This is a genomic window from Butyrivibrio sp. XPD2002, assembly GCF_000423945.1.
Lineage (GTDB): Bacteria > Bacillota > Clostridia > Lachnospirales > Lachnospiraceae > Butyrivibrio.
In genome coordinates this window covers 1-57,671 of the sequence record NZ_AUIY01000005.1, presented here as the reverse complement: position 1 = coordinate 57,671, position 57,671 = coordinate 1, and the positions used below count along the sequence as shown (strand labels likewise).

Annotated in this window: 48 protein-coding genes, 7 tRNA genes and 1 pseudogene (1 of these 56 running past the window's edge); 47 read left to right on the top strand and 9 right to left on the bottom strand. The window is 43.2% G+C overall.

Going from position 1 to position 57,671, the window contains the following annotated elements:
* Positions 1 to 616, top strand: partial view of a prolipoprotein diacylglyceryl transferase gene (gene lgt / locus G587_RS0104305; protein ID WP_026491239.1) — the 3' portion only. 140 nt of this gene lie to the left of the window's left edge; 616 of the gene's 756 nt are visible here — the last part of the coding sequence; its start codon lies beyond the left edge, outside the window; its stop codon occupies positions 614 to 616.
* On the opposite strand, the gene ymfI is transcribed toward lgt, so the two are convergent.
* Positions 613 to 1,356: an elongation factor P 5-aminopentanone reductase gene (gene ymfI, locus G587_RS0104300; RefSeq protein WP_026491238.1), complete on the bottom strand. Its 744-nt coding sequence runs from the start codon at positions 1,354 to 1,356 to the stop codon at positions 613 to 615. The genes lgt and ymfI overlap by 4 nt on opposite strands.
* Positions 1,357 to 1,523: 167 nt before the next feature.
* Between ymfI and trxB the strand changes: the two genes are divergently transcribed.
* Both trxB and G587_RS0104290 read left to right on the top strand, forming a co-directional pair.
* Complete coding sequence (gene trxB, locus G587_RS0104295) at positions 1,524 to 2,459, top strand: thioredoxin-disulfide reductase (protein WP_026491237.1); 936 nt, start codon at positions 1,524 to 1,526, stop codon at positions 2,457 to 2,459.
* Between the two features lie 299 nt (positions 2,460 to 2,758).
* Entirely contained in the window at positions 2,759 to 4,087 is a 1,329-nt protein-coding gene (locus tag G587_RS0104290; RefSeq protein ID WP_026491236.1) for a C40 family peptidase, read from the top strand.
* Positions 4,088 to 4,195: 108 nt separating this feature from the next.
* On the opposite strand, the gene hpf is transcribed toward G587_RS0104290, so the two are convergent.
* Positions 4,196 to 4,723 (bottom strand): ribosome hibernation-promoting factor, HPF/YfiA family, encoded by a 528-nt coding sequence (hpf, locus tag G587_RS0104285; protein ID WP_026491235.1) that lies wholly within the window; start codon positions 4,721 to 4,723, stop codon positions 4,196 to 4,198.
* Between the two features lie 518 nt (positions 4,724 to 5,241).
* Between hpf and G587_RS0104280 the strand changes: the two genes are divergently transcribed.
* From G587_RS0104280 to G587_RS0104220, 13 genes are all read left to right on the top strand, one after another.
* Complete coding sequence (locus G587_RS0104280) at positions 5,242 to 6,417, top strand: acetyl-CoA C-acetyltransferase (RefSeq protein WP_026491234.1); 1,176 nt, start codon at positions 5,242 to 5,244, stop codon at positions 6,415 to 6,417.
* 71 nt (positions 6,418 to 6,488) lie between these two features.
* Positions 6,489 to 7,283: an enoyl-CoA hydratase-related protein gene (locus G587_RS0104275; RefSeq protein WP_026491233.1), complete on the top strand. Its 795-nt coding sequence runs from the start codon at positions 6,489 to 6,491 to the stop codon at positions 7,281 to 7,283.
* 183 nt (positions 7,284 to 7,466) lie between these two features.
* Positions 7,467 to 8,342, top strand: coding sequence for a 3-hydroxyacyl-CoA dehydrogenase family protein (locus G587_RS0104270; protein WP_026491232.1), 876 nt, complete (start codon positions 7,467 to 7,469; stop codon positions 8,340 to 8,342).
* 108 nt (positions 8,343 to 8,450) lie between these two features.
* Positions 8,451 to 9,611, top strand: coding sequence for an acyl-CoA dehydrogenase (locus tag G587_RS0104265; protein ID WP_026491231.1), 1,161 nt, complete (start codon positions 8,451 to 8,453; stop codon positions 9,609 to 9,611).
* Positions 9,612 to 9,719: 108 nt separating this feature from the next.
* Positions 9,720 to 10,511: an electron transfer flavoprotein subunit beta/FixA family protein gene (locus G587_RS0104260; protein WP_022762769.1), complete on the top strand. Its 792-nt coding sequence runs from the start codon at positions 9,720 to 9,722 to the stop codon at positions 10,509 to 10,511.
* A 43-nt stretch (positions 10,512 to 10,554) separates the two neighbouring features.
* Positions 10,555 to 11,601, top strand: a complete 1,047-nt coding sequence (locus tag G587_RS0104255) for an electron transfer flavoprotein subunit alpha/FixB family protein (protein ID WP_026491230.1) — start codon at positions 10,555 to 10,557, stop codon at positions 11,599 to 11,601.
* Positions 11,602 to 11,748: 147 nt separating this feature from the next.
* Entirely contained in the window at positions 11,749 to 16,080 is a 4,332-nt protein-coding gene (locus G587_RS24130; RefSeq protein WP_051200697.1) for a hybrid sensor histidine kinase/response regulator, read from the top strand.
* A 29-nt stretch (positions 16,081 to 16,109) separates the two neighbouring features.
* Positions 16,110 to 16,877: a response regulator gene (locus G587_RS0104245; protein WP_026491229.1), complete on the top strand. Its 768-nt coding sequence runs from the start codon at positions 16,110 to 16,112 to the stop codon at positions 16,875 to 16,877.
* 16 nt (positions 16,878 to 16,893) lie between these two features.
* The gene (gene mtnA, locus G587_RS0104240; RefSeq protein WP_026491228.1) at positions 16,894 to 17,997 is read left to right on the top strand and encodes an S-methyl-5-thioribose-1-phosphate isomerase; all 1,104 of its coding nucleotides are present in this window, start codon (positions 16,894 to 16,896) and stop codon (positions 17,995 to 17,997) included.
* Positions 17,998 to 18,097: 100 nt separating this feature from the next.
* Positions 18,098 to 20,620, top strand: coding sequence for a DUF342 domain-containing protein (locus tag G587_RS0104235; RefSeq protein WP_026491227.1), 2,523 nt, complete (start codon positions 18,098 to 18,100; stop codon positions 20,618 to 20,620).
* Positions 20,621 to 20,622: 2 nt separating this feature from the next.
* The gene (locus tag G587_RS0104230; RefSeq protein ID WP_026491226.1) at positions 20,623 to 21,765 is read left to right on the top strand and encodes an HD domain-containing phosphohydrolase; all 1,143 of its coding nucleotides are present in this window, start codon (positions 20,623 to 20,625) and stop codon (positions 21,763 to 21,765) included.
* A gap of 133 nt (positions 21,766 to 21,898) precedes the next feature.
* Positions 21,899 to 25,063: a response regulator gene (locus tag G587_RS24125; RefSeq protein ID WP_051200695.1), complete on the top strand. Its 3,165-nt coding sequence runs from the start codon at positions 21,899 to 21,901 to the stop codon at positions 25,061 to 25,063.
* Positions 25,053 to 25,814 (top strand): response regulator, encoded by a 762-nt coding sequence (locus tag G587_RS0104220; RefSeq protein WP_026491225.1) that lies wholly within the window; start codon positions 25,053 to 25,055, stop codon positions 25,812 to 25,814. The genes G587_RS24125 and G587_RS0104220 overlap by 11 nt, the downstream gene beginning before the upstream one ends.
* 125 nt (positions 25,815 to 25,939) lie before the next feature.
* Here the strand turns inward: G587_RS0104220 and G587_RS0104215 are convergent.
* A tRNA-Arg gene (locus G587_RS0104215) sits at positions 25,940 to 26,013 on the bottom strand.
* Between the two features lie 304 nt (positions 26,014 to 26,317).
* On the opposite strand from G587_RS0104215, the gene G587_RS0104205 reads away from it, so the two are divergent.
* From G587_RS0104205 to G587_RS0104165, 9 genes are all read left to right on the top strand, one after another.
* Positions 26,318 to 27,472 (top strand): THUMP domain-containing class I SAM-dependent RNA methyltransferase, encoded by a 1,155-nt coding sequence (locus G587_RS0104205; RefSeq protein WP_026491224.1) that lies wholly within the window; start codon positions 26,318 to 26,320, stop codon positions 27,470 to 27,472.
* Positions 27,469 to 28,476, top strand: a complete 1,008-nt coding sequence (locus G587_RS0104200; RefSeq protein WP_026491223.1) for an N-acetylmuramoyl-L-alanine amidase — start codon at positions 27,469 to 27,471, stop codon at positions 28,474 to 28,476. The genes G587_RS0104205 and G587_RS0104200 overlap by 4 nt, the downstream gene beginning before the upstream one ends.
* A gap of 21 nt (positions 28,477 to 28,497) precedes the next feature.
* Positions 28,498 to 29,100, top strand: a complete 603-nt coding sequence (rdgB, locus tag G587_RS0104195; RefSeq protein ID WP_026491222.1) for an RdgB/HAM1 family non-canonical purine NTP pyrophosphatase — start codon at positions 28,498 to 28,500, stop codon at positions 29,098 to 29,100.
* 62 nt (positions 29,101 to 29,162) lie between these two features.
* A complete protein-coding gene (locus G587_RS0104190) occupies positions 29,163 to 29,654 on the top strand; it encodes a metallophosphoesterase family protein (protein WP_026491221.1) in 492 nt (163 codons plus the stop codon).
* Between the two features lie 180 nt (positions 29,655 to 29,834).
* A complete protein-coding gene (locus G587_RS0104185; protein WP_026491220.1) occupies positions 29,835 to 30,140 on the top strand; it encodes a hypothetical protein in 306 nt (101 codons plus the stop codon).
* Positions 30,141 to 30,487: 347 nt separating this feature from the next.
* On the top strand, positions 30,488 to 33,724 hold the full coding sequence (locus G587_RS24120) for a hypothetical protein (RefSeq protein ID WP_051200693.1): 3,237 nt from the start codon (positions 30,488 to 30,490) through the stop codon (positions 33,722 to 33,724).
* 225 nt (positions 33,725 to 33,949) lie between these two features.
* On the top strand, positions 33,950 to 34,324 hold the full coding sequence (locus tag G587_RS0104175; RefSeq protein WP_026491219.1) for a GntR family transcriptional regulator: 375 nt from the start codon (positions 33,950 to 33,952) through the stop codon (positions 34,322 to 34,324).
* A complete protein-coding gene (locus tag G587_RS0104170) occupies positions 34,324 to 35,169 on the top strand; it encodes an ABC transporter ATP-binding protein (protein ID WP_026491218.1) in 846 nt (281 codons plus the stop codon). Before G587_RS0104175 ends, G587_RS0104170 begins: the two co-directional genes overlap by 1 nt.
* Before the next feature lies 1 nt (position 35,170).
* Positions 35,171 to 35,824 carry an ABC-2 transporter permease gene (locus G587_RS0104165; RefSeq protein ID WP_026491217.1) on the top strand — a complete coding sequence of 218 codons (654 nt, stop codon included), beginning with the start codon at positions 35,171 to 35,173 and terminating at the stop codon, positions 35,822 to 35,824.
* Between the two features lie 33 nt (positions 35,825 to 35,857).
* Here G587_RS0104165 and G587_RS0104160 read toward each other — a convergent pair whose 3' ends face one another.
* Entirely contained in the window at positions 35,858 to 37,213 is a 1,356-nt protein-coding gene (locus G587_RS0104160; RefSeq protein WP_026491216.1) for an MATE family efflux transporter, read from the bottom strand.
* A 276-nt stretch (positions 37,214 to 37,489) separates the two neighbouring features.
* Here G587_RS0104160 and G587_RS0104155 point away from each other — a divergent pair.
* The 6 genes from G587_RS0104155 to G587_RS0104130 all read left to right on the top strand — a co-directional run bounded on the left by G587_RS0104155 (position 37,490) and on the right by G587_RS0104130 (position 39,729).
* Positions 37,490 to 37,563, top strand: a tRNA-Arg gene (locus tag G587_RS0104155).
* Positions 37,564 to 37,596: 33 nt separating this feature from the next.
* Positions 37,597 to 37,670, top strand: a tRNA-His gene (locus G587_RS0104150).
* Between the two features lie 84 nt (positions 37,671 to 37,754).
* Positions 37,755 to 37,826: transfer RNA gene (locus G587_RS0104145), tRNA-Gln, on the top strand.
* A 38-nt stretch (positions 37,827 to 37,864) separates the two neighbouring features.
* Positions 37,865 to 37,937: transfer RNA gene (locus tag G587_RS0104140), tRNA-Lys, on the top strand.
* 61 nt (positions 37,938 to 37,998) lie between these two features.
* Positions 37,999 to 39,042, top strand: a complete 1,044-nt coding sequence (locus tag G587_RS0104135; RefSeq protein WP_026491215.1) for a PDDEXK nuclease domain-containing protein — start codon at positions 37,999 to 38,001, stop codon at positions 39,040 to 39,042.
* Positions 39,043 to 39,291: 249 nt separating this feature from the next.
* Positions 39,292 to 39,729 (top strand): hypothetical protein, encoded by a 438-nt coding sequence (locus G587_RS0104130; RefSeq protein ID WP_155829419.1) that lies wholly within the window; start codon positions 39,292 to 39,294, stop codon positions 39,727 to 39,729.
* A 265-nt stretch (positions 39,730 to 39,994) separates the two neighbouring features.
* Here G587_RS0104130 and G587_RS0104125 read toward each other — a convergent pair whose 3' ends face one another.
* Positions 39,995 to 40,288, bottom strand: a complete 294-nt coding sequence (locus tag G587_RS0104125; protein ID WP_026491213.1) for a hypothetical protein — start codon at positions 40,286 to 40,288, stop codon at positions 39,995 to 39,997.
* A 90-nt stretch (positions 40,289 to 40,378) separates the two neighbouring features.
* Positions 40,379 to 40,849 carry a DUF2752 domain-containing protein gene (locus G587_RS24115; protein ID WP_051200691.1) on the bottom strand — a complete coding sequence of 157 codons (471 nt, stop codon included), beginning with the start codon at positions 40,847 to 40,849 and terminating at the stop codon, positions 40,379 to 40,381.
* 148 nt (positions 40,850 to 40,997) lie between these two features.
* On the opposite strand from G587_RS24115, the gene G587_RS0104115 reads away from it, so the two are divergent.
* The 11 genes from G587_RS0104115 (at position 40,998) to G587_RS0104060 (ending at position 51,049) form a co-directional block, all read left to right on the top strand.
* Positions 40,998 to 42,281 (top strand): alpha-amylase family glycosyl hydrolase, encoded by a 1,284-nt coding sequence (locus tag G587_RS0104115; protein WP_026491212.1) that lies wholly within the window; start codon positions 40,998 to 41,000, stop codon positions 42,279 to 42,281.
* A 125-nt stretch (positions 42,282 to 42,406) separates the two neighbouring features.
* A tRNA-Pro gene (locus G587_RS0104110) sits at positions 42,407 to 42,480 on the top strand.
* A gap of 22 nt (positions 42,481 to 42,502) precedes the next feature.
* Positions 42,503 to 42,573, top strand: a tRNA-Gly gene (locus G587_RS0104105).
* A gap of 278 nt (positions 42,574 to 42,851) precedes the next feature.
* Positions 42,852 to 44,129, top strand: coding sequence for a sensor histidine kinase (locus tag G587_RS24110; RefSeq protein WP_207637460.1), 1,278 nt, complete (start codon positions 42,852 to 42,854; stop codon positions 44,127 to 44,129).
* Between the two features lie 19 nt (positions 44,130 to 44,148).
* Positions 44,149 to 44,961, top strand: a complete 813-nt coding sequence (locus tag G587_RS0104095) for a LytR/AlgR family response regulator transcription factor (protein WP_026491211.1) — start codon at positions 44,149 to 44,151, stop codon at positions 44,959 to 44,961.
* A gap of 355 nt (positions 44,962 to 45,316) precedes the next feature.
* Entirely contained in the window at positions 45,317 to 46,294 is a 978-nt protein-coding gene (locus G587_RS21295) for a transporter substrate-binding domain-containing protein (RefSeq protein ID WP_051200686.1), read from the top strand.
* A gap of 118 nt (positions 46,295 to 46,412) precedes the next feature.
* A complete protein-coding gene (locus G587_RS0104080; RefSeq protein ID WP_026491210.1) occupies positions 46,413 to 47,201 on the top strand; it encodes an amino acid ABC transporter permease in 789 nt (262 codons plus the stop codon).
* Positions 47,185 to 47,961, top strand: coding sequence for an amino acid ABC transporter ATP-binding protein (locus G587_RS0104075; RefSeq protein ID WP_026491209.1), 777 nt, complete (start codon positions 47,185 to 47,187; stop codon positions 47,959 to 47,961). The genes G587_RS0104080 and G587_RS0104075 overlap by 17 nt, the downstream gene beginning before the upstream one ends.
* 101 nt (positions 47,962 to 48,062) lie before the next feature.
* Entirely contained in the window at positions 48,063 to 49,547 is a 1,485-nt protein-coding gene (locus tag G587_RS0104070) for a M20 family metallopeptidase (RefSeq protein WP_026491208.1), read from the top strand.
* Between the two features lie 26 nt (positions 49,548 to 49,573).
* A complete protein-coding gene (locus G587_RS24105; RefSeq protein ID WP_051200684.1) occupies positions 49,574 to 50,167 on the top strand; it encodes a hypothetical protein in 594 nt (197 codons plus the stop codon).
* 15 nt (positions 50,168 to 50,182) lie between these two features.
* The gene (locus G587_RS0104060) at positions 50,183 to 51,049 is read left to right on the top strand and encodes a tetratricopeptide repeat protein (protein WP_026491207.1); all 867 of its coding nucleotides are present in this window, start codon (positions 50,183 to 50,185) and stop codon (positions 51,047 to 51,049) included.
* A gap of 48 nt (positions 51,050 to 51,097) precedes the next feature.
* Here G587_RS0104060 and G587_RS0104055 read toward each other — a convergent pair whose 3' ends face one another.
* A complete protein-coding gene (locus tag G587_RS0104055; RefSeq protein WP_026491206.1) occupies positions 51,098 to 52,819 on the bottom strand; it encodes a sensor domain-containing diguanylate cyclase in 1,722 nt (573 codons plus the stop codon).
* A gap of 838 nt (positions 52,820 to 53,657) precedes the next feature.
* On the opposite strand from G587_RS0104055, the gene G587_RS0104050 reads away from it, so the two are divergent.
* From G587_RS0104050 to G587_RS0104040, 3 genes are read left to right on the top strand one after another with little or no spacing between them, the layout of a single operon-like run.
* Positions 53,658 to 54,065 carry an iron chaperone gene (locus tag G587_RS0104050; protein ID WP_022762558.1) on the top strand — a complete coding sequence of 136 codons (408 nt, stop codon included), beginning with the start codon at positions 53,658 to 53,660 and terminating at the stop codon, positions 54,063 to 54,065.
* A gap of 15 nt (positions 54,066 to 54,080) precedes the next feature.
* The gene (locus G587_RS21285; protein ID WP_196808940.1) at positions 54,081 to 54,356 is read left to right on the top strand and encodes a hypothetical protein; all 276 of its coding nucleotides are present in this window, start codon (positions 54,081 to 54,083) and stop codon (positions 54,354 to 54,356) included.
* 43 nt (positions 54,357 to 54,399) lie between these two features.
* On the top strand, positions 54,400 to 54,774 hold the full coding sequence (locus tag G587_RS0104040) for a VOC family protein (RefSeq protein WP_026491205.1): 375 nt from the start codon (positions 54,400 to 54,402) through the stop codon (positions 54,772 to 54,774).
* A 41-nt stretch (positions 54,775 to 54,815) separates the two neighbouring features.
* Here the strand turns inward: G587_RS0104040 and G587_RS0104035 are convergent, their stop codons facing one another.
* Together G587_RS0104035 and G587_RS0104030 are read right to left on the bottom strand one after the other, a co-directional pair.
* Complete coding sequence (locus G587_RS0104035; protein ID WP_026491204.1) at positions 54,816 to 56,525, bottom strand: IS66 family transposase; 1,710 nt, start codon at positions 56,523 to 56,525, stop codon at positions 54,816 to 54,818.
* Between the two features lie 15 nt (positions 56,526 to 56,540).
* The gene (locus tag G587_RS0104030; RefSeq protein WP_026491203.1) at positions 56,541 to 56,846 is read right to left on the bottom strand and encodes a hypothetical protein; all 306 of its coding nucleotides are present in this window, start codon (positions 56,844 to 56,846) and stop codon (positions 56,541 to 56,543) included.
* 265 nt (positions 56,847 to 57,111) lie between these two features.
* On the opposite strand from G587_RS0104030, the gene G587_RS0104025 reads away from it, so the two are divergent.
* Entirely contained in the window at positions 57,112 to 57,291 is a 180-nt protein-coding gene (locus G587_RS0104025; protein WP_026491202.1) for a hypothetical protein, read from the top strand.
* A gap of 226 nt (positions 57,292 to 57,517) precedes the next feature.
* Positions 57,518 to 57,671 (top strand): annotated as a pseudogene (locus tag G587_RS25325) (IS1380 family transposase); the annotation flags it as partial.

Below are 57,671 nucleotides of genomic sequence, written 5' to 3'. Positions count from 1 at the left end.
TTTTTATTGTGCTATTATCGGAGGCCTGCTGGGATGCAGGCTTCTGTTTTATATTGTTGAATTTAAAGATATCCTGAAGGACCCTTCGATATTGTGGGATTTTGCAAACGGATATGTTGTGTATGGAGGAATAATCGGTGGAATAGTTTCTGCTTATTTCTACGTGACAAAAAGAAGACATGAAGAGTTTTTGAAGTACTTTGATGTAGTTATGCCTGCGGTTGCAATTGCACAGGGCTTTGGAAGAATAGGGTGCTTCTGTGCGGGATGCTGCTACGGAGCAGAGACCACAAGTCCCTTTCATGTAGTCTTTACTCATTCCGATTTTGCACCGAACGGGGTTCCGCTTATTCCTACGCAGCTGATGTCATCAGCTGGAGACTTCCTTATTGGAGCGTTCCTTATCTGGTATTCCAATAAGACGGAGGTAAAGGGCAGAACAGCAGCCATGTACCTGGTGCTTTACGGCATCGGCAGATTCTGCATCGAGTTCTTCCGTGCGGATTACAGAGGAAGCATCGGAGTTTTATCAACATCACAAATCATCTCTATTGTGATGGTAGCAATCGGACTTATCCTTGCAAAAATCGCTCCGAAGCTTGAGATGAGATTTTAAATCCAACCACCATCGATGGTGATTATCTGTCCTGTGAGGTAGGAGGGTGAGCGGGCGATGCTAAGAGCAAGTTCCGCCACTTCCTCGGGACGGCCCAGTCTGTCGGCAGGGATTTCCGATGCGAGCTCAGAAAGCTCATCCTCTGAGAGATGAGAGCTGTTCATTTCCGTATCGATGACTCCGCAGGCTATGGCGTTTACCTGAACACCGCTTGGTGCCACTTCCTTTGCAAGGGCTTTTGTGAAGGCATTTACACCGCCTTTTGAAGTTGAATATGCAACTTCACAGGAGGCACCTACCTGGCCCCATACAGAGGATATATTGATGATTTTTCCATGACCGTTTCTTATCATATAAGGAACGGCTTTTTTACAGATATAGAAAACAGAATCAAGGTTAGTACCGATCATCTGGTGCCATTCATCGGAGCTCATATCGGTCAAAAGTCCATACCAGGCTATTCCCACGTTATTTATAACAACCTCGGGAGCGCCTATGGGAGATTTATCTATTATGTCAAAAAGTGAGCTTACGTCCGCTTCATCAGATACGTCACAGGCTACGGCGATGGCTGTGATGCCATATTTGGCAGACAGCTCTGCGGTATAGGCTGTAAGTGAGTCTACATGGCTTTTGCAGCACAGATAAAGATTGTAATTATTTTTTGCAAACTCAGCTGCAATAGCTTTTCCAATGCCTCTTGAGGCGCCTGTGATCAAAGCAGTACATTTATCTGACATTATTATTCTCCTTAGGGAATGATATTATTTATAAGTATTTTTAATTCCAGTATCATCTTAACATAAAAAGCTATTTACAAATTTATATTTTGGGGTTATTATGTGTTCAATAAATGAATTGCACACAATCTAATTTATATATAAAAGTATCGCAAGGAGGTTTTACAATGAGAGATTTAGTTATTATCGGTTCCGGACCTGCCGGACTTTCTGCAGCTGTTTACGCTAAGAGAGCAGGACTTGATACACTCGTGATCGAGAAGGATCCTGTCAGCGGTGGCCAGATTCTTATTACTTATGAAGTAGATAACTATCTTGGACTTCCCGGAATTAACGGTTTTGATATGGGAATGAAGTTCCGTGAGCATGCTGATAAGCTCGGTGCTGAATTCGCAGAAGGATGTGTTTCTTCTATATTAAAGGTTAAAGAAGGAAACGAAAAAGAATCTTCTATATATAAAGTAGTAACAGACCAGGGTGAGTACGAAACGAAGACAGTTCTTCTTGCAACCGGCGCGACACACAACAAGCTTGGAGTAAAGGGTGAAGAGGAATTCACAGGACGCGGTGTTTCATATTGTGCTACCTGCGACGGTGCATTTTTCAGAAATAAGGTTGCAGTTGTTAACGGCGGCGGAGATGTGGCTGTTGAGGATGCGATTTTCCTGGCAAGAGGCTGCAGCAAGGTTTACCTTGTTCACAGAAGAGATGAGCTTCGTGCTGCCAAGATCCTTCAGGAGGAGCTTTTATCACTTCCTAATGTAGAAGTTATATGGGACAGCGTAATAGAAGAGGTTAAGGGCGATAACAAGGTTACTGCCGTATCTGTTAAAAATGTTAAGACGGGTGAAACTAAGGACGTGGAAACAGATGCCCTTTTCGTGGCAATAGGAATCCATCCTCTTACAGAGAGCTTCGAAGGACTTGCTGATATGGACGATAACGGCTATATAATCGCTGATGAGAGCGGTGCAACATCAACCCCCGGAATATTTGTTGCAGGTGACTCAAGAAAGAAGAGACTAAGACAAATTGTTACAGCTGTTGCAGATGGAGCTAATGCAGTGACCTCCGTGCAGGATTATCTGGTTGGTAAAAAATAAAATAACTATAAAATAAGTATAAAAAATCTTGCACAAAAATCACTCTGCAAATTTTGTTAACTATTGCTTGTATTGAAAATTGTTCAGAACACAATATATTGAAAACAGCCAGGAGCCGCATGAACACTGGCTGTTTTCTTGTTTTAAATTGCTTTAATAGATTCGCCAATTTCAAAAATGGCTTTATTGAGCCACGCAATTTCGGACAAATTGGATATGTGAGGTTGACAAAATGATAATGACAATGTATATTTTTAAAAGATGTAACAAATTCGTAACATATATTTTGGAGGTTTGTTTTGCGAAAGACTAGAATGCAGTTAATAGCAATGGGGGTTGCTGCTGCGGTAACAGTTGGAGGAACAGGTATTGGTGCTAATGCTTCAGCATCTAAGGTAACAACGGTTTTGCCTTCCGCAGGTATCAGCTACGCGCTGACAGGAGATTCAGTATCTCTTTCTAACCTTGCAGGTGATAATACAGATGATAAGCTTGCAGAGAATGATATTCAGGATTCTGCAGTGACTATTACAGAGACTACACCTCTTGCATCAACATTGCAGGAGAACATCCTTAACGATATTCAGAAAGCTACCGGAGCTACAATCCCGGCTGAAGAGCCCGGAACCGGTGAGGACACTGAGGAATCAGAAGAGGAGCTTACAGACGAGCAGAAGGAAGAAGAGCGTTTCAAGTCTCTCGTTATTGCTAACGTTAATGATTATGTAAACGTACGTGATAACCCGAGTGAAGATGACGGCGAGATCATCGGTAAGCTTTATGATGATTCAGTAGGTACTTTCATTGAGGAGACCGACGGATGGTACAAGATTAAGTCTGGTCGAGTTGAGGGTTACGTTAAGGCTGAGTATTGTGTAACAGGTGAGGATGCAGTTGAACTTGCCAAGGAAGTTGGTAAGAGAATTGCTACTGTTACAACAACAACACTTAAAGTAAGAAGTGGCCCCAGCACAGATGATGAAGTGCTTGGACTTGTTCCGATAGAGGACGAACTCGTAGTAACCGAGGAGATGGATGGCTGGGTTAAGGTCAGCATCGAAGAAGGTGAAGGTTACGTATCAATGGATTACGTAGAGCTTTCAACAGAGTTCGTAGAAGCTGAGTCTAAGGAAGAAGAGGAAGCTCGTCTTAAGAAAGAGGAAGAGGCTCGTCAGGCAGCTCTTGCTCAGGCTAAGAAGAACACTAAGAGCTCTTCTGACAAGGGTGACGGAAGCTCATCCAAGAGCTACAACTCAGCTGCAAGTTATACTACACAGTCAAGCTCAATTGGTTCTGCAGTTGCATCTTATGCACAGCAGTTCGTTGGTAACCCGTATGTATACGGCGGAACCAGTCTTACAAACGGAGCAGACTGCTCAGGTTTCGTTATGAGTGTATATGCTAACTTCGGTGTAAGCCTTCCTCACTCAAGTGGTGCGGACAGAAGCGTCGGAGCAGCAGTTGATGGACTTGCTAATGCACAGCCCGGTGATATCGTATGTTACTCAGGTCACGTAGGTATCTACATCGGCGGAGGAAACATTGTACATGCTTCTTCAGCTAAGACCGGTATCAAGATTTCTAACGCAAGCTACAGACAGGTTCTTTCAGTTCGAAGGATCTTCTAATCTAAGAAAAATAACGCCAGATGGATGATGAATCCATTTGGCGTTTTTATTTTGCTTTGAGGCAATAAAATACCCCGGGAAATTCCCGGGGTGTATTTGCATTATTCTTTAGTCGGGCTCGATCAGACCGTAGGTGTTACCCTTACGTTTATAAACTACGTTAGGCTGATCAGTCTCAGCATTGATGAATACGAAGAAGTTATGTCCAAGAAGCTCCATCTGGATTGCAGCGTCCTCTACATACATGGGCTTAAGATCGAATTTCTTAACTCTCTCAATCCTGATCTCTTCATCATCAAACTCTTCGTTGTCAATGTACTCTTTCTTGAAGTTGCTGATCTCAGTCTGATGTTTGTTAACAAGCTTACTCTTATATTTTTTCAGCTGGCGTTCAATGATCTCCTCCACCAGATCTATTGAAACATACATATCATTGCTGACCTGTTCGGATCTGATTATCTTTCCCTTAACAGGAATAGTAACCTCGATCTTATGACGATCCTTGTCAGCGGTTAAAGTTACGTTGACATTGGTCTCCGGAGTGAAGTACTTCTCTAACTTTCCGATCTTTTCCTCCACAGCGGCTCTCAGTCCGGGTGTTACATCGATGTTCTTACCAATAATAGTGAATTTCATGCAATCATCCCCTTTGCAGTTTTATTGTATAGCCAAAGAACAAGCACTTGGAAAATCAAGGACTTTGCTTATTCTTAATTGTTTAAATTATAACATTTATTTACGTGTATAATCAATTTATTCAACCTTAGTTTAGAAATCTTTAATCTTTGTGAAAGTCGTACAAAAAATATGTTTGCCTTTTGGTGGTGGAAAAATCTATTTTGTTGTGGATAAAAGTGGATAATGTGGATAACTTCGTGTATAAGTCGTAAATTAGGCATTCCCATTTTTGAAAATGTGGATAACTCTTAAAATATTTCTAAAATTTATTTGAATTTTTTATATTGACTTTTTAATTTATGTGCAAATATGACAGCTTCACAAAAAAATCACAAAAAATAGATATATTGACTGTGCTTTTCCTTGCATAGAAAATCGCACACATGCTATAATATATTCGTTGTGACAAAAAAATAACAAGCAACAAAAAATAATATAAAATTGCGGACAGTTGTCCCGAAACGGAGGTAGCATCTATGGCACAAAAGGTAGTATTGGCAGGCGCTTGCAGAACAGCAATCGGTAAGATGGGTGGAGCCCTTTCAAACACACCGGCAGCAGAACTTGGTTCAATCGTAATCAAGGAAGCACTTAACAGAGCAGGCGTTAAGCCTGAGCAGGTAGACGAGGTTCTTATGGGTTGCGTTATCCAGGCAGGTCTTGGTCAGAACGTAGCACGTCAGGCTTCAATCAAGGCAGGTCTTCCTGTTGAGGTACCCGCAGTTACTATCAATGTTGTTTGCGGTTCAGGTCTTAACTGCGTGAACATGGCTGCAGAGAAGATTATTTCAGGCAGCGCAGATATCGTAGTTGCAGGTGGTATGGAGAACATGTCTATGGCTCCTTTCGCACTTGATAAGGCTCGTTTCGGTTATCGTATGAATAATGGTGTATTAAAGGATTGTATGGTAAACGATGCTCTTTGGGATGCATTCAACGATTACCACATGATCAAGACTGCTGATAACGTAGCAGAGCAGTGGAAGCTTACAAGAGAAGAGCTTGATGAGTTTGCACTTAACAGCCAGCAGAAGTGCGAAGCTGCACAGAAGGCAGGCAAGTTCAAGGACGAGATCGTTCCTGTTCCTGTAAAGGTTAAGAAGGAAACAGTTATGTTCGATACAGACGAAGGCCCTCGTGCAGGTTCTACAATGGAAGGTCTTGCAAAGCTTCGTCCTATCAACGCTGATGGCGTAACAACAGCTGGTAACGCTTCAGGTATCAACGACGGTGCAGCAGCTATCGTTGTTATGAGCGAAGAGAAGGCTAAGGAACTTGGTATCACACCTATGGCTACATGGGTATGTGGTGCTCTTGGCGGTGTTGATCCTTCTATCATGGGTGTTGGCCCTGTTGCTGCAACAAAGAAGGTTCTTGATCGCACAGGTCTTAAGATCGAAGATATCGATATCTACGAAGCAAACGAAGCTTTCGCAGCTCAGTCTGTAGCAGTAGGTAAGGATCTTGGATTCGATCTTTCAAAACTTAATGTTAACGGTGGTGCTATTGCACTTGGTCACCCTGTAGGAGCTTCAGGATGCCGTATTCTTGTTACTCTTCTTCACGAGATGCAGAGATCTGACAAGAAGCGTGGTCTTGCTACTCTTTGCATCGGTGGTGGCATGGGTTGTGCAACTATCGTTGAGCGCTAAAACTAAATGCAAAAGGGAAACGGACTTGTCCGTTTCCTTTTTTAAGCAAGATATTAAAGGAGGCAAAGAAAATGGGATTTGTAAATGTTGAAGTTAAGGATAAGATTGCAGTCCTTACAATCAACCGTCCTGAGGCACTCAATGCTCTTAACAGCCAGGTTCTTGATGACCTTAACGCTGCTCTTGACAGCATTGATGTGAACACAGTAAGAGCTCTTGTTCTTACAGGTGCAGGCGAGAAGTCATTTGTAGCAGGTGCTGATATCGGAGAGATGAGCACACTTACAAAGGCAGAAGGTGAAGCATTTGGTAAGAAGGGAAATGATGTATTCAGAAAGCTGGAGACATTCCCGATTCCTACAATCGCAGCAGTTAACGGCTTTGCTCTTGGTGGCGGCTGCGAGATTTCAATGAGCTGTGATATTCGTATCTGCTCAGACAACGCTATGTTTGGTCAGCCCGAGGTTGGTCTTGGAATTACTCCCGGATTCGGCGGCACACAGAGACTTGCTCGTCTCATCGGTGCAGGCATGGCTAAGCAGCTTATCTATACAGCTCGCAATATCAAGGCTGACGAGGCTTACAGAATCGGTCTTGTAAATGCAGTATATACACAGGAAGAACTCCTTCCTGCAGCTGAGAAGATGGCGGGCACAATTGCAGCACAGGCTCCTATCGCAGTTCGTGCTTGCAAGAAGGCTATCAACGACGGACTTCAGCTTGATATCGATAAGGCTATCGAGCTTGAGGAGAAACTTTTCGGTGATTGCTTCGAGACAGAGGATCAGCGTGAAGGTATGGCTAATTTCCTTCGCAAGAAAGACGATCCGAAGAAGGTTAAGGTTGTTGATTTTAAAAATGCGTGATCAAGGGGTTCAAAGTCGAAAAGTGCTTTGCTTGCAAAATGCACTTTGAGACCTTGAAGACCGGCATTTTTATGAGGAAGAAGCACGATAGTGCGGATTCCGAATGAAAATAGCATGATGAAAGCGAAGCGTAGTCATGCGGTGATCATTGATTATGTAAATTATTCATTAGGAGGAATTAAAATGAAGGTAGCAGTTATTGGCGCAGGTACAATGGGCGCAGGCATCGCTCAGACATTTGCACAGGCAGACACAGTAGATAAGGTTTATCTTTGTGACATTAAGACAGAGTTCGCTGAGGGCGGCTTTGCTAAGATCAAGAAGAGCATCGACAAGATGGTATCAAAGGGAAAGATCGATCAGGCTAAGGCTGATGCTATCATCGGCAAGATCCAGACAGGTCTTAACGACATCTGCACAGATGCTGATCTCGTAGTAGAGGCAGCTCTTGAGGTTATGGATATTAAGAAGAACCTCTTCAAGGAGCTTGAGGAGAACATCGTAAAGAATCCTGATTGCATTTTCGCATCTAACACATCATCTCTTTCAATCACAGAGATCGGTGCAGGACTTCCTAAGCCGGTTATCGGTATGCACTTCTTCAATCCCGCTCCTGTTATGAAGCTGGTTGAGGTTATCCAGGGTGCAAACACACCTGAGGCTGACGTTGAGAAGATCAAGAAGATCTCTGAGGATCTTGGAAAGACTCCCGTACAGGTTAACGAGGCAGCTGGTTTCGTAGTAAACCGTATCCTTGTTCCTATGATCAATGAAGGTATCTTCGTATATTCAGAAGGTGTTTCAGATATCCAGGGCGTAGACACAGCTATGAAGCTTGGCTGCAACCATCCTATGGGACCCCTTGAACTCGGTGACTACATCGGACTTGATATCGTTCTTGCAATCATGGACGTTCTCTACAAGGAGACAGGTGATTCCAAGTATCGTGCTTGCCCTCTTCTTCGTAAGATGGTTCGTGGTAAGAAGCTTGGTGTTAAGACTGGTATCGGTTTCTACGATTACAGCGATGGTGGCAAGGTGCCTACAGATAGAAAATAAAAGTAATCACTTGGCGCCGTCCTTTGGCGCCTAGTGTACTACTTTGTTCGATCGAGCGAAGCGAGAGTCGAACTTCCTTAAACAATTATTTCACAGGAGGATTTTTTCATGGATTTTCAGTTAGATCAGCAACATGAAATGGCGAGATCTCTTTTCAAAGAGTTCGCAGAAAAAGAAGTAAAGCCGCACGCAATTGATGTGGATGAGACAGAGAAGTTCCCTACAGAGACTGTTAAGTTAATGCAGAAGTACGGTTTCATGGGTATTCCGATTCCGAAGGAATATGGCGGACAGGGATGTGATCCCCTTACATACGTTATGTGCGTAGAGGAGCTTGCAAAGGTTTGTGGTACAACAGCAGTTATCGTATCTGCTCACACATCACTTTGCTGCGATCCTATCTTGACATACGGTACAGAAGAGCAGAAGCAGAAGTACCTTGTTCCCCTTGCAAAGGGTGAGAAGCTCGGTGCTTTCGGTCTTACAGAGCCCATGGCTGGTACAGACGCTCAGGGCGTTCAGACAAAGGCTGTTCTTTCAGAGGATGGTAAAGAGTGGATCCTTGATGGTTCCAAGTGCTTCATCACAAACGGTAAGGAAGCTGATGTTTACATCATCTTTGCTTACACAGATGTAGTAGAAGATAAGAAGGGCAGAAAGCAGAAGAAGTTCTCAGCATTCATTGTTGAGAAGGATACACCTGGCTTCACCTTCGGTACAAAGGAAAACAAGATGGGTATCCGTGGATCATCCACATACGAGCTCATTTTCCAGGATTGCCATATTCCTGCAGAGAACCTTCTTGGTGTAAGAGGTAAGGGCTTCGCAATCGCTATGCACACACTTGATGGTGGACGTATCGGTATCGCTGCTCAGGCTCTTGGTATCGCTGAGGGTGCTCTTGATCGTACAGTTGAGTACGTTAAGGAGAGAAAGCAGTTCGGTAGAGCAATCGGTGCTTTCCAGAATACACAGTTCCAGCTTGCTAACATGGCTACACAGTGTGAGGCAGCCAGACTTCTTGTATATCAGGCAGCTGATGCAAAGAAGACTAAGGATTACTACGGAATCGAAGCTGCTAAGGCTAAGCTTTTCGCTGCAGAGGTAGCTATGGATGTAACTACAAAGGCTGTACAGCTTCACGGTGGTTACGGCTACATCAGAGAGTACGAAGTAGAGCGTATGATGCGTGATGCTAAGATCACAGAGATCTACGAGGGTACATCTGAAGTTCAGAGAATGGTTATTTCCGGTGCTTTATTGAAGTAAATCACTTGATGAGGTTTTATCGAATCTAGTGAGTTACTTCGTTCGGTCGAGTGCAAAGCACGAGAGCCGAACTTCCTTGTGAATAACAGAATAAAAAGGAGAATAAAAATGAAAGTTGTAGTTTGCATAAAGCAGGTGCCCGATACAAAGGGCGGGGTTAAGTTTAAACCCGATGGAACACTCGACAGAGGAGCAATGCTTGCAATCATGAACCCTGATGACAAGGCAGGTCTTGAGGCAGCTCTTCGTCTTAAAGATGAATACGGCGCAGAAGTTACTGTTGTAACCATGGGTCTTCCCAAGGCTGAGGCAGTTCTTCGTGAGGCTATGGCAATGGGTGCTGACAAGGCAGTTCTTGTTACAGACCGTGTACTTGGTGGTGCTGACACATGGGCAACATCTTCAACAATCGCAGGCGCACTCAGAAACCTTGAGTATGATCTCGTAATCACAGGCCGTCAGGCTATCGATGGTGATACAGCTCAGGTTGGTCCTCAGATTTCTGAGCACCTTGGTCTTCCTGTAATCTCTTACGCTGAAGAGATCAAGGTTGACGAGAAGGCTAAGACTGTTGTTGTTAAGCGTCAGTTCGAGGATCGTTATCACATGGTAGAGGCTAAGATGCCTTGCCTTATCACAGCTCTTGCAGAGCTCGGCGAGCCCAGATACATGACACCCGGCGGAATCTTCGATGCATTCGAGAAGGAAGTAACCGTTTGGGGCAGAGCAGACCTTAAGGATGTTGAGGATTCTAACCTTGGTCTTAAGGGATCACCTACTCAGATCGCTAAGGCTTCTGATAAGGTTAAGAAGGGCGCTGGTGAGAAGATCGTTGCTGATTCAGCTGACGAAGCAGTAGATTATCTCTTTGGTAAGCTTGAAGAGAAGCATGTCATCTAATGAACCTGCGTAAGCAGCAATATAGTATAAAGGAGAACAAAACATGTCTTTAGAAGAATATAAGGGTGTATTTATATTTGCTCAGCAGGTAGACAATGAGCTCTCAGGTATCGCATTGGAGCTTCTGGGCAAAGCAAAAGATCTTGCAAAAGATCTTGATGAGAAGAAAGTAACAGCAGTCCTTCTTGGTGACAAGGTAGGCAATCTTGTAGATACTCTTGCAGAGTATGGCGCAGATCGTGTAATCGTTGTTGACGATCCTGAACTTAAGGATTATCGTACAGAGCCTTACACACATGCACTTGCATCTGTTATCGATGAGTTCAAGCCGGAGATCCTTCTTGTTGGTGCTACAGCAATCGGCCGTGACCTTGGTCCTCGCGTATCTTCACGTGTTCACACAGGTCTTACAGCTGACTGTACACAGCTTGATATCGGTGATTTCCCGCTTAACGCAGTTGAGGGTCAGGAGCAGAAGCATAAGCAGCTCCTTATGACACGTCCTGCATTCGGTGGTAACACAATCGCTACTATCGCTTGCCCTGACTTCCGTCCTCAGATGGCAACAGTTCGTCCTGGCGTTATGCAGAAGATCGCTCCTGTAAAGGGCGCTAAGGCTGAGGTTGTTGAGTTCAACCCTGGCTTCAAGGAGAACGCTTGCTATACAAAGATCCTTGAGATCGTTAAGGCAGTTTCAGAGGTTGAGGATATCCAGGAAGCTAAGATCCTTGTATCTGGTGGCCGTGGTGTTGGAAGCCCTGAGAACTTCAAGATCCTTGAGGACCTTGCTAAGGTTCTTCACGGAACAGTATCCTGCTCACGTGCAGTTGTAGATTCAGGCTGGAAGCCGAAGGATCTTCAGGTAGGTCAGACTGGTAAGACAGTTCGTCCTAAGGTTTACTTCGCAATCGGTATCAGCGGAGCTATCCAGCACGTTGCTGGTATGGAAGAGTCAGATCTCATCATCGCTATCAACAAGGATGAGAACGCTCCTATCTTCGACGTAGCTGATTACGGTGTAGTAGGCGACCTTAACAAGATCGTTCCTGCACTTACAAAGAAGCTTGAGGCAGCTCTTGCTGAGAAGTAATCAACTAATATAAAAGCTTATAAGGCACAGTTCAGAGATTTTCTTTGGACTGTGTCTTTTTTATTTAAATGTTTATATAATATAGAGTCTTTTAATAATTGATATTCCATATATGTAATAGAATAAATATATGGAGGTAATTCCGCTATGTTAACGAAAGCCTCTGAAGTTAAGAGACGTTATAAGTCGCAGGAAAAGCTGCAGGCGAAGGTTAAACGCCTGATGGTCTTGTTTCTTGCGGCTTTTTTTGCGTTAACTGTGCCGTTTTACGGGCTTCATACTAAGGCTGCAATAAAAGGTTTAGAGCCTGAATACAGGATATTTGACAGGGCCATAAGAGATGATATAGAGGCAGGAAGCTATGAAAAGAAAGATGACGAGACAGTAGACTATCTCGCAGAATATGAGGCAGTTCGCTATGATGCCACCGATGGCCTGGTTTCCAATGAAATAAATGACGTAGCCCAGACTCCTGATGGATATATATGGATAGGTACATATTCCGGACTTTATAGATATAACGGAATCCTGTTTGAACCCGGAAATATAGATTCCAGAATTTGTAATGTAATGACACTTTATGTGGACTCAAAGGGGAGACTCTGGATAGGTACTAACGACACAGGTTTATTCTGCTATGACTCAACAACAAAAGAAGTTAAATATTTTGACTACGAGACTGAAGTAGGGTCTGGTTCCATAAGGGCAATTGGCGAGGACGAAAAGGGAAATATTTACATTGGAACTGTATCCTATATGACTATCATCGATGAGGATTTTACCACAAAAATACTCGAAGAATACGATAGCGTGGTGTCGGTTATATCGCTTACATGTGTTGGTGGGACTACCATGGCAGGATGCACAAATGGTGGAAGTCTGTTCTTTTTAGAGGATGGTAAGCTGACTCTGGAACAGAAGGATTATGATACAGGAATATATTATACACAGGTGGCTGGTGCTGGCGCGGATACTATAGTGGCCGGAACAACAGATAATATACTTGTAAAATGCTTATATAAGGATGGCAGGTTTAAGATACTGCGTAAAGTGGAGACCCCGGGTATTGTTTTTTTCAATAAGCTTATTCAGGAACCTAATGGAAACGGGTGGTTTTTCTGTGCTGAAAATGGGCTTGGATATGTTGATTCAAGGGGTAAATTGACCAAGCTTATGAGAAATGGCTTTGACAGCTCTCTTACCAGCTGCATCATAGATAATCAGGGAAATATCTGGTTTGTATCCAATAGTCAGGGAATTATAGAGTTTTCAAAGAATCCCTTCTTAAATGTATTTGTGAAGGCGGGACTTGATAGTGCAGTTGTAAACTGTATTCTTATTGATCACGGGGAAATGTATATAGGAATGGATTCAGGTCTGGCCATTCTTGATGCAAATACCTATGAGCAGCGTAATTATGATTATATCAGTTACTTTGATGGCATAAGAATCAGACATCTGATGATGGATTCCAAAAATAATATATGGCTTTGTACCTATGGTAAGGATGGTCTTTTGAAGGTAGGACCGGATGGACATGCGATCTCCTTTACTGAGGCTACAGGTGCTCTTGGTGGCAGATTCAGATTTTGTATGGAACTGTCTAATGGTCAGGTTCTTGCCGCAAGTAATAAGGGACTAAATTTTATAGAAGGCGACAAAGTAGTTGCTACTATTGGTAAAGCAGAGGGATTGAATGCACCGCAGCTCCTTACAATGGTTGAGGACGCTGATGGTACTGTGATTGTAGGCTCTGATGGAGACGGAATATATCTTGTTAAAGACGGGAAAATTATAGGACACATAGGTTCTAAAGAGGGGCTTCACACTCAGGTTATACTCCGCATCGTTCCTTATAAAGATGGCTATATCTATGTGACCAGTAATTCTATGTACTATGACGACAGAAAGACCATAAAACAGCTGGATCGATTCCCGTATACCAATTGCTATGATGTGCATATTACAGATGACAATATTGCATGGATCAGTTCAAGTGCAGGCTTATATCTGGTCAATGCAGACGATCTGATAGAGAATGAGCAATATAATGTAGCGCTTCTTGATTATTCAAGCGGATTTAATACTTCGCTTACTTCTAATTCATGGAATGCTCTCTACAATCAGGATGAGCTGCTATTGTGCTGTACAGATGGCGTGAGGCAGGTATCACTAAAAAACTATAATTCTTTTGATGATAATTATTTAATCGACGTAAATAAAATAATGGCTGATGATGCAGCTGTTCCGATAAATGAAAAAGGGGTTTATGAAATTCCTGCCGGCACAATGCGTGTGCAGATCAGAATTTCGATACTGAATTATTGTTTAAGTAATCCTCTTATAAAGTACTACCTGGAAGGTGCAAATGATGATGGTATGACAGTGGAGCAGGAGGGGGTTACGCCACTGAACTACACGAACCTGCCCTACGGTGATTACACACTTCATATTCAGGTTTTGGATAAGAACACCCATGCTGTTCTGCGGGATCAGCAATATCGTATATATAAAAATCCACGTTTCTTCGAGCGCAATTTGGTGAGGATGGGACTATCTATCATTGTTGCACTGCTGGTGGCTCAGTTTGTATGGTGGGTTTTGAGGTCCACAGTTATCAGTAAACAGTATGAGCTTATCAGGGAAGCCAAAGAGGAGGCAGATAGGGCTAACAGTGCCAAGTCAAGATTTGTTGCCAACATGTCGCACGAGATCAGAACGCCTATAAATACCATCATAGGTATGGGTGAGATGATCCTGAGAGAGGACAGATCCCTTCCTATCCGCGAGTATTCCAAGGCTGTAGTTGGATATACAACTACCATAAAAAGGGCCTCCGAGACTCTTCTTGCCATTGTAAATGACATTCTTGATATGTCAAAAATTGAATCCGGAAAGATGAATCTTGTGGAGAGAGATTATGATCTGGATGACTTGTTAAAAACCATAGTAGCAATGATCAGGGTAAGAAGTAACGAAAAGGATCTTCTTTTTGAGACGTCGATAGATCCCGAGATCCCACGTTATTTATATGGTGATGACGGAAAGATAAAACAGGTACTTATGAACCTTCTTACTAACGCTGTAAAGTACACCCAGGAAGGCTCATTCAGGCTGATAATGAAGCTTGTTAAAAAGGATAACGATACCTGCGTCATAGACTACAGCGTAATTGATACCGGTATGGGAATAAAGCCTGAGGATATGGAAAAGCTGTTTGCGCCGTTTGAACGTCTTGATGAGAAGAAAAACAGCGGAATTCAGGGAACCGGACTTGGACTTAATATTTCAAGACAGTTTGTAGAGCTTATGGGAAATGAGCTTAAATGCGAGAGTACCTATGGAGAAGGCTCTGAGTTCTATTTCTCACTGGTGCAGAAGATCAGTAAGGATGAACCCATAGGAGTATTTACAGAAGCAGAAACGGGAGATAGTGACAGCGCAGTTTATCTGCCGGCATTTGTAGCTCCTGAGGCGAAGATACTTGTGGTCGATGATAATGAGATGAACCTACAGGTTCTTAAGGGACTTCTTAAGCCCACAAAGCTATGTATCGATACTGCGACCAGCGGAAAAGAGTGTCTTAAGAGGCTTGCAGAAGAGCAATATGAGCTGGTGCTTTTGGATCACATGATGCCCGAGATGGACGGCTTAGAAACCTTTAAGAGGATCAGGGAAGAGGGATATGAGCTTCCTGTATTTGCACTGACTGCGAATGCTGCTCACAACGGAGAAGCCTTTTATACAGATTTAGGCTTTAACGGATATCTGGAAAAGCCGGTGAATATGAAGGCTCTTGAGGATACACTCAAGAATAATATTCCTCCGGAACTGTTAAAGGCTCCTGATCCAAATGATTACGTTCCTGAAGAGGCTGCGGATGATGGTAATGGTGCAGAAGAGATGGAATGGCTTTTCTCCGTGGACGATCTGGATGTGCGAACCGGACTTCAGAACTGTGGTGGCAAGAAGGAATTCATGGATGCACTAAATACCTTCTATTTCACAATAGATACAAAGGCAGAGGAGATTGAGAAGGCATTTAATGAGGGTGATTATGAGCTTTATACGATAAAGGTTCATGCCCTAAAAAGCTCTGCAAGAGTAATCGGAGCATCGAGATTATCTGATATTTCTGCTAAAATGGAAGAAGCAGGAAAAAGCGGAAATCTTGATGAAATCAAAAATGATACGCCAACACTTTTAACTCTTTACAGAGGATTTTCGGAAAAGCTCTCACAACTATCAGCTAAGGCTGAAACAGACGACAGACCATCCTGTGATGAGGATACCATCAGGGAAGCCTACGATGCTCTAAAGGAATTTGCGGCCATGATGGATTATGATTCTTTTGAGATGGTTTTGAATGATATGTCGGCCTATAACTGCGGTAAGGAGCAAAATGAAAAATTCGAAATGCTGCAGAGAATGCTGAAGGAACTTAATTGGGATGGTATAAAGGAACAACTGTCAACATAAATTTCTTATGAGAATATGGGGAATGAAAAATGGCTTTTTTTGATGACGAATTGATGCTTATTGGGATGAAGGAAACCTTTGTTATCCGTGCGCTCGAAAAGAAGCTGGAGGAAGCAAGGATTGGATATTTCTTTGTGCATCCGGATATTGATGAGGTCAATAGGGAGCTGGACAGGGTTTCTATCATGGTCTACTACCTTGATCAGTCCGAGCGCCTGGAGAGTGCATTTTTGCATTATCTGAATGAGCATCTTACGGAGCATGACCGTTACATTATCCTGATCGGTGAAAAGAACGATACCGATGTGGCCAGAAATCAGCTGCCCTTTGGCAGGATTCTGGATGTCTTTGAAAGACCTCTTGATGTAGAGAAATTCATAGGCACGGTTAAGGAGCAGATGATAAATCTCCAGGATCCGCCTAAAATGAGCGTGCTTGTGGTGGATGATGATGCGACCTATGTGGGTCTTGTCAGGGACTGGCTTAAGGAAAAGTACAAGGTTTCCATTGCCATATCAGGACTTCAGGCTATAAGCCTTCTTGCGACCACCCATGTGGACCTCATACTTCTTGACTATGAAATGCCCATTACAAGTGGACCGCAGGTTCTTGAGATGCTTAGAGCTGATCCCACAACGAAGCATATTCCGGTCATTTTCCTTACAGGAAAAAGTGATAAGGAAAGCGTAATGAAGGTCGTAAGCTTGAAACCTGAGGGGTATCTGTTAAAATCAATAAGTCGCGAAAAACTTATAGCAGATATCCAGAAATTTTTCGCAGAAAGAAAAAATGTTTAGGAGGAGCTTTTAGTTAATGAAAAGCATATTGGATTACGAGACCGTCGCACTTATTGACGACGATGATGCGATGGAGATTATAGATCAGACGAAGCTGCCGGGGACTACCGAGATGATAAGGCTTCGTACGGGGGAGGAGATATGGAATGCGATTTACCTTCTGCAGGTTCGCGGAGCACCGGCTATTGGCGTGGCAGCAGGCTTTGGACTTTACATACTGATGAAGCATTCACAGGCTCCTACCTATGATGAGTTCATGAAGGAGCTTAAGGAAAAGAGCGATTATCTCAATTCCTCAAGACCCACAGCAGTCAATCTGTCATGGGCATTAAAGCGCATGGAAGCACACGTTGTGAAGGTTGCAGAGGAGCTGGGAGATTATGACCGCGATGCTCTTATTACAGCAATGCGCGAGGAATCAGAGCGTATAAAGGCAGAGGATATCGATGTCTGCAGAAGAATTGGTGAAAACGGACTTACTCTTATAAAGGACGGCTACGGACTTTTGACACACTGCAATGCCGGACAGCTTGCGACCTGCAAGTACGGAACAGCGACAGCCCCCATGTATCTTGCTCATGAAAAGGGCTACAAGATAAAGGTGTTCTGCGATGAGACAAGACCGCTCCTTCAGGGTGCAAGACTTACTGCATACGAGCTTCATTCAGCCGGAATTGATACTACAGTCCTGTGCGATAATATGTCCGCTTCTCTTATGAAAAGCGGCGCTATAGACGCAATCTTTGTGGGCTGTGACAGAGTTGCTGCTAACGGAGATGCTGCCAATAAGATCGGAACCAGCGTTGTGGCTACTGTTGCCAAGCGCTACAACATTCCTTTTTATGTATGTGCACCGACTTCCACAATAGATTTCAACACCAAGACCGGAGACGATATTAAGATCGAGCAGAGAAAGTCCGAGGAGGTTACCGAGATGTGGTATAAGGAGCGAATGGCTCCTGAGGGGGTGAAGGTTTATAATCCTGCCTTTGATGTGACGGATAACGAACTTATCACCGGAATCGTAACAGAATATGGTGTGCTCAGAGCTCCATACGATGTTAGCATCGGTAAGCTTTTTGATACAATGCAATCGCGCTTAAACAAAACGGATAATTAGTATAAAATCTTCATAAATTCGTTCAATTTCAATTGAGGGTTATTTTTTCAGATGTTAGAATAAATTTGAGATACAATTTTTTCTATGAGGGATGCTGGGGATGGCTGTTATCGCGAACGATGAGGATAAAAGTTTATATCAGCCGGATTTAATTGCAAACGAGCTTCTGTTGATTAGAAAGCAGGGCGGAGATGCTGATAAGTATAAGGAGCAGCATTTCAACATCTATCAGCTTGCGGAAATCAGAAAGGGGCTCTCCACTGGCGTGTCCGTGGATTTGTATGCAAAACCCGATGTCCCCTGGAATGAGATGGAAGAAATCAGGCTTGAGCTCCAGAGCGGAATAGATATGTCCGCTTATCGCGAAGCCGGTTTCGATATAATGCAGCTGGCAGAGATAAGAGAAGGGCTCGCTGAGAATCTTGATGTATCTGAGTATGCGAGACCTGAATACTTTTCAGATCAGATGAGGCAGATCAGGCTGGGGCTAAAATCCGGAGTGCCGGTTATTTTCTACCAGGATCCTAAATACAACTGGCTGCAGATGCAGGAGATCAGGATCGGTCTGGAGCACGGAACAGATATCTCACAGTATGCCAGCGTAGATATGCCCTACATGAAGATGAGAGTTGTCAGGGAAAGTCTTGAGGATGGGCTGGAACTTGACGATAAGCTTATTAGAAGAAAAGATGCGTCTACCCTTGAACAGATTCATATAGCCTTCAAGGAAAAGATAGACATAAAGGAATACATAGATAAAAACTTTGATGCTGAACAGCTCGAGCAGATTCGAATAGCAAAGCAGGCGGGAATAGAGGATATAAACCGTTATTTCCTTTTTGGCATGCGTGGAGAATGCATGAACGAGGTGCGAAAGGGCTTGGAGCAGAACCTGGATGTCTCGGTTTATGCGGATGAGGCTTACAGCTGGAAGCAGATGCGTGAGCTGAGGCTCGGTCTTGAGCATCAGATAGATGTTACGCCCTATGCCAAGTCGCTTTACCGCGCGGATCAGATGCGCGAGATCAGAAAAGGCATCGAGAATAACGTCGATATAAACCTATATAAAAGTATGGTGCATCCGGCTCAGGAGATGCGCATAATGCGTAAATGGCTTGAGGATGGAAAAACTCTTCCCAGTAACCTCAGTAAGCTGTTTTCAGGACAGCTGGAGGAAGAGCTTCAGAAGCCTGCCGATGAAGAAGTTAAGGCGCTTCAGTTCCTGCAGACGGAAGAGGGACGACTTATAGATATCACTGAAGATCGTATGCAGTGCTATTTCACGCTTCCTCTTGGAGTCAAGGGCACGACCTATACACTTGAAAAGGTCATAAAGCTTTTATATAACGCGAGAGTAAGAAGAGGCGTCAGCAGAAAAGCCATCGAGGAGATGATAGAGAGTAAGAAGTACGGCAAGAAAACCCTCGTGGCGCAGGGTAAGCTCCCTGTTAACGGAGAAGATGCTTATTACGAATTTTTAATAAAACTAAGTGAAGAGATCCTTCCGGATATGGGAAGCGGTGAAAGTGCCGATTTTTCAAAGGTTAAGGTGTTCGATGAGGTTAAGCTCGGTGATAAGCTGGCTGTTTATCATCCCGCTACGGCCGGAGAGGATGGATTCGATGTTACCGGTAAGCTCCTTAAGGCAAAGGCCGGTAAGGGAAAGCCGATTCTGAAGGGACAGGGCTTCATGCTTCTTAGTGATAAGAAGACCTATGTGTCCTCGCTGGCAGGTGTGGGGCGCATCCAGAAGGGTGAGATCAGGATCGACAAGGCAAAGATATATGATTCTCTTATAAACGTTAAGGAAAAGATCGTCTGTGATGGAACCATCTGGGTCAAGGGCGATGTTGACAATGTTTATATAGAAGCAAAGGGCGATGTTGTTGTGGATGGCAGCGTATCCTGTGCGGATATTCACGCAGGCGGCCGGGTGGTTGTCAGAAAGAGCGTCGTCGGTAACGTAAACGACAGATCCTCAATTTCAGCCGGTGGTCTGGTGGCAGCAGCGCACCTTGATACCACCAATGTGAAATGTAAGGGCGACCTTATTTCAAACGATTGCATGAACTGCAATGTTTCGGCTGATGGAAAGGTTCTGATGCTGGGCGAAAAGGGACTGATAAGCGGAGGAGTTGTTACTTCACTTCGCGGCGTGGAGACAGCTGTTCTTGGAAGTAAGAGTGTAAAGGATACCGTTGTAAGAACCGGTATCACCGAGGAGCTTGACTACGAGTACCAGAGTCTTCTTCGTAACGTCAGCAGAATATATCAGGAATTAAAGGTATACGAGCAGCAACGCGGAAAACTGGCCCAGTTTAACGATAATACCAATAAGCAGGCGCTTCAGTTAAAGATTAAAGTCAATGCAGAGTCAGCTATAAAAGAAGCAGAGCTCGAAAAACTGAACATCAGGAAAAAGACCATTGAGGCCGAGATGGAATCGGTTAAGGATGCCAAGGTAATTGTTTCAAGGCTGGTGTTCATAGGAACGAGCGTAAAGATCGGAAACAGGATGCTAAGAGTTCATGAGACTCTGGAGAGTCCAAGAGGAATCACTTTTGCAACAAAAGGCATTGAATTGGCAATGTTTGATGGCGAGAAAATAGTCGCAAGGAGTTAAAGGTGGCTGACAAGAGTATTCTAATAGTAGATGATACCGAAATAAATAGAGGCATTCTAAGCGAGATTTTCAAGAGTGACTATGCCATTCTGGAAGCTGAGAACGGCCGCAAGGCTCTGGCGCTAATTGCCCAGAAAAAGGATGAGATTGCGGCCATTCTCCTTGATATTGTTATGCCTGAAATGGACGGTTTCAGACTCCTTGAAGAGCTTTTCAAGCACAGGATCCCGGACAAGATTCCGGTTCTTATGATCACTGCAGACAGTTCAGCCGAGACAGAGAGAAAGTGTTATGAAAACGGCGCAAGTGATGTAATTCACAAGCCATTTGATTCAGTTATAGTAAAGCATCGTGTAAAGAGAGCCATCGAGCTCAATATGAGCAGACAGGATCTCGAGCAGAAGGTAAGTGATCAGACCAAGGTTCTTAAAAAGCAGTTCCTGGTTCTTAAAAAGCAGGAAGAGCGATTGAGAGAGATGAACAGCAGAATCATCGATACCATCTGCACGATCGTTGAGTTCCGTAATCTTGAATCAGGCTATCATCTGAAGAGAATCAAGGGCTTTGTTCAGATTCTTGCCAATGTAGCCATGAGAAACTACCCGGAATTCGGGCTTACACCTCACAAGATTGAGGTAATCACCAATGCCAGCGCAATGCATGATATCGGAAAAATTACTGTACCTGACGCTATCCTGTTAAAGCCGGGACGTCTTACACCCGATGAATTCGACATCATGAAATCCCACACCACAAGAGGATGTGAGATCGTTAAGATGCTTGCAGACCTTCAGGATAAGGAATATCTGGAAGTCAGCTACGACATTTGCAGACATCATCATGAAAAGTACGATGGCAAAGGCTATCCTGACGGCCTTAAGGGAGAGGAGATATCAATAGCAGCACAGCTTACCTCCCTTGCAGACGTATACGATGCCCTTGTCAGCGACCGTGTATATAAATCGGCATTTGCACCTAGCAAGGCCTACGAAATGATCAAAAACGGTGAAAGTGGAATCTTCTCAACAAAGATGCTGGCTTGCTTCGATATTGCAAGACCTGAGATGGAAGCCATGGTAGCAAGAACCAAGGCAGAAGAGGAAGCTACCGAAAGTAACGGCGGAATTGGCCAATTAAGCCAGTGACGCTAGTTTGTCGTTGTCATTTGATATTGTAAGGGATAAGGTGGGATGACCTTATCCCATTTTTTCTAAAATGTTTTGATAATACCGGATCAGATAATAGTACGACATTGGCAATAAGAAAACGGGTGCTCATATGAAGCAAAAAAAAGTGATCATAAGGAATATTGATGAACTTAGAGGTCAGCTTCCCGCTTTGGAAGAGGAGTTTTCTTCATGTGACTATGTAAGCGGATTGATCGAGATATATGTAGGAAACATACCTAAGGATGAACTTTCTGAGATACTGGGACTCCTTAAGAAATCATTCCCCAAACTGGAAATAGTGGGAATGGCATCAATAGTATCTCTTCTTGCTTTGTATAATGATCCCAAGGGAGCTGTGATTTCCTTCACACTTATGCAGCATGGTGGAGTGAAGGTTTTCAGCAGGTTTTTCGAATCTTCTAAAAGTGATTTTGAACTTTTGAATGAAGCCATCGATTATGCACGTTACATAAGAGAAGAAATACGAACTATAGATAATACAAAAGGAATCGAGATGTTTGTAGCAGGACGCAGTGCGCCCTCTTCGGCATTTTTGAAGGAGTTCTCGATCGGATTAGAGGATATACCTATTTATGGCGCTGCCGCTAGTTCAAACATGCTTGATATGCGTAATGTTGAAAAGGATTTTCTATCCAAGCACGATACCTTTGCGATTGCAGGGGAAAGCTTTGGGAGAGGCCTGGCTTTTGCTGTATTTTGCGGCAAGGATCTGCATGTATACGTTGAATATCTGTTTGGATGGGAACCTGTCGGACGCTATATGGATATAACGACTGAAAATGAAACCGTTAACGGATCCATATGTGTGACATCCCTTGATGGTGATAGCCCTGTGCATATCTATGAAAAATATCTGGGCGTTAAGCCTGATAGAGCATTTATTGCAAATATAGGTGAATTCCCGCTGATAATAGAAAGAGACGGACTTCTGATAGGACGTACGCCTTCTTCCTATAATAAAAAAGGAGAGGTCTATATCGAAGGGGATATTCTTGAAGGAGAAAAGGTAAGATTTTCCTTTGGAGACGCAAAAGAGATATTGGCTAAAACAAAGAATGCGGCTGCAAGAATGAAAACCTTTGGAGCACAGTATATAAATCTGATTATCTGTGGCAACCGTCTTAATTTCCTCAAGGATGATTATCATTTTGAAGTCGATTGTTACACTGAGGCGCTAAATGCCACACCTATGTACTGCCTTGGACTCGGAGAGATCTACAGATATGGAGGAAGAGGCGGTCTGCTTAACAGTGCGCTTATTGCGGTCGGAATGAGAGAGGGAATAAGCATTGAAAGGTCATATTCCGTGGCAATTAAGAAACTGGAGCCTAAGTATAAGAATGACATTATTCCGCTGGCCAGCAGACTTTCCCATTTTTTGCGGGCACTTACTGATGAACTGAATGAAACAGTAAAAAAAGCTGAATCTGCCAATGATGCAAAGTCAGCGTTTTTATCCAATATGTCCCATGAGATCAGGACTCCTATAAATGCGGTTTTGGGCATGGATGAAATGATACTGAGAGAGTGTGAAGACCCGCGGATTTTAGAGTATGCGCAGAATATTAAGTCAGCAGGGAGCACGCTCCTTGGACTGATAAACGATATCCTGGATTTTTCCAAGATAGAATCGGGGAAAATGGATATTATTTCAGTAGATTATGATTTTTCATCACTGATAAATGATCTGGTTCATATGGTAAAACCCAAGGCGCAGGAAAAAGGACTGGATCTTATTGTGGATGTGGATAATCAGATTCCAAGTGTTCTCTGCGGTGATGAGATCAGAATAAAGCAGGTTGCTACGAATCTTTTGTCAAATGCAGTTAAATACACGGAGAATGGTTACGTCGATCTGAATATTAAGCATGAAATGATAGGTGATGGCAAGGCGGTTCTTACTTTTACCATAAAGGATAGTGGGATTGGAATAAAGGAGGAAGATCTTGGCAATCTGACTGAAGCTTTTCGCAGAGTTGATGAAGAGAGAAACAGGACAATAGAAGGAACAGGACTGGGGCTGAATATTACGAAAAAGCTTCTTGAGCTTATGGGAAGCGAGCTCAAGGTGAAAAGCGAATACGGAATGGGCTCTGAATTTTCATTTGATATCGTTCAGGGAGTGAAAAAAAGCGAACCTATCGGTGATTACATGGAGACCTACAAAAAGGCTCTGATAGAGCAGATAAAATATCATGAGAGATTTGTAGCTCCTGATGCGAGAGTTTTGGTAGTTGACGATACGCCGATAAATCTCGATGTGTTTGAAGGACTTCTTAAAACAACAAAGGTCATGATTGACCGCGCAGAGAGTGGATTCGAGTGCCTTGAACTGACCAGAGAAAACAGGTATGACATAATCTTCCTTGATCATAGAATGCCGGATATGGACGGTGTAGAGACGCTGCAGAGGCTAAAGGCTGATGAGGATAATAAGAATAGAGAGGTTCCTGTAATCTGCCTTACTGCAAATGCAGTTTCCGGAGCAAGGGAGACTTACATTCAGATCGGCTTTGATGAGTACCTTACAAAGCCCATAATGGCGGAAGAGCTTGAGAGCATGATGACTAAGTTCCTGCCATCTGAAAAGGTGAAGATAGAGCGCACGGAAGTAGGTGCGGATGATCATGCGGAGATTGATTTTGATGCTCTTCCTTCATGGATTAAAAATGCTCCCCTTCCTGTGCTTGAGAAAGGTATTAAAAACTGCGGTTCACAGGAAGCATATGTGACTGCGGCAACGACTTACAGAAACGGACTTGAAGACAATTATAATGCAATAAAGGAAGCATTCGAAAAGGGTGACATTAAAAACTTTACAATTAAAGTTCATTCTCTTAAGAGTTCATCAAGGATTATTGGAATTAACAATCTGGCTGAGCTTGCAGAGAAGCTGGAAAAAGCCGGAGATGAAAACGACATTGACTTTATAAATAAAGAAACGCCAAGACTCCTTGCGGTATTCAAGACCATGTGGGAAAGAATCGTGTCTGTACCTGAAAGTGAGGAAGAAGAGGATGACAATCTTCCTTTGATGGATGAGAAGGGTATTTCAGATGCGAAAAATACGCTTAGGGAGCTGGTACAAAGCTTTGACTATGACAGCATAAATTATGTAATGGAAACCATAAATGGGTACAAGGTTCCTGCGGAACATCGAGAGTTCTTTAAACTCATGAAAAAGGCAATTTCCGATGCTGATTGGGACAGGATGAGGAATCTGCTTGAGGAAGGAGGAAACGATGGACAATAAAATTCTTCTATTAAGTAGAGATTCGACATTTATGGTAGATGCAATCTGTAAGAATCTTACCGAAGCAGGACTTCAGATAATAAAGACTTCACCAAAAGTCAATGAGCTTGGCAAGTACAGAAATGAACCGAATGTTTTTCTGTTTTATCTGGGACCATATGTTGACGAAATTACCGATGCTCTTATCTATTTGAGGGATATATGCCTTGAAAATGAAAAGATACTGTGCATGATAGGAGATGCTTCCGAGTATGACATTGTCACGAAAAGCATTCCTGCAGATATGATCGCCGAGAAATTTGAGAGGCCGCTTGATATAAAAACAGTGGCTCAGCGTATGAGGGAGCTTTGCCTTTTAAATGATGAGCTTTCAAGAAGGAAGAGCATTCTTCTGGTGGATGATGATCCTACTTTTTTAAAGCTTGTAAAAACCTGGCTTGATGAGGAATACAAGGTAACAATTGTTAATTCCGGAATGCAGGCAATCACATATCTTGCAAGCAATAATCCCGACCTTATTCTGCTCGATTATGAGATGCCGATTACATCAGGGCCGCTGGTTCTGGAGATGATGCGGACCGAAGCAACGACTCAGAGCACTCCGGTAATGTTCCTTACAGGCAAGGGGGATAAGGAGAGTGTGATGAAGGTCGTAGGGCTTAAGCCCAACGGTTATCTTTTAAAAACGATGCCTAAAGAAGAATTATTGCAGGCTGTGCGGGATTTTTTCGTAGCCAATAAAAAAATATGATGGCGGGAGAGAAGATTAGAAGAAGATGACTGTAGCGAAGCGAAGAACGAACCCGTTCGAGTCCGACCGGACTCGAACAAAAAAGAGAGACAAGACTAAAAGTCTTATCTCTCTTTTTAAATCGACGTGTGTGAAAGGATTCGAACCCTCGACCTTCTGGTCCGTAGCCAGACGCTCTATCCAGCTGAGCTACACACACATACGCACTACAAAAGTTGTGCAACGAAAATAATTATAACATTGAATGAATATAAGTCAAGCGAAAAATATAAAAATTTTATAAAAACTTTTTCGGCCCTCATTTTACCCCATTAATGGGAGGAGACCGGCATGGGTGGGGACGCCATACCGGTCATTAAGAAAAGGAGATTGTCCTTTTTGTTCTGCAATATATATATCGACAAAATTGCTTTGGACTTTATAGTCTAAAAAAATTTTTTTATTTTTTTGTATGTGGTAAAATAAAACGGATTGTATTGACACAAATTAATAGAAGGAAAACCATGCAGAGATTTGATTTGATAGCTCCCTGCCATTTCGGGCTGGAGTCAGTATTGAAAAAAGAAATAATAAAACTGGGATACGAGATTCGCGAGGTTGCTGACGGAAGGGTTACCTTTATAGGAGATCCCGATGCGGTGGTGCGCGCGAATATCGGACTCAGAACTGCAGAGAGAGTTCTTATTAAGGTAGGTTCTTTTAAGGCCATCACCTTTGAGGAGCTCTATCAGGGAACCAAGGCGCTTCCCTGGGAGCAGTTCATTCCCAAGGACGGTAAATTCTGGGTTAAGAAAGCCAGCAGTGTAAAGAGTAAGCTTTTTAGCCCCTCAGATATCCAGTCCATAATGAAAAAGGCCATGGTTGACAGATTAAGTGACATATATGGTATCCGTAGATTTGAGGAGACGGGAGAAATTTTCCCTGTCCGAGTTTTCCTGATGAAGGACGAAGTCACAGTAGCCCTTGATACCACAGGTGAATCGCTGCACAAGAGAGGCTACAGGAAGCTGGAGGCGAAGGCACCCATAGCAGAGAACCTGGCGGCAGCACTTTTGATGCTGACACCCTGGAGACCTGACAGGATACTTGTGGATCCCTTCTGCGGAAGTGGAACCTTCCCAATCGAAGCGGCCATGATCGCAGCTAACATCGCACCCGGAATGCACAGACATTTTACAGCTGAAAAATGGTCACATATCATCACTCCCATGAACTGGAAGGATGTCAGGGAGGAGTGCGCCGAGGAGATCAATCACGGCATAGATGTTGATATTCAGGGCTATGACATCGACCCTGAGGTAATTGATATTGCGAGAATAAATGCCGAGAAGGCCGGCGTTGAGAAGTTGATCCATTTTCAGGCGAGACCGGTGGCAGAGCTTAGTCACAGGAAGAAATACGGCTTCATCGTGACGAACCCTCCCTACGGCGAGAGAATCGGAGAGATGAAGGAGCTTCCGGAGCTCTATAAGACTCTGGGCGCGAGATACAAGGCACTGGATTCATGGTCCATGTATCTCATCACGGCTTATGAAAAGGCAGAACGTGATATAGGTAAGAAGGCGGACAAGAACCGTAAGATTTATAACGGTATGATCAAGACCTATTTTTATCAATACATGGGTCCCAAGCCGCCTAGAAGGAATTTTGAGCAATGATTGAAAAAAGACTTAGATTCACAGCGATATTGACGGGGATTTTTGTCCTGATATCGCTGGGCGTCATGTTTTTCAGGACTGTCACTAAAAGCGTAATCATCGCTGCGGCAGAAAATGCCAGCTTTTATAAGGAAGTGGATGGCAAGGAGTATCTGCTTGAGGTGAGCGCGCCCACCGGTGACAAGGGACAGGGCACACTTGTCATTCCGCTTGAGGGCGGTGTTAATTCTGACAGGATCACCCTTGAAGAAAAGCATGGACAACATCAGTTTGTATTATATATAGATGGAAAAAGTGCAGATTTTTACAGCAAAAATGCGGTAATAACAGATCTCGAATGTGTTCAGCAGGGCACCTTTACACCACTTAATGAGAAGGGGCTTGTACGACTTACTTTTCAGCTGGATGGACTTTATGAAAATGAGACATCTATGGGTGACAGAGAGATTGTGGTCAGCTTTAAGGAGCCTTCTGACGACTATGAAAATGTGGTAGTGATCGATCCTGTTGATGAGATCGGTCTTGAGATGATACCGTATATTCGTAATTATCTAAATGATAAAGCGGATATTAAGATCTACTACACCACACTTGATGAGAGAAGGTTAAATGCAGAGGAGCTTAAGACTCTGCTTGCAGATTCTCATGCAGATTACTTTATTCAGCTGGGAATAGATGAGACGGTTGAGAGTGAATCGGGAATCAGAACTTATTACAATGATAAGTTTTTCATAAGAGGTTTCGGTAATATTCAGCTGGCTGATAAGCTTGAGATGGGAGTTGTGTCTGCTACCGAGTATAAGGCTCTCGGGCTGGCGGCAGCTACCGACAATGAGGAATTGCAGGCATCTGTTGTTCCTTCAGCATTTGTTACAATCGGGAATCTTAACAACAGAGTTGATCATGATAAGCTGGAGAAAAGCAGTTATATAGAAAAGTGCGCGCAAGGTGTGGCTGATGGAATCATAGCCGCTTTTAATGAGACTAATCCTGAACAACAATAAAAAACTATACGGAGAGAATTCATGAAGATTATTTTTGCCACAGGTAACAACAACAAGATGAGAGAGATCAGGGAGATCATGGGTGATCTTACTTCCGAAATAAATTCAATGAAGGATGAGGGGATCGACCTCGATATCGTTGAGGACGGAAGCACCTTTGAAGAGAATTCGATGATCAAGGCAAGAGCTGTCGCTGAGGTTTGTAAGGAAAAGGGCATGACTGATTACTGCGTTATGGCAGATGATTCAGGTCTTGAGATTGATTTTCTTGATAAGGCACCCGGCATATATTCAGCTCGTTTCCTTGGACACGATACACCCTACTCTGAGAAGAACAAGCAGATCCTTGAGAAGCTTGAAGGGGTACCGGATGAAAAGCGCACAGCAAGATTCGTTTGTGCTATCAGTGCTGTACTTGCTGACGGCAGAGAATATGTTGTGAAGGCTACAATGGAAGGTATTATCGGTCACGAGATAGCAGGTGAGAATGGTTTTGGCTATGATCCGATTTTCTTCCTGCCTGAATATGGAAAGACCTCAGCTGAGATTTCACCTGAAGAGAAGAACGCCATCAGCCACAGAGGCAAGGCACTCAGACTTATGGCAAAGAAGCTTAAGGGCTGATTGGAATATCTGCCATAAGTGTTTATGGCAGGCAAAAATATAGAAGTAGACAGGAACTTTATATGCATAAAATTTTGGTTGTTAGTGATACTCATAGAAAGGATGAGAATTTTTATAGGGTTGTTGAAAAGGAAAGCCCGGTAAATCTTATTATCCACTGCGGAGATACAGAAGGAAGTGAAACACAGATGCAGCAGCTTGCAGGCGCACCCATGCGCATTGTAAGAGGCAATAATGATTTCTTCTGCAATCTTCCTGACGAGCAGGTTTTTGAAGTCTGGCCTCACACATTTTTCGTGACACATGGTCACAGATATCTTGTGAACATGGGCAGTGATGAAGTCCAGCGTGAAGCCTTTGCCAGAGGCGCAGATGTAGTCATTTATGGGCACACCCACAGACCTATCGCCGCAGAGATTGATGGCATGTACGTGTTTAATCCCGGCAGTCTCTCTTATCCCAGACAGGAAGGTAGAAAGCCTTCATATATTGTCATCACGATCGATGATGAGGGAGAATTATCATTTGAGCTTAAATATCTGGATTTGTTTTAAGTGATGTGAGGGTATTGCTATTATTGGTAGCTTGGTACTACTGACACTGGATTATTATGAATGTAACTGGATAAATGGTTGCTGTTTTGTGGTAGTGGTTTTAAGGCACTCTTCGATTGAAGGGTGCCTTTTTTATGCACATTTCACTTTGACCCGTGGTTCTAGGGGGATTGCTGAATTATGCGGTCGATTTGGTGGATTTTTGCCGGCTTTTTGCGGCTGGAATTTTGCCGGCTTTTTGCGGCTGGAATTTTGCTGCTTTTTGCAGCTGGCTTTTTTGGTGGATTTTTGCTGGCTTTTTGCGACTGGCTTTTTAGAGGATTTTGCTGCTTTTTGCGGCTGGCTTTTTTGGTGGATTTTGCTGTTTTTGCAGCTGGAATTTTGCTGATTTTTGCAGTTGGGATTTTGCGGTTTTTTTGGCTGCTTTTTTGGATGTTCCAGGGTGGTTTTCAACCAGGTGGTCTAATATGTGCTGGATTGACGTAAGGGATTACGAAATACAACTCATTTTTTTGATGGGTGTTCAACCGGAAGTGATCTAGTCAGGGCAATCGGCGTAATTTTTTCTGCACATTTTTACTTGCTAGAACCTTTCGGAAATTTTTCCAGAGGAAAAAGTAAGTCTAAAGGTTAGGAGATGAATGAATAGACTTAACACAAACGAAATTACGATAATTTTTAAAGCTGAGTGGTGAACCAGTTATAGGAAAAATGTGATAATCGATTGATAACAAAGAATTTAGTATTTTTATAAGAAGTTAATTTCTCATTTGAGTAAGTTTAAAAGATAATATATATGTAGGGTTATTGGTTCTTCTCAAAGGAGATTGATTATGGGAAATACAAATGAACAGGAACAGGCTCCCGTGCCTGAAAAGAAACCCAGAGCTACAAGAAAAAAGGCTACACCAGCATCAGCTGAGCAGGCTCCTGAGGCTGTGGCTACAGCAGCTGATGTAGATAAGAATTTAGAGAAAATTGCGTTTGCCGAGGAAGTTGCAGCTTTCGAGGCTAAGGAAGCTGCGGCAGCAGCGGAGGCAGCCGCCATGGCAGCGGCAGCAGAAGCAGCACCGGCAGCTGAGGCAGCACCAGTAGTTGAGGCTGCACCTGTAGCAGAGGAAGCGCCTGTGGCAGAGGCAGCTCCGGCAGTAGAGGAAGCTTCTGTGGCAGAGGCGGCTCCATCAGTAGAGGAAGCACCTGCGGCAGAACCAGCACCTGTAGCTGAGGAAGTACCGGCAGTAGCAGAAGAACCAGCACCTGCGGTTGAGGAAATTCCTGTAGTAGAAGAAGCAGCGACAGTAGCTGAGGAAGTTCCTGTGGCAGAAGCGGCTCTGGCAGTAGAGGAAGCACCTGTGTCAGAAGCAACAGTGGCTGAAGAGATACCAGTAGTAGAAGAAGCTGCTCCAGTAGTCGAGGAAGTTCCTGTGGCAGAAGCAGCGCCTGTAGTTGAGGAAGTGCCTGTAGTGGAAGAAGCAGCACCAGTAGTTGAGGCTGCACCTGTAGCAGAGGAAGCGCCTGTGGCAGAGGCAGCTCCGGCAGTAGAGGAAGCTCCTGTGGCAGAGGCGGCTCCATCAGTAGAGGAAGCACCTGCGGCAGAACCAGCACCTGTAGCTGAGGAAGTGCCGGCAGTAGCAGAAGCAGCGCCTGCAGCTGAGGAAGCTCCTGTAGTGGAAGAAGCAGCGACAGTAGCTGAGGAAGCTCCGGTAGTAGAAGAAGCAGCGCCTGCAGTTGAGGAAATAACTGCAGTAGAAGAAGCAGCGACAATAGCTGAGGAAGCTCCGGTAGTAGAAGAAGCAGCGCCTGCAGCAGAGGAAGTACCTGTGGTTGAGGAAACTCCTGCGGCAGAAGCAGCGCCTGTGGCTGAGGAAATACCTGTAGTGGAAGAAGCCGCACCAGTAGCTGAAGAGATACCAGTAGTAGAAGAGGCAGCACCTGCAGCAGAGGAAGTACCTGTAGTGGAAGAAGCAGCGACAGTAGCTGAGGAAGCTCCGGTAGTAGAAGAAGCAGCGCCTGCAGTTGAGGAAATACCTGTGGAAGAGGCAGCACCGGTAGCAGAGGAAGTGCCTACAGTAGAAGAAGCAGCAACTGTAGCAGAGGAAGTATCTGTGGTTGAGGAAACTCCTGCGGCAGAAGCAGCGCCTGTAGTTGAGGAAATACCAGTAGTGGAAGAAGCAGCACCAGTAGCTGAAGAGATACCTGTAGTAGAAGAGGCAGCACCTGCAGCAGAGGAAGCTCCTGCGGTAGAAGAAGCCGCACTAGTAGCTGAGGAAATACCTGTGGTAGAGGCAGCACCAGTAGCAGAGGAAAGCCCCATAGTAGAAGAGGCAGCACTTGTGGCTGAGGAAATACCAGTAGTGGAAGAAGCAGCACCAGTAGCTGAAGAGATACCTGTAGTAGAAGAGGCAGCACCTGCAGCAGAGGAAGCTCCTGCGGTAGAAGAAGCCGCACTAGTAGCTGAGGAAATACCTGTGGTAGAGGCAGCACCAGTAGCAGAGGAAAGCCCCATAGTAGAAGAGGCAGCACTTGTGGCTGAGGAAATACCAGTAGTGGAAGAAGCAGCACCAGTAGCTGAGGAAATACCTGTGATAGAGGCAGCACCGGTAGTTGAAGAAATACCAGTAGTAGAAGAGACAGTGCCAGTAGCAGAGGAAATACCTGTAATGGAAGAGGCAGCAGCTATAGCAGAGGAAATGCCAGTAGTGGAAGAGGCAGCAGCAGTTGCTGAAGAAATGCCAGTAGTGGAAGAGGCAGCACCTGTGGTTGAAGAAATACCAGTAGTAGAAGAAGTAGCTACAGTAGCTGAGGAAATACCAGTAGTGGAAGAAGCCGCACCAGTAGCTGAAGAGATACCAGTAGTAGAAGAGGCAGTTCCTGCAGTTGAGGAAACTTCTGCGGCAGAAGCAGCGCCTGTGGCTGAGGAAATACCAGTAGTGGAAGAGGCAGCGCCTGCCGCTGAAGAAATGCCAGTAGTGGAAGAGGCAGCAGCTGTAGTAGAGGAAATGCCCATAATGGAAGAGGCAGCACCTGCGGCAGAAGCAGCACCTGTAGCAGAGGAAGTACCTGTGGTTGAGGAAGCACCTGCGGCAGAAGCAGCCCCTGCAGTTGAAGAAATACCAGTAGTAGAAGAGGCAGCACCTGCAGTAGAAGAAATACCAGCAATGGAAGAAGCTCCCGCACTTGAGGAAGCACCTATCCCGGAAGAGCCCGCACCTGAGATTTCCTTGGAGGAAGAGCGCGCGATTCTTGATGCTCCTATCGAAGTGGAAGCACCTTCTGAGGAAGAGTTTACAGATGATATTCAGATCGAAGAACCTGAGCTTGACCTGGATCTTCCTGATGTGGAGATACCCGAATCGGATATGCTGCTTAGTGAAGAAGATATGGTCGGTGAGGAAGTAGCGGATATCGTCACCGAAGAAATATCAATTCCTGATATGGAAGCAGAAATAGCAGCAGAAGAGATGGCTCCCGAAGCGGAAGTTGAAATAGCTGCGGAAGAAATGGCACCTGAAGCGGAAGCTGAAATATCTGCAGAAGAAATGGCACCTGTAGCAGATATCGATATAGCCATAGAAGAAGCAGCACCTGAAATACCCGAATCATCCGAAGCAGAGATGTCATTTGGCGAGACTGCTAAACTCGAGATGACCAGTGATGAAGCAGCTGAAGATACAGGTGAGAATATGCCTGAGCTTGATCTTGACATCTCCATCGAGCAGGATGCATTTTCAGAGAGCAAAACCGGTGACACCATCGATCAGGCTACAGAAGCTATGCTTGGCACAATCGAGGATATGACAAGCTTCCTTGAGAGTGAGGACTTCGAGTACACCAGAATAACCACTGACGGAAACGCAGAGTACATCCTGATTAAGACAGAGGACGAAGAGGTTCTTTATATAGAGTATGTGAATGACGAGTTCATGTCGCTCATTTCTCATTATGAAAAGGATGGAAAACACGGCTATAAGGATGTCATGGACTACTATATCAAGAGCTCCATAAGTCAGGGCATAGATTACAAGATCAGCCGATATAAGGGCAGCAGAGCAGTTTGCAAATACAACTAATAAGAGTAAGGGCAATCCTTGAGACATCTCAGAACTGCAGCAGAAAACCAAATAAAAATAGTTTAATGAACCGACCTTCCAACCAGTCAGATCACGGGCTGGCTGCTGGAGGGTCGGTGTTTTTATGCCATGAAGCAGAAAAACTAAAAAAATTTTTAAGTAAACAGTATATAACAGTTGACAACAGTTATATACTGTTATATGCTGTTTATGGAGGATAAAGATATGCATATCATTTTGAACAATACCTCAATGGTGCCTATATACGAACAGCTTATGAATCAGGTGAAAAACAATATCATAAGCGGAGAGCTCGCGGAGAATGAGGCACTTCCATCTGTAAGAGCACTTTCAGCTGAGCTGCGAATAAGTGCGCTGACTGTCAAAAAGGCCTATGACAAGCTGGAAGAAGAGGGCTTTGTAATCACTGTTCACGGGAAGGGGACGTACGTTGCCGCAACCGATAAACAGCTTGCCATGGAAGCCAGGAGAAAGACAGTGGAGGATGACTTCGCTGGCGCGGTTGAAAACGCGAGAGCAGTTGGGCTCACCAATGAGGATATACTTGAGATCGTACAGATCATTTTGGAGGAAAACTGATGGTTAAGGTAGATAATCTTGTAAAAAACTACGGTGACTTCCGGCTTGATGTTTCTTTGGAAATTCCGGATGGGACTGTTACAGGAATCGTTGGGAAAAACGGTGCAGGAAAAAGCACCACGATAAAATCAATACTTGGGCTTGTAAAGCCTGATGGTGGACACGTTACCATAAATGGTAAGGAAGCGTCAGAACTCACCGGAAGTGAGAAGACTTCAATCGGAGTTGCACTTTCGGACTCGGGATTTAGTGCATATCTCAGCGTCAAGGATGTGATAGGCATTCTGAAAAAGATGTATCCCACATTTGATGAGGACTTTTTCAGGAAAAGCTGCTCTTCACAGGGGCTTCCGCTGGATAAGAAAATTAAGGATTTTTCAACAGGTATGAAAGCAAAGCTCCGCGTACTGGTTGCAATCAGTCACAAGGCTGACCTGCTTATAATGGACGAGCCCACTGCCGGACTTGACGTGGAGGCGAGAAACGACATCCTTGATATGCTGAGACAGTATCTTATTGATAATGAAAAGTGTTCAATTTTACTGACGTCACATATATCCTCCGATCTGGAAGGCTTGTGTGACGACATTTATCTGATACATAACGGCAAGATCGTTCTTCACGAGGATACTGACAAGATATTGAGCAATTATGCAATTCTCAAGGTGAGTGAGGATGACTACGAAAAGCTCGATAAATCCTATATTCTCAGCACAAGGAAGGATTATTTTGGGGATGTGTGCTTTACAAATGAAAAGCAGTTTTATACAGATAATTATCCGGACATTGTTATTGAGAACAGTAACATTGACGACTTGATTTTGATGATGACTGGAGGTGAATAAGATGCGTGGTCTCATTGAAAAGGATATACGACTTACACTGATCAGAAAGCAGACACTTTTCATCTTCCTTGCCATGGCCCTTGTTATGGGGATTTCCATGGATGGAACATTTGTTATAACCTATCTGACGATGCTTGCTATGATAGCTGCGATAGGAACAATCAGCTATGACGAATTCGACAATGGCTTTGCTTTTTTGATGACACTGCCCTTTGGTAGGAAAACCTATGTGAAGGAAAAATACCTGTTCAGCCTGATAATGACTGTGGCTGCGTGGTGCTTTGGTGCGGTGGTGAATATTGCAATAACTATTTCACGACACGGCGGAGCAGGTCTTGCCGACGATCTGATTATGGCGACAGCTGCTATTCCTTCAATTTACATGGTGGTAGGGATAATTATCCCGCTCCAGCTTAAGTACGGTTCTGAAAAAAGCAGACTAGTTCTGTTTGGTATATTTGGAATTTGTGCTGTTTTAATTTACGGGGTGAAAACGCTTCCGATTGATGTGGTTAAGCCTTTAGTAGGGCTGTTTAATACATTACAAGGGCTTCCGGGGTATTCAATTTTGCTTGCTTTGGTAATCGCATGCATTATAGTAACCTTCGTGTCATATATGATCAGTGCACGAATCATGGAAAAGAAAGAATTTTAATAATGTAAAGAAAAAGGGCTTAGCGTTGATTCGCTAAGCCTTTCTTGTAAGGTCCTTGACCCACTTATATTTTTGGAAGTGATACATGACCCACGGAATTTTTCCTACCTCATCGAGACATGTACAGGCATATACCGCAACGATCGGCCAATGAAAAACGAAGGCACCTAAAAGTGCTGTGGGGATCGCCAGGCACCACATGCACACGGCAAGACTGTAAACGTCAAACAGAGTATCGCCGCCGGCGGAAAAGATGCCGTTTATAATAACGGTGTTAACACATCTTCCTATCATATAGAAGGCCATAACGACCATCATTCCTGTGAGGAGGCTTTTGGCTGAAGGAGTAAGCTTCATAAAATTCACAACAGGGAAGGTTACGAGCAGAACCAGGGCGGTGCTCAAAAATCCTATAACATACGAGATTTTTGCAAGCCTTATACCGTATTCCTTTCCCTTATCCAGTTTTCCTGCACCAAGCTCATTACCTACCATGATTCCGCCTGCGCTGCTTATACCGTTACACATGCAGCAGAACAGGTCTCTGACCACGGCAGCTACAGAATTGGCAGCGGCAGCATCTGCTCCGAGATGCCCCATTATTGCGGTGTAAGAGGTAAAGCCCACACCCCAGAAAAGACCGCCTCCAAGGAGCGGAAGAGCGATTTTTATAAAGTCCTTTTCAAGACTGGCAAAGAAAGTGAATATGTAGAGGTAGTTTGGATGTAAAAAGCCCTTCTGGTGGGCAGAAGTGACAGCCCAGGCAAGCTCTATAATTCGTGAGATAAGAGTCGCAAGAGCAGCTCCATTTGCGCCCATGGCAGGAATTCCAAACAGTCCGAAAATGAATACTGAATTCAGGATGATATTTATCACAACAGCGCAGGTGCTGATGAGAGCGCTTCGATTGACGTGGTTTGTTACTCTCATTATTACTAGGTAGCACTCACAGATTCCTGTCAGGAAATATGACCATCCTGCGATCCTCAGATATGATGCGCCAATCCTTATGAGCTCCGGATCGTGAGCGAAAATGTTCATAAGAAGCTCAGGAATCAGGAGACATCCGGCAGCAGTAAGTATGGAAACAATGCCCACAACTCTGACCATCATGCCAAAGACCTTATTGATCGTATCCGTATCCTTTCTGCCGTAATACTGCGCACCGAGGATGGCGCCTGCGGCTGTGGCGGCGGTCAGTACCATGTTCTGGACGAACTGAATCTGCGTTGCCAGCGATACGGCGGCCATCTGATTTTGCTCGATCCTTCCAAGCATGACTGCATCGGCAGCAGCTACTGCAGCCAGCATAAGGCTTTGGAATGCTATTGGTAATGTGAGACGAATTAACTTATTATAGAAAGCTTTATCCTTAAAAATGTTCCCCATACTTTTCTCCATGTGATTTTTTGACATTAAGTAATTATCTCAGACATTAATCCTGTATACAATATTCATGTGGAGTTTATTATTTTTTAGATGAATTTTGTGTTCAGGCAGTCGAATCTTTAGTATAATAGTGAAGAAAAATAAAGTGTAAATCCGCGTGTTATGTGGCTTTGTGAGTTTTTGTGATAAAAAAAGTAAAAAATAATATTTTTTTTATTGACATTATCATAACTCTACTTTATACTTTATAAATGTCGCCGCGAGATTGCGATAAATGTGTCCGTAGCTCAGCTGGATAGAGCAACGGCCTTCTAAGCCGTGGGTCGGGGGTTCGAATCCCTTCGGGCACATTTTCAGATTTAAATAATAGATCTGAGTGTATGGTGGGTATGGCGCAGTTGGTTAGCGCGCCAGATTGTGGTTCTGGAGACCGTGGGTTCGAGTCCCACTATCCACCCTTTTTTATTTTAGGGCGATAACTTCTAGATTATGTTTTTAATCTGAGTTATTATTTTAGTAAAGCACATCTTGCTGTGTATGATGGGCTATCGCCAAGCGGTAAGGCACAGCACTTTGACTGCTGCACTCGTGGGTTCGAATCCCGCTAGCCCAGTTTTTTGATATATCACTGCTGAGGCAGTTCATATATATGAGATACTAGCTCAGTTGGTAGAGCACTTGACTTTTAATCAAGTTGTCGTGGGTTCGATTCCCACGTGTCTCATTAGCTTAATAGGTCTGAGATGTAGATAGTATCTGCATCTCAGATTTTTTTATTGTCAAAAATGTTGATTACCAAACGCTTGTTATGGATTGAGAATATTAGCGTAAGATATAAGAATAGTCAGATTAAAGCTGCCGTTTCGGTAAATAAAGAACTGATAGCTTTTTATTGGAGCCTCGGAAAGGACATTGTTTCCCTTGAAGCTGAAAAGAAATATGGAAGTGGTTTTTATGAGACTTTAAGTAAGGATTTAAAGAAAAAGCTTCCCGGAATTAAAGGCTTTGCGAGTTCTAATCTTCGGTATATGGTTAAGTTTTATAATTTATATTCAACAACAAATTTTCCACAAGTTGTGGGAAAAGCGAAAGACAACAATTTCCCACAACTTGTGGGAGAATTATCTTTGGATGAATTGTTTGGCGTTCCGTGGGGGCATCATCGAGTAATTATAGATCGATGCAAGGGTGATAGCGAAAAAGCAAGTTTCTTTGTAAGAAAAACAATCCAAAACAACTGGTCCAGAGCAGTTCTAGAAAACTTTTTGGATACTGATTTATTTGCAAGACAGGGAAAAGTAATATCGAATTTTGAGTATGCTTTACCTGCACCACAGAGTGATCTTGCTCAAGAAATGACAAAAGATCCATATAATTTTGATTTTCTTGCAATCCGGGAAGATTATGATGAAAAGCAATTAAAAGATGCATTGGTAGAAAATGTTATTAAATTTCTTCTGGAATTGGGTAAAGGGTTTGCTTTCGTGGGAAGGGAGTATCCGTTACCAATAGATGGAACGGAGGAATATATCGATCTTTTGTTTTACCACTTATGGCTACACTGTTATGTTGTCGTTGAAGTAAAGGTAAAAGCATTTAAATCCAGCGATATAGGCCAAACAGCGACTTATGTTGCAATAGCTGATGATTTAATAAGGAGAGAAGGAGATAACAAGACAATCGGATTAATTATATGTAAGAGTAAGAATAATATTCTTGCGAAATATTCTGTAAGTACTTCAAATGAGCCAATAGGAATATCCGAATATGAGTTGTCAAATCTGCTTCCTTCGCCAGAAGAGATAGAGCAAAAACTTAGTATGGATTGATTACCAAATTGATTACCTTAAGACACAACCGATGTGCGGGAACCTCCTTCCTTACTGTATTTCTTAAAAAAAGATTAACTGGGTTCGATTCCCACGTGTCTCATTGTAAGCGCTTAACACGATGTTGAGCGCTTTTTTCGTGCTTTTGCCCATTGAAAATGATATATTTAAAGTGTCAGGTAAATATGACCAAGTCGGTGAGAATATATATAATATATTTGGGGATAACGAATGGAGGGAGTAATAGAAATGAAAAAACAATTATTTACATTTATCATGGCGACTGCAATATTTTTCGGACCTTTTGCTGTAAAAAGCATGGATGCACATGCTATTAACTATAAAAATCTTGCTCAAGGTACTGAAGCTATTGCAGATCCGGACTTTGATGCGGCATATTATGCGCATAGATACCCTGATCTTTTGGCGGCAGGACTGCGTACTGCGGAACAGTTATATCAGCACTGGATCACATATGGTAAGGCAGAGGGAAGGGTAGGCAGTCAGACTTATGTAGTTCCTAAAGCTTTAATTCCGACTCCCAAGGTTTTTGCGCCGGACTTTGATGCGGCATATTATGCACATAGATATCCTGATCTTCTGGCAGCAGGGATACGTACTCCGGAACAGCTATATCAGCACTGGATTACATATGGTAAGGCAGAAGGAAGGACGGGCAAGCCATAAGATGATAAGCGCTTAACTACAAAGGTTGAGCGCTTTTTAATATCATAGGAAATTGCTTTCCTATGATATTAAAACGCTCCGCGTGGATGCGCACTCGCGCGAATGGAATATGTTGCATTCTGCAACCGCGTCTACGTTCCACTTCGGTCGTTGCAAAGCAGATGTCCCCCGGACATCTTGCAACGGCGCGAGAATTTCGCATGCGAAATTCTTTCTTGTTTCATAAAAACACCCGGTATTCAGTGAATACCGGGTGAAATATTTTTTACATTGTTGTCTGCTGTACAGTGCTGAGAATAGCAGCGCCCATAACAACATACATGATTGTTGTCAGCACAGCGATGATAAGGATCCAGATCAGCTGAGCCTTAGCCCAATTGGACTTTGATTTTGGTGTGCCGCTGCTGAATGCCCAAACAAACAGCATTACTAATCCAATACAGGGAATGCATGTGATTAAGAAAGTGATAAGCCAATCCCCAATGCTAATTGGCTGCTCGCCTGCCGGTCCGCTGTATGTAGGCTGCTCGGTCGGCGTATAGTTGTTGTTCTCGTCCATTTACTTTTTCCTCCTCATAAAGAAAAACTAAATAATTGTTTGCTGGTTACTTTTTTATTATAGGGTACTTTCTATATGCTTGTAAACTAATTAACGGAAAAGCGATGTCATAAGTCTGTCATACTCCGGATGAATAAAGGAAAAAAGATTTTGATGAGTGTAATTCATCGGTGCGCTGCCCGGGAAGACATGTGTGAGTCTCCAGACATAGATTACTATTGTTACGATGCAGACTGCCAGTAGCGGATATTCAAGTGATTTAAGGGTGCTGTTTTTGATGTATCGCTTCCAAAACGCTACGACTGCGATTGCAATCCACAGCGGATATGACGGATTATACTGCATTGCTCTTATGGGATGAAAAGTGATAAAGCTAAGAAACGCCCTTGTAAGACCGCAACCGGGACATGGAAAACCGCAAAGGAGAACCACCGGACAAAAGTGATGAAATATCAGCGCTATCCCTGCCCACGCCATAAAAATCACAAGTAAAAGAGTGGCGTTTTTCTTAAGGTCAAAGACTATTCTGTTTAATATTTCCCTGAAATTGATTCTTATCAATTGTATGCTCCCGTTTATATGAAAAATCTGTATTTTTAAATGAATAATAATGCTACAATTTGTTTGTCAGGCACATGCTTTAACTAATGAATATTATAGCAAAAGTGATGACATTTGGTGACGATGGTGCAAAATGGAGGATGAGACTATGGCAGACAATACACCCAAGAGCTTGAGAAATCAGATGATGTACCAGATTTTTGTGCGCAATTACAGTAGCGAGGGGACCTTTGCGAAGGTCGAAGAGGATCTGGACAGGATCAAAGCCCTCGGCACAGACATTGTGTATCTGATGCCTATTCATCCCGTTGGAGCAAAGAACCGCAAGGGAAGCCTTGGTTCGCCCTATGCAATTAGCGATTACCGCGCGGTGAACTCTGAGTTTGGTACTCTGGAGGACTTCAGGAGCCTTGTGAATTCTATCCATGAAAAGGGCATGAAATGCATCATCGATGTGGTTTACAACCATACTTCACCGGACTCTGTTTTGGCAAAAGAGCATCCTGAGTGGTTTTACCATAAGGAGGATGGTTCCTTTGGAAACCGTGTTGGTGACTGGAGCGACATAATCGACCTTGATTATTCTAATGAAGATTTGTGGAATTATCAGATAGAGACTCTTAAATACTGGGCAGAAATAGTGGACGGTTTCCGCTGTGATGTGGCGCCCATGGTGCCTGTGGCTTTCTGGGAGAGAGCACGAAAAGAGGTTTTTGAGGTTTGTCCTGATTGCATCTGGCTTGCAGAATCAATTGAGTATGAGTTCCTTACACATTTAAGAGGACGCGGAATAACTGCGCACAGTGACGGCGAGATTTTCGGGGCTTTTGATATCAGCTACGATTATGATATATATCCTTACTTATCAGGGTATTTATGCGGGAAAAATCCCATCTCGAAATATGTTGAGGGCCTGAATCGGCAGGAGGTAATTTATCCGGATAACTATGTGAAAATGCATTTTCTTGAAAATCATGATCAGACCAGGGCGCATTTCCTTATTCCTGATGAAAAGGAGCTTAGAAATTTCACTGCATTTTTATTCTTCCAGAAGGGAGTATCCTTTATTTATGCAGGGCAGGAGTTTGGAGCTTCACATCTGCCGAGCCTTTTTGATAAGGATACGATATCTTTGAAGCCTGAAAATGGAATAGATATGTCTGTATTTATAAGTGATCTTTCTAAGATAAAGAAGAATGAGATATTTGCAGAGGGCATTTTTGAGTGTGCTTCGTGTGAAAATGATACGGTTGTTGCAACTTTTTCTAAGGAAGAAAAGAAGGCAGTTGGAGTTTTTGCATTGCAGGGAGCAACATCTAATGTAAGAGTACCTCTCGACGATGGTATGTATAAGAACATTGTAGATGGCAGAGAAATAGAGGTTTTCCGCGGTGGAGTACAGTGCTATGGTGAACCAATTATTATCATTTAAACGTGAAAAAAATAACTATAAAAAATTTTGCAATTTTTTTTAAAAATAGTGTTGACATCCTGACTCGCGGTGATATAATTGTACTTGCGTTGCGGGTCAGGTAATGAAACACAAACGCTTCCAAACGGGGTGTGGCTTAGCTTGGTAGAGCGCCTGGTTTGGGACCAGGAGGCCGCAGGTTCGAATCCTGTCACCCCGATCGACAGCTTAATATAATACATGCGGGTGTAGTTCAATGGTAGAACACCAGCCTTCCAAGCTGGATACGTGGGTTCGATTCCCATCACCCGCTTAACAAAAAGACCTAGGTTTTTAACCTAGGTCTTTTTGTTAAGCAGGCGAGATCACGAACCCAGGGTTCGTATCTCGCCTCCGCGTCTACACTCCGTTCCGGTCGTTGCTGAGCAGAGGTCCCCCGGACCTCTAGCAACGGTCGGCTCGCAAACTTGCGGTCCCCCGGACCGCGCTCGCCCCATCACCCGCTTAACTCCCAATAACCCTAAAATACTGAGATAGTTGTATAATATAAACAGATTTTTTTAGAAGGCAGGTCAAATCATGGATCACAGTATGGATTATGTAAATATAGGAATATCCGCATTCATGTTAGCTATAATGGATATTAAGCTTTTCGGGGATATTCACATGCGAAAGGCGACCAACAGAGAGCGTATGCAGTTTACGAAGATGTTGCTCGCTGATTCGGTCATGCTTGCAGCGGTTTTGGCGGCTAAGATTTTTGTGTGCGTGATTAAGGACGAGACACTTCTGACGCTCCTTCTTAGAGTTGCATATTCCATGTATTTCGTAGGATTTTACATTCTCCTGGGTTTTTATTCATTGTATGTCACGTATTATATTTCCAGAATGAGCGGTAAAAGTCTGGAGATCCGAGGCTTTGTAATGCCCCTTATTGTGATTTATTCAGTCTTTTGGGTAATATCTCTGTTTAAGGGAGTTGTAGTTAACTATGACGGACAGACCTTTGAAAAGGGTGCGCTTTACTTTATAGGACAGGTGGGTGGTTATTCAATCATGCTTTTGTCGGTGGTGTACATGATCGTGTATCGGCAGTACCTGAAAACTGATAGCGTCATGATTCTTTTGTCCATCGTATTCTTCCCGCTTATCGGTGTGTTTATCAGATCCTTCGTTCCGGAGCTTGAGGTCTTGCCCTACAGCTTCTGTTTGTCACTGATTTTCATGGACAATACGTTCCAATACGAGCAGGAGAGGCTTATTTTGGAGCAGGAGGATAAGATTTCGAGAGACAGGATCAAGATTCTGTTTAGTCAGATCAAGCCGCACTTTCTGTACAACGTTTTGAACTCGATATACGTTCTTTGTGAAAAGGACCCCGAACAGGCTCAGGAAGCCATTGGACGCTTTTCAGATTATCTTAGGGGTAATCTTGGCAGTATTGAGCTTGCTGACTGCATACCGCTCCGCAAGGAGATGGAGCACGTGTCCAATTACCTCAGTCTTGAAAAAATGAGGTTCAGGGATAAGCTTACTATTGAGTATGATATAAAGGATGATTTTTTTGCACTTCCCGCGCTTTCCGTGCAGCTTCTTGCTGAGAATGCCGTAAAGCATGGTATTCATAAGAAGGAAAATGGCGGAACGATTCATATTGAAAGCTTTTCCGAAGAAGATTATTATTATGTTGTTGTCGAGGACGACGGTGTAGGCTTTGACCTCAGTGATATTGAGCAGGGAGGCGGCCTTCACATCGGTCTTGATAATCTGAAGGAGAGGCTTCTTACCATGTGCAACGGGCTTCTCATTATTGAAAGTACCAAGGGCGTCGGAACAAAGGCGACCATTAAGATTCCTAAAAACGAATAATGAAAAGGTATGGATTTCAATGAATATTATTGCTGTAGATGATGAAGAACTGGCGCTTGAGGGATGCATAAGTGCCATAAAAAAGGCGCAGCCTTCAGCCAGAGTAGAGGGCTTTACCAGTGGTGAAAAGGCATTGGAGAAAGCGGACCAGATTAAACCGCAGGTTGCATTTCTTGATGTCGAGATGAGAACCGAGAACGGAATAAATATCGCCAAGAAGCTTCAGGAAAAAAATCCCAGAATAAATATTATCTTTGTAACCGGATATTCTGATTATATGAAGGAAGCCTTCGGACTTTATGCAAGTGGATATATTATGAAACCTGTTACGGCAGCCAAGGTGAAATCCGAGTTTGAGCACTTGAGATTCCCAGAGGAGAGCGTGGCTCCGGTTCAGTCCCACAAGCTTCGCGTGCATACTTTTGGCGAATTCGAGGTATTCACTGAAAACGGAGTGCCGCTGGATTTTGTATACACTAAGACCAGAGAGCTTTTGGCAGTGCTTATAGATGCTAACGGCGCCATGAGGACCTTTAACCAGATCATGGAAAAAATCTGGCAGGATGAGGATGACGCCGGAAGTCACAGATCTTATATGAGAAATCTTTTTGCCGATATGGCAAGAATATTTGCTGAGTTGGGCTGTTCTGAAGCACTCATCAGAAGACGTGGAGAAGCCGGTATTAACAAGGAATATTTTGACTGCGATTACTTTGATTTCCTGGACGGGAAAAGGGATGATACAGGCTTTACCGGTGAATATATGAACCAGTACAGCTGGGCAGAGCCAACTTTAGGAAAACTTTTTCAACTTTCTGACGGAATGTGGTGAAAATAGTTTACGAAAACGTTTGAGATTGGCTTAAATACTGGATTTAAACCTTGTGACACTTTTGTGACACTAAATATGAGACAATAAAGTCCCAAATGATTTCCTCTATTATATAGTTCCCTCTATAATAATTAAGGATGAGAGAGGCGCTTGCATTCTGCAGGCGCCTTTTTCATTTCCCACGTTCCAATGTGCTCAGACAGCCGCGAGAAAAATAAATAATATTTTTTCTTGATTTTTTTTATTATATGGGGTTGATAAAATACATCAAGTGTATTATTATGTATAAAACCGAAACGAAAATGTATATTTATGCATGATGTTTTGCATATATGAATATTTAAGGAGGCATATTATGAAGAAGAAACTTATCGCAGCTATTTTAACCGGAGTTATGACATTTAGTATGACAGCTTGTGGCGGTTCATCAGCAAGCACTGCAACAGAAGCTGAGAGCACTGAGGCTACAGCAGCAGAGAGCACAGAGGATAGCGCTGATGCTACAGAGGCAGAGAGCACAGAAGAGAGTGCTGACGCAGCAGAGGCAGAGAGCACAGAGGAGAGCACTGATGCAGCAGCTTCAGCTGAGATTTCAACTGTAACACCTGGTAAGCTTACAGTTGCTACTTCTCCTGACTTTGCTCCCTACGAGTTCTATTCAGTAGGAGAGGACGGAACACCTTCTCTTGCAGGCTTTGATATCGCACTTGCTCAGTACATCGCTGATGAGCTTGGACTTGAGCTTGAGGTTGTGCCTGTTGATTTCGATGGCGTTCTTATGGAGCTTCAGACAAAGGCAGTTGACCTTGGTGTTGCAGGTCTTTCACCAGATCCGAAGCGTGAGTCAATCATGGACTTCTCGGATATCTACTATGAAGGCGGTCAGTCCTTCGTATGCGTACAGGATAACAAGGATAAGTTCCAGAGCCTTGAGGATCTGAACAACCCTGATATCGAGGTTGGTGCTCAGACAGGTGCTATTCAGGTTGACCTTGCTCAGACCAACAGCCCTGATGCTGAGATCATTCAGCTCACAAAGGTTACAGACATCATCGCTGAGCTTCTTGCTGGTAAGCTTGATGGTGCTTACATCGAGACAGCAGTTGCTGAGAGCTATGCTAAGAACTATCCTGAGCTTTGCGTAGTACTTGAGGTTCCTTACGATGGAGCTGAGGGTTCTGCTATCGGTATCAGCAAGGGTAACGATGCTCTTAAGGATGCTGTTAACGCAGCTATTACCAAGGCTAAGGAAGAAGGAAAAATGGACGAGTTTGTTGCTACTGCTAACGAGCAGGCAAGCGGAGAGATCATCGAGGGTCTTCTTGAGAACTGATGATTTTCATCTGACTTAATATCAGAACAAATTCTGGACTCGGGAATGTAGTTATTTCCGAGTCCATTTCATGCTATAATGTAAAAAAATTACCAAAATTTTGGAGATAAGGAATAATATGGACAGCTTTATTCAAATTGAAAATTTTTCTAAGATCTCGCCTTATGCCAGTCTGTTCTGGCAGGGTATGGTTGTTACGGTAATGCTTTCACTTTTTACTGTTGCAATCGGTTTTATTCTTGCACTTCTTCTTTCAACAATGAGGATGTCAAGATTTTATCCGCTAGCTTTTCTTGGACTTGATAAGGAAGGCCATCAGCGCGAGAAGGGCATAGGCGTTGCATTAGGAAAATTCAATCCGCTGGATTTTATTGCGACTGCGTATGTAGAGATACTGAGATCAACACCTGTAATCGTTCAGGTGGCAATCATCTACTACGGCGTATTTGGTGCGCTCATTGAGCTTCCCAGCTTTACATTTATGGGCTTCATCAAATTCGAGAGATTTTTCCCTGGCGTGGTTGCTCTTGGAATGAACTCAGGCGCTTATCTTTGTGAGATTATGCGTTCCGGTATCCAGTCAATCGATGGCGGACAGACTGAGGCTGCCAGATCTCTTGGTATGAACCAGTTCCAGAATCTGAGATATATTATTCTGCCCCAGGCTATTAAAAACATTCTCCCTGCAATAGCAAACGAGTTTGTTGTTATCATCAAGGAATCTGCTATCACTTACACAATCGGTGTGCAGGATATCATGTCAGCAGTAAATGCCGTAAGAGGTGCAACCTTCATCATTATCGAGCCGCTCCTTGTAGCGACAGCCATTTACTTCTGCCTGTGCTTCCCTACAAGTAAGGTGATCGCATATTTTGAAAGGAGGATGAGCCGTGGAGACAAGAGATAAGCTTATCCAGGTTACAGACCTTGAAAAACACTATAATTTTGGGAAAATAAAGGCACTTGACGGTGTGTCCATAGATATAGACAAGGGCGACGTAATGGTTGTTATCGGTCCTTCAGGAAGTGGAAAATCAACCTTCCTTCGTTCCTTAAATCTCCTTGAGGAGCCCACAGGCGGAGCAATCCTCTTTGATGATGTGGATATCACCAAGAAAAAGTACAAGGATGAAAACGGCAAGTGGGTTAAGGTGGACATCGATCTTCACAGACAGAAGATGGGAATGGTATTTCAGCACTTTAATCTTTTCCCTCATAAGACAATTATGCAGAACATGATTCTTGCGCCTATGAAGGTTAAGAAGGTTTCCGAGGAAGAGGCAAAGAAAAAGGCCTTAGAGCTACTTGACAGAGTAGGACTTAAGGACAGGGCTGATGCATATCCTATTCAGCTCTCCGGTGGTCAGAAGCAGCGTATCGCCATCGTTCGTGCGCTTATGATGGAGCCTGAGGTAATGCTCTTTGATGAGCCCACATCTGCGCTTGATCCTGAGATGGTTGGCGAAGTTCTTGACGTTATGAAGCAGCTTGCAAAGGAAGGAATGACAATGGTTGTTGTTACTCACGAGATGGGCTTTGCAAGAGAGGTTGGTAACCGCGTGCTTTTCATGGCAGATGGAAAACTCTTGGAGCACGGAACTCCTGAGGAGATCTTCGAACATCCCAAGCACCCCAGACTTCAGGAATTTTTGAGCAAGGTGCTGTAAACAATAAACGGTAAAAATACACGCTTTATAAGCTGACGGATGCTTGAATCATCTGTCAGCTTTTACTATACTTAATTGTTGCAAAAAGTGAGGTGCCTAAAATGAATGACGCCAAATTACAGGCAATTGAAAAAATTGAAACAAAGACTCAGCTTATAAATGACGTTGCTGATAAGATATGGGAGTATGCAGAGCTCTCTTTGCAGGAGTATAAGTCCTGTGACCTGTACTGTGAGGTCCTTGAAAAAGAAGGCTTTACAGTAGAGAAGGGAATCTGCAATATTGCAACGGCTTTTTCTGCGAGCTATGGACAGGGTAAGCCTGTGATAGGCATACTTGCTGAATATGATGCACTCTCAGGCCTTTCACAGGAGGGAGGAGCGCTTACAGAGAAGCCTCTCATCCAGGGTGGAAGCGGCCATGGCTGCGGACACAATCTTCTGGGGGCAGGAGCTCTTGCAGCAGCTATCGGAATTAAGCATTACCTTGAGAATAATAACTGTCAGGGGACAGTCATTCTCTATGGATGCCCCGGTGAAGAGGGCTGTGCATCAAAAGCGTTCATGGCCCGTGATGGTGAGTGGCAAAAGCTTGATGCTGCACTTACATGGCATCCAGAGGACTGCAACGAGGTTGTTACAGGATCATCTAATTCATGTATCCAGGTCAGCTACACCTTCAATGGAACAGCATCCCATGCAGCCGGTGCTCCTGAGATGGGAAGGAGCGCTCTTGATGCGGTAGAGCTTATGAATATAGGCGTGCAGTTTTTACGAGAGCACATGAGCAACAAGGCCCGCGTGCACTATGCCATAACCGATGCAGGTGGCGTGAGTCCCAACGTGGTTCAGCCCAAGGCACAGGTTCTCTACATGGTTCGTTCCAATCATGTTGCGGAGACGGTAGAGCTTCAGAAGCGCGTTGATAAGATTGCGGAAGGTGCTGCGCTTATGACAGAGACTACTTTTGACAGGAAGTTCATTGATGGGCTGTCTGATACGGTGACCAACAGAGCTCTGGAAAAAGTGCTGTATAAAAACTTCGAAGAGCTGGGAGTTCCGATCTATTCTAAGGAGGAGCTTGAATACGCAGGGAAGCTGGCGATGACCTACGAGGGGCATGACAATGCACCCGGAACAGGATCTATGATGGATGCGGATTATGCAGACATGGCTATAAAGATGCAGGCTGAATATAAAAACAGCTGTACAAAAAATGGGATATCAGATTCTGATGCTGATTACGGAATGAATGGTTTTTTGCTTCCTCATTACATGGGGGAAGCCTTTAAGCCTTCATCAACTGACGTGGGGGACGTCAGCTGGAATTGCCCGACGGCACAGATTCATGTAGCGGCCTGGCCTAATGGATGCCCCGGACACAGCTGGCAGAATGTGGCATCTGCGAGAACTGATATCGGTCACAAGTCTGCTGTCCATGCAGGAAAAGTGATGTGTGCTGCAGCGATAGATTTATATGAAAATCCGGAAATTTTAAAGGAGGCAAAGGCAGAGTTTGAGAAGCGAACAGCTTCCGGCTATGTGTGCCCTATTCCGGAGGGTGCTGTTGCAGAAGCACTTTTATAAATAAATAAAAAATACGGAGGGAACGTATGAGAAAAGCGGAAAGATTTTTCCTTGTGGTTTGCATTTTAACGCTCATAGTTTTGGGGTATAAGTCATTTTTTGAAAAACCTAAGTTTGATCTTGGCAGTCATAACTATACTTTCAGAGCGGCAACCGAAGAGGAGGCAGAAACATTTGATTTTATGGGTGCACAGATCTGTCATGTGTACGACACCATGGACTATGAGCATGATCTTGCTATGGCCTATGGGCAGGTGAGGACTCTTTTCGGAGAGCCTGCATACACTACTAAGGACCTGGAAAATCTCTATGCGTATAACATCATCGCAACTGATAAGAATGGTAAGGAGATTTACATCTACATATACAGTGGCCCTACAGGTCCTGCAATAGGTGGTGATACAAACGATGCGGAGGCAGCAGCTGCAGCGAAGGAGCTTGTAAAGGTGATTCAGAATGCAGAGCCCACCGACTTTTCATGTGAGGCTTTCTATTTAGATGGACCGACCAAGCTGACAATTGCAGTGAAAAACGGCATACCGATGGTAACTGAAGTTCCCATAGGCGAAGATGAGTTTGAGGATGTTTTTAGCGAACTCTACGGCGATTACGAATTCTAATGGAGGGAACTGACAATGTTATTTAATAGAAAAAGCAATGCAGAGCTTACAGCAAAGCAGGTCGCAGATCGATTCATGATCCAGGGCGGCATTTATATTTTTGTAGTTATCATGTCTTCAATCGTTTTGATTTTGAATTCTGTTTTGACGCTGCTTACCGGCATAAATCATGCACGTAACAGAGTGATGATACTTGTAATGTTTTTGTATCTGATCCTTATGCTTATACATAGAAGGACTTTATATAGCAGATTTGTGAGTGTCATGCTGGTTTACTGTGACCTTCCCAAGTTCATGGAAGCCTTCATGCGTGTGGCACATAACAAACTGTTTGAGGAGGATATAAGATATATCCGTTCATTCTATTCAGTGGCATACATGTACAGTGCAGATTTTAAGAGCGCTGAAAGTGTGCTTAAGGCTGAGATTGACCAGTCAAAGAAAAAGTGGATTAAGATTAATGCCAAAGCAAATCTTGCGGCACTTTATCTGATGAATGGACAAAAGGATGAGTTCTATAAGCTCTATAACGAGGTTATGATGGAGTATAATTTCGGAAAAGCTCCTAAGTATATGGAGAGAATGCGTACTGGACTTGAGGCAAGATGGAAAATTGCTGAAGGTGATTACGACGGAGCTGCAGAGATGATCAAAAAGTCTATCCAGCAGTCAGAGAGGGCAAGAAGCACCTTCAACTGCGTAATAAACTACATTCAGCTTGGTAATATTGAGCTTGCAAGGGGTAATGAGATGGAAGCTGCTGTGGCTTATGGCTATGCTATTCAGCATGCACCGCAGATGGCGTATGTACAGAAATATATTCCGAAGTACGAGGAATTAAAGAGTAAGTTCGCGCAGAATGCTCAGGCTGCCAACGCGTAAAACAAATCACTATTTATTCTTTAAATAAAATCGCAGCATACCTTATTTTTACCACCTGTTCTTTGCTTTATAGAGCAGAGCATCCACGCGGTTTATGGTATCAGAAAGGTTTTCGCCATTTTGATGCTTGGTGGTACCAATACTTATAGTAAAAGGAACTACGGAGGCAGATAGAATGCTAATCTGCTTCCTGATATTCTCTGCGAGCTCATATACCTGAGCATCGGGGTATCCGTGCAAAAGGATCATGAATTCTTCACCACCCCAGCGTCCGGCTTCAACTCCGGGAAGAGCGCAGATATGCTGGATAAGATATTCCGAAACAAGCTTTAATGCTTTATCACCCTCGCTGTGACCATATTGATCATTGATTTGCTTGAAGTTATCTATGTCAAACATGATCAGATGCCATACGGGGGTACTTTTATCTTCATTTATCTCGTCTATCAGGCGATCCATAGCTCCGCGGTTAAGGAGGCGTGTCAACGCATCGTGAGACGCCTTGTAGAGCATATCGCCAAGCTGAGTATTCTTCTCCATCAGTTCTTCTGTTATGGTATTTATGAAAATAGCAAGGCGGGCAGCAAGGGGCATGCCCGATGCTTTTTCGCATTTTTCTATATTGAGTTCAAGCGGAGCTTTTGCTGCGCCTTCTCGCATGGCAATTGCGACAATAGATAGGTTGTGCAGAACAGTATTCCCCTTATAGCGCACAATTTCACCAAGAGCGCTAAAGCCGGTAATCTTCATATATTTTGATACTTCTGAGATTTCTATGTTTTCCTTGCCTCCCCAGAAAAGCTTACGCCCCATGCAATTGATAATGAGTACGACCTGAGGTGCAAAATCTCTGACAAGCAGCCCCGTTTGCTTTGTGTGCGCAATAATTCTTCTGGGATCGCCATAGGTCAGTCTTACATAGCTGCCCTGGGGGACGTTGGTGGACATAACAATAGAACCGTCGGGATTTACGGATTTTGCATGTCTGATATATTTGGTATCCTCATCCACCTGAACCTCAAACGGGAATTCAAGAGCATCATAGAAAAAATTGGAATCATTTTTAATCTGCAGATAATGGTCATATACATCGTATGCAGGCTTTTCATCTATTTCATATACCAAATCGCCGTCTGATCTTGTTACCTGCATGGGATAACCGATGGCCTTCCAGCCAAATATGCGATGCGGCTGGATATATAATTCAGGTCCCACATAAAATACAAAGACGGACCCTGTATTACTGCATTCATGATTGTTTGCAAAAACGAACTGCTCGTGATCAGAAGTGCCTACTGCAACCCCACCAAAAAATACGATTTCTTCAGGAAGCTTATCGTAGATATTACCGGCAGCTTCAAGACGCTGATAGGAGCATGCGGTGAGAAGCTCAATGCCTTTAAGACCTGAGAGATTCCGCGCGTATTTAACAAACTCATAATCATCGTATTCCTCTGGGGCAGCGTAGGTTGAGAACACTTCCACATGAGTTGCGGGATCTTCGAAAATCATAAGTGTCACAACTATATCATCATCATGCAATTGACCTTCAAGTATCTCACCCGTTGCACTGCAGCCTATAATCGGAATATCAGGCGCTATACGAAGGATAGTATTACGGGCATCATTTACCAGTTCAATAATGTTCTCACGGTTATAAGGCGCATATATATGAAAAATGGCAGCATTATCCCTCTCAGGGATTTCTGCCGCCCATTCACGGATTGTTTCTTCAAATATAGACGAAAATGCTGTCTGTTTGAACTTCATGTCGGCTTCTCCTCTTACTGGTGTAAGCGATGATTGCATGTATCTACTTTATTTTACTATAAAAAGGATTGATGCTTTGGGTTTTTATGAAAATTTAATATTGGCATAATTTTGATAAGTAATATGTGTTTTGAGATAAAAGAGTAGATAAAGATATTAGTCATTTTTTGATTACTATTCACAGTTAAATAGATTTAGAAATGAAGCTCACTTTGTGGGCTTTTATTTTTGTATTAGGTATAATTAGAATGTCAAACAAAATCGGCAGTTTACGATCGGCGGTTTGCCAGGGAGTAATATAAGAGAAGAATCCTGTTGTATTTCCAATTATGGAATAAATCAACAGGCAAAAATCGGTCTTGGAGACTGTTGGTATTACGAAAAATGGGATAACAACAGGTTAAAATCGGTCTTGGAGACTGTTGGTATTACGAAAAATGGGATAACAACAGGTTAAAATCGGTCTTGGAGACTGTTGGTATTACGAAAAATGGGATAACAACAGGTTAAAATAGGCCTTGGAGACTGTTGGAATTGCGAAAAATGGAATAACAACAGGTTAAAATCGGTCTTGGAGACTGTTGGAATAATGAAAAATGGAATTTCAACATGCTAAATTTGGCTTTTGGGCCTGTTGATATCGAGAAATATTGAAAAAACAACAGGTATTTGAAATAAATGCATTGCAAATAGGTCGACAAATTCTAATAATATTCGTGTTACCATTCACAGATAAATGGAAGTGAAGAATGAAGTTCACATCAGTGGGCTTTATTTTTATTGTTGAAACGGTTAGAATCTTTGTATTAAGCAAATCGAGGTTTGAAGAGGTGAAGCCATGGCATGGAAATGTCCGAAATGCGGCAGAGAGTTCAGCAGACAAAACCAGGACCATTACTGTGTGAAACCGCAGAATATTGATGAATACATTGCTGCCCAGGATGAGAAATATAAGCCCAGATTAATGGAGATTCGGGAGATCCTTCGTGATGCACTGCCAGACGCGGAGGAACGGATCTCCTGGTCGATGCCCACTTACTGGAAAGGTCGTAATATCATTCATTTCGCAGCATCAAAGAAACATCTGGGCATTTATCCCGGTGATGAGGCTACAGCTGTATTTACGGAGGAACTCTCCGATTATGACGTAAGCAAGGGCACGATACGGATCCCCTATGATCAGCCTTTACCGGAAGCACTTATCATAAGGATCGCAAAATGGTGCTTTGAGAACTATTCCAAATAAGGTGCAAAAGATGGTATGAAGAACGTAATAGAGTTCCGTTGTATTCGGGAAAACGAACTCGGCCTTCTCAAAGACTTTTTATATGAAGCCATATTCATTCCGGAAGGTGTGGAGCCGCCTTCGAGAGATATTGTAGAGAAACCGGAACTGCGCGTATACACTGATGGTTTCGGTACAAAGTCTGGAGACAACTGCCTCGTCGCGATCCACGACGGAAAAATAGTTGGGGCTGTCTGGACGAGGATCATGAATGAAAATGATGAGGAATTCATCATGGTATGTGAGCTTTAGAAATCGGAGTTTGTCGAAAACATCGACCAAGGAGAGGACGAAAATGGTAAAAGGTATACATCACATATCGATGAAATGCAATATTGGAGAAATAGATAGAGTAAAAGACTTTTATATAAATGTACTTGGTATGTCTATTTGCCGGGAATGGCCAGAAGGAATAATGATAGATAGCGGCAACGGGCTGATTGAAGTATTTGTAACTGGTAATGGCGAACATAGGAAAGGTTCTATTCGTCATATTGCATTTGCAACAGAAGATGTTGACAATGTTATAGATAAAGTAAAAAAAGCGGGATATGAAGTTTTTGTTGAACCAAATGATAAAGTTATTAATTCTTCGCCTGAATATCAATTTAGAATGGCATTTTGCTTTGGACCGCTGGGAGAAGAAATAGAGTTTTTTGATGAAAAATAAATTCAAGTTTGTTGAAAAGAAAGCACTATTTCTAGGCGGAGTTATGCTCCGCCTAATAGTTCTTCTACAGTATATGGTTCTCCAGAAGCCAGTCTTAAGAGGGCAGTGAATTCATTAACACCATTTCTGGCGCAGGTTTCAAGATATGTCCTGATATCTGCAAAATATGATGCGTATTCAATGCTTTGGAACTGTCCGGACACTTTGTCTTTGGTTTTTACGAATCTGAGTGACCTCTCGCTGAGGGTGTTTGTTGTTGGGATGGAGAAATCCTTAACCCAGTCAAAGTAGTTGTTCTTGTATTCTCTTATTCTGTTGAGAAGAGCATTCTCATCACTTTCATAATAATGCCCCAAATCAGCAATGTACTCTTTATATCCACTATCCAAAAGAAAATCTACTTTCATGAGAAAAGCTTCAACAGCTTCCTTTGAGAAAGCAGTAGCACCTTCGGCTATCAGATGTTTCCGGTCATGCATCATGGACTGGATTAGCTCTTTTAGCGTTTTGATCCAAGGGTGGCTTGATGAGTCGAACAGCTTCTGCAGATCCCTTTCCAGATGTTGATTGCATTCTACATTTCTGAAGACAAAGCCTTCATGATAATTGATGGTGTTATGATCATGCATGACTTTTGTTCCGGAACTTAGCACAGGAAGGATGTTATCTTCAAGGATTCCTTCAAGGTCTTTATGTAGATGTGCAGTATACAGGGCTATACGTTCATTTCCATAAAACCTCATACAAGCTCTTGCTGTATTTACAAAGACTACAGTGTCATCCCAGTAGATAAGAGGCAGTCCTATGATTATATTTTTCAGGTCTGCGATAAAAGCATGGAGCTTTTTTGAGTAACGCTTTTGAAGTTTTGCAAGATACCCTTCGCTGAGGGTAAGCGGTTCAGGAGAAAATCCTGTCAGTATTTTTCTTGTGCGGTTAATGCTTACAAAGCCAAGATCCATGAGCGATAGTGCCATTGCCTGGATTACCTTGCCATACTGGTTTGCAGCCTTAAGAGAACCGAGTGGAGCTTTGACTGTTGCACCACAGTCAAGACATTTATAGATGACAAACCTGTGTCTGCGCTTGATGACCTTTACTTCATAATCGAACTCATCCTTGTAAGATTCTTCAATTTCTTCAAGGTTATGGCTGCCGCATTTGGGACATTCAGTAAGCTCATGAGGGATGGTGTCAGTGATTTCTTCATCAGAAAACTTGGGCATTTCATGCTTCTCATGACCGGTTTGCCCACCTTTAGGAAGACCTGATTTTTCTCTAGAGTTTGGGATAACTTTTTTCTGATCGATTGCGGTCTTGGATGTAGGAGTGCCAGTATTGGTTCCGTTATTATTGAGTCTTGCTGTAAGTCTTGCAACTTCATCCTTAAGTGCCGCTATCTGGGCTTCTGCTTCTTTTGAAGCTGTGATTTCTTCGGAAGAAGCTTCTTCCAGGAATTCCAACTTGTCCCTTAAATGCTGATTCTCAAGTTCAAGGCTGAACTTATCATTCTCCAGTTCCTTGACTTTGGCGCGCTCTTTTTCATAAAGCTCCTGATAACGATCAGCGAGGGATTTGTATTGTGAAATCTTTTTGTTGAGGCCTTGGATCTGGCTGAGAAGCTTTTGCACGCGAGAGTCTGAAGCACCTTCTTTTCTGAGCTTTTCCAGCTCTTTCTCAAGTTTTTTGACCTTGCGCTCAGCAGCGTGCCATTCCTTTTTTATAACTTCATATGCTTCTTTCAGTTCCATCCCCGGTTATCCCCATCACTTTGATTTATATTTTTCCAACTGATCGCGCAGCTCCTGATTCTCTTTTAAAAGCCTGCGGATTTCATCTTTAAGCCCTTTCATGGTCTTGGGCATTTCGTAATCATCACTTCCTGCTTCATAGGAAGGACTGCGCTTTTTGCACCTGCCATCGGTAGGGATAATCTGTTTTGTTTCAGGGTCAACGCGGCCAATCAGCTTTCTTTTTGATTTGGAACGCTTGAGTTCCGGATCCCAAAATGATTGATTTTCATAGGCATATGTTATGCCGGATCTTTTGTCGGTCTGATATACAATTCCCATAGTTTGCCTCCCATATCTTTATGTGTATAGCATAACACATAAAGATAATAATAGCAACAAAAAATGCCTCAAAAGTCAGATTTTTTCTGGCTTTCTTGGCATTTTTATATGACCGTAAACTCTTTATGTGAAAGATACCATATCTGGGAAAGTGTGAATAGTAACATTTTTTGAATTGGTGTCCAATAATTATACCACTTAATTTGCTATAATCTATTTAACTGCTATAATAGTATATGGTTTGAACGATTTAAGGGGGATTACTATGGAGTATATTGATTTTGTCTTGAAAAGCTTTATTGGAGAGCATGTTGATGTCATAATATTCTGGATGGGATATATTCGCTTGGTAGCGATTATATCTGTGCTTCTGCATGTAGTATTATTAAAACATACTATTGATGAAGGTCAGTTCAGAGGCACGTATGAACAGGAATGGCCATAAGAAGATAGAGTACGATTTTCCGGAGCAATATTTGTCTGCGTAATCAGGAAAAAATATACGTAAACCTGAATTATTCACGGCTTAATTACAAAGCCGCATAGTTACTGCATTTAAACTGCATATTGCTTTCACCCAATAAGTGAAGCCTTAGGGGTATTAATAAAGCCCCGATTCTGTTACAATTTTAGGTGTCGAATCCAAAAACATAACAAAAAAGAGGCTTCATATGTCTAGTTTAGATTACACAACCTTAGAAAGCAATAAGCGTTTTAAATTAAATTTTGACGGAGGTGATTTATCCTCCGATGCTGGTCTTCTCCTAATAAAGGAATTCATCAGCAAACTGCACTTTGACAAGCTGATTGACAGCATATTTCACA

Coding starts and splice junctions, on each gene's coding strand:
- ymfI (WP_026491238.1), bottom strand. CDS start 1,356: ATGTCAGATAAATGTACTGCTTTGATCACAGGCGCCTCAAGAGGCATT.
- trxB (WP_026491237.1), top strand. CDS start 1,524: ATGAGAGATTTAGTTATTATCGGTTCCGGACCTGCCGGACTTTCTGCA.
- hpf (WP_026491235.1), bottom strand. CDS start 4,723: ATGAAATTCACTATTATTGGTAAGAACATCGATGTAACACCCGGACTG.
- G587_RS0104280 (WP_026491234.1), top strand. CDS start 5,242: ATGGCACAAAAGGTAGTATTGGCAGGCGCTTGCAGAACAGCAATCGGT.
- G587_RS0104275 (WP_026491233.1), top strand. CDS start 6,489: ATGGGATTTGTAAATGTTGAAGTTAAGGATAAGATTGCAGTCCTTACA.
- G587_RS0104270 (WP_026491232.1), top strand. CDS start 7,467: ATGAAGGTAGCAGTTATTGGCGCAGGTACAATGGGCGCAGGCATCGCT.
- G587_RS0104265 (WP_026491231.1), top strand. CDS start 8,451: ATGGATTTTCAGTTAGATCAGCAACATGAAATGGCGAGATCTCTTTTC.
- G587_RS0104260 (WP_022762769.1), top strand. CDS start 9,720: ATGAAAGTTGTAGTTTGCATAAAGCAGGTGCCCGATACAAAGGGCGGG.
- G587_RS0104255 (WP_026491230.1), top strand. CDS start 10,555: ATGTCTTTAGAAGAATATAAGGGTGTATTTATATTTGCTCAGCAGGTA.
- G587_RS24130 (WP_051200697.1), top strand. CDS start 11,749: ATGTTAACGAAAGCCTCTGAAGTTAAGAGACGTTATAAGTCGCAGGAA.
- G587_RS0104245 (WP_026491229.1), top strand. CDS start 16,110: ATGGCTTTTTTTGATGACGAATTGATGCTTATTGGGATGAAGGAAACC.
- mtnA (WP_026491228.1), top strand. CDS start 16,894: ATGAAAAGCATATTGGATTACGAGACCGTCGCACTTATTGACGACGAT.
- G587_RS0104235 (WP_026491227.1), top strand. CDS start 18,098: ATGGCTGTTATCGCGAACGATGAGGATAAAAGTTTATATCAGCCGGAT.
- G587_RS24125 (WP_051200695.1), top strand. CDS start 21,899: ATGAAGCAAAAAAAAGTGATCATAAGGAATATTGATGAACTTAGAGGT.
- G587_RS0104220 (WP_026491225.1), top strand. CDS start 25,053: ATGGACAATAAAATTCTTCTATTAAGTAGAGATTCGACATTTATGGTA.
- G587_RS0104205 (WP_026491224.1), top strand. CDS start 26,318: ATGCAGAGATTTGATTTGATAGCTCCCTGCCATTTCGGGCTGGAGTCA.
- G587_RS0104200 (WP_026491223.1), top strand. CDS start 27,469: ATGATTGAAAAAAGACTTAGATTCACAGCGATATTGACGGGGATTTTT.
- rdgB (WP_026491222.1), top strand. CDS start 28,498: ATGAAGATTATTTTTGCCACAGGTAACAACAACAAGATGAGAGAGATC.
- G587_RS0104190 (WP_026491221.1), top strand. CDS start 29,163: ATGCATAAAATTTTGGTTGTTAGTGATACTCATAGAAAGGATGAGAAT.
- G587_RS0104185 (WP_026491220.1), top strand. CDS start 29,835: ATGCGGTCGATTTGGTGGATTTTTGCCGGCTTTTTGCGGCTGGAATTT.
- G587_RS24120 (WP_051200693.1), top strand. CDS start 30,488: ATGGGAAATACAAATGAACAGGAACAGGCTCCCGTGCCTGAAAAGAAA.
- G587_RS0104175 (WP_026491219.1), top strand. CDS start 33,950: ATGCATATCATTTTGAACAATACCTCAATGGTGCCTATATACGAACAG.
- G587_RS0104170 (WP_026491218.1), top strand. CDS start 34,324: ATGGTTAAGGTAGATAATCTTGTAAAAAACTACGGTGACTTCCGGCTT.
- G587_RS0104165 (WP_026491217.1), top strand. CDS start 35,171: ATGCGTGGTCTCATTGAAAAGGATATACGACTTACACTGATCAGAAAG.
- G587_RS0104160 (WP_026491216.1), bottom strand. CDS start 37,213: ATGGGGAACATTTTTAAGGATAAAGCTTTCTATAATAAGTTAATTCGT.
- G587_RS0104135 (WP_026491215.1), top strand. CDS start 37,999: ATGTTGATTACCAAACGCTTGTTATGGATTGAGAATATTAGCGTAAGA.
- G587_RS0104130 (WP_155829419.1), top strand. CDS start 39,292: ATGAAAAAACAATTATTTACATTTATCATGGCGACTGCAATATTTTTC.
- G587_RS0104125 (WP_026491213.1), bottom strand. CDS start 40,288: ATGGACGAGAACAACAACTATACGCCGACCGAGCAGCCTACATACAGC.
- G587_RS0104115 (WP_026491212.1), top strand. CDS start 40,998: ATGGCAGACAATACACCCAAGAGCTTGAGAAATCAGATGATGTACCAG.
- G587_RS24110 (WP_207637460.1), top strand. CDS start 42,852: ATGGATTATGTAAATATAGGAATATCCGCATTCATGTTAGCTATAATG.
- G587_RS0104095 (WP_026491211.1), top strand. CDS start 44,149: ATGAATATTATTGCTGTAGATGATGAAGAACTGGCGCTTGAGGGATGC.
- G587_RS21295 (WP_051200686.1), top strand. CDS start 45,317: ATGAAGAAGAAACTTATCGCAGCTATTTTAACCGGAGTTATGACATTT.
- G587_RS0104080 (WP_026491210.1), top strand. CDS start 46,413: ATGGACAGCTTTATTCAAATTGAAAATTTTTCTAAGATCTCGCCTTAT.
- G587_RS0104070 (WP_026491208.1), top strand. CDS start 48,063: ATGAATGACGCCAAATTACAGGCAATTGAAAAAATTGAAACAAAGACT.
- G587_RS24105 (WP_051200684.1), top strand. CDS start 49,574: ATGAGAAAAGCGGAAAGATTTTTCCTTGTGGTTTGCATTTTAACGCTC.
- G587_RS0104060 (WP_026491207.1), top strand. CDS start 50,183: ATGTTATTTAATAGAAAAAGCAATGCAGAGCTTACAGCAAAGCAGGTC.
- G587_RS0104055 (WP_026491206.1), bottom strand. CDS start 52,819: ATGAAGTTCAAACAGACAGCATTTTCGTCTATATTTGAAGAAACAATC.
- G587_RS0104050 (WP_022762558.1), top strand. CDS start 53,658: ATGGCATGGAAATGTCCGAAATGCGGCAGAGAGTTCAGCAGACAAAAC.
- G587_RS21285 (WP_196808940.1), top strand. CDS start 54,081: ATGAAGAACGTAATAGAGTTCCGTTGTATTCGGGAAAACGAACTCGGC.
- G587_RS0104040 (WP_026491205.1), top strand. CDS start 54,400: ATGGTAAAAGGTATACATCACATATCGATGAAATGCAATATTGGAGAA.
- G587_RS0104035 (WP_026491204.1), bottom strand. CDS start 56,525: ATGGAACTGAAAGAAGCATATGAAGTTATAAAAAAGGAATGGCACGCT.
- G587_RS0104030 (WP_026491203.1), bottom strand. CDS start 56,846: ATGGGAATTGTATATCAGACCGACAAAAGATCCGGCATAACATATGCC.
- G587_RS0104025 (WP_026491202.1), top strand. CDS start 57,112: ATGGAGTATATTGATTTTGTCTTGAAAAGCTTTATTGGAGAGCATGTT.